The sequence below is a fragment of the Methanomassiliicoccales archaeon genome (assembly GCA_026394375.1).
Classification (GTDB): domain Archaea; phylum Thermoplasmatota; class Thermoplasmata; order Methanomassiliicoccales; family UBA472; genus JAJRAL01.
Genome location: JAPKYJ010000016.1, coordinates 1 through 48,094 on the forward strand (window position 1 = coordinate 1; position 48,094 = coordinate 48,094).

Below are 48,094 nucleotides of genomic sequence, written 5' to 3' on the forward strand. Positions count from 1 at the left end.
GAAATCGGTGAAGAACCCAATCAAAGATGAACCAGCATTCGGACATCGCGCCAGGATGACACCGGGGCAGGGAGAGTGCGGCTGCCGGGATTCGAACCCGAGTTAGAAGCTTGGGAAGCTCCGGTCATAACCACTAGACCACAGCCGCTTGAGCGCCTTGAGCTAATCCCCCGCGCGTTGATAAACTTTTCTTGCTGGCGTGGTTGGAAAGGGGAGGGCTGAAAGGCAGGCCATGATGCCCGCCAAGAGGATCACTTTATGGTTTCCAGCTGACTGATGATGTTCCAGATCAACGTCCGTCCGTGCAAGGGAATGTTAGGGTCGTTGGCCAGGTCATCGAGGATGAATATCGCGCTGGCGGCCCTGACGTCCATGGCCTCTTTCGTCTGCAGCAAGCGCTCCTTCGCTGAGGTGGCGCCACGTCTGATGTTCCTGGGCACCGAGGTATCTTCGGCCAGCTGGTCCAGCACCTCGATGATCTGCCTCAACCTCGAATCCGAATCCATGATCTCACCTGATCGGTCATATGACCGTGTTACTTCCCGTTCTCCTTGGAGCCTTCCGGCTCGAACTTCAGGTCGCCCCTCTCCTTGAAGGTGGAGACGACCATCAGCGTCTTGCTGTCCTTCACGCCGGGGATGCTGGAGAGATCATCGACACCAAGAATCTCTTCAATTGATTGTAGTTTTGAACCTTGACCTTCGCCACGATGTCCGTGTCGCCGGTCACCAAGAACACATCCTCGACCATTAGATAGCCTGATATCCTCTCCGCGATGCGTTCTGCGTCCTTGGTGTCCACCTTGAGGTTGACGAGCGCCGTTACCTGATCATCGCCGTAGTAGGTGGAGATGACCTCCTCATATTCCAGTTTCTCGTTGTCTTGCACTCGAATCCCTCCATTTCATCGCGATGAGGTCCCGTGGTTCCCGGAGCCTCATGCCTAGACCGATTGGGCCAGGCGACGCAACCTTCGCTACGATGTTCGCCGACCGATCACACGGCGGTCTCGAATTCCTCTTGCAGATCGATGATGACTTGTTCCAGCACCTCTTCGAAGCTGGAACTGCGGTATTCCCGGAGACCGCCCAGGTCGCTCTGGACGCGGGCGATGTATGTGTTATTGTTCTTCAGGAATTCAACGTTGCATAGGGTCTCTTCCATCCATCATCACCTTTAGCCATGTCCCCGCGAAGGTTGTAGACAACCGGCGAATACACGGTTCAGTATTTAATGATTCGTCAAGACGCGGAGGTGCCCCAGAAACCTAGCCAGATATGAGAAAAACCAGGCGCTAGGACGGGTTCCCTACTCATCCTCGATTACGAAGGCACCAGGCGCTTCTCGAGGTAGAAGGCATCCTTTCCTTGGCCATAGTAGTCCGGAACGTTCCCCTCGATCTTGAAGCCGAAGTTCAGGTAGAGGTTGATGGCCGGGACGTTGACCATCCCCACCTCCAGGGTCATCTTCTTGGCTTGTTTCTTCCTTGAAAGAAGTTCCATGCGTTGAAGCAAGGCCTTGGCGACGCCTTTTCCTCGTTGCTCCGGCATCACCGCGATGGAGATGATGCGCGTGCTCCAGTTCTTCTCCTCCTCGAAGAGCATGGAGTAGGCGACAATCTCCTCCATATTCTCAACCACGATCGTGCTCACGTCCTCCTCCAGCAGCAGGACCTCCACCAATCGACGGCTGAACCCCTGCTTGCCGAAGCACTCCTGCTCTATTCGCATGAGGTCCTGCAGGTCCTTGACGTCGCCTTCGCGGAACATCACGGCTCCCAGAACCGACCTGCGTTTTCATTAAGCTATGTGCTGGTGAGCCAGCAACTCCGCCGGAGCAACACCACCGAAAGGAAAAGATAGCCGGAAGTAGTTGGTGCGAGGGATGACGCTGCCAATGACCATCGGCCAGGTGCTCTCCTCTTCCATCCCGGGGGACGAGGTCGTCATCCGCGGTTGGATCTATCGTACTCGGAGCTCGGGCGCCATCGTCTTCGCGGTGGTGCGCGATTCCACAGGCATCATACAGGTGACGGCCAAGAAAGGTATCCTTCCGGACGCAGAGCTGGAAGGGGCCAAGGCCGCCCTCATCGAATCCTCTGTCATCGTCACGGGCAAAGTGGCCGAGGACAAGCGCGCCCCCGGCGGAAAGGAGGTCCGGGCTTCCTCCTTCATCATCGTCGGCACGGCGAAACCGTTCCCCATCACCGAGTACCAGAGCGAGGAGCTGCTGCTAGACAACCGGCATTTGTGGATCCGCTCGCGGGAGCAGAACGCGGTCATGAAGGTGAAGGCCTCGATCATCGATGGTGCCCGGGAGTGGCTGAAGCAGAACGGCTTCACCGAGGTCACTCCTCCGATCCTCACCCAGAACGCCTGCGAGGGCGGGGTGACGCTCTTCAAACTGAAGTACTTCGATCGCGAAGCATATCTGAGCCAGAGCGCGCAGATGTATCTGGAAGCGCTCATCTTCTCCCTGGACAGGGTGTATTCCCTGACCCCTTCCTTCCGGGCGGAGAAGTCCCGCACCACCAGGCACCTGACGGAGTACTGGCATCTGGAGCTGGAGGAGGCCTGGGTGGACAACGCCGGCAACATGGAGATCCAAGAGCAGCTCGTATGCGCCATGGTGGAGAAGGCTCTCAGCGAGCGCAGAGAGGAGCTGAAGCTGCTTGGTCGGGACCCAGACACGCTGAAAGAGGTCCGTCCCCCGTTCAAGCGCCTGCGCTATTCTCAGGTCATCGACTTGCTCAGGGGGCAAGGCTTCGACCTCTCCTTCGGATGCGATCTGGGAGCGGTGGAGGAACGCGCCGTGACAACGGAAGAGAAGTTGCCGGTGTTCGTGACCAACTTCCCCAAGGAGTGCAAGGCCTTCTACATGAAGGAGGACCCGGACGATCCAGCCACGGTCAAATGCGCGGACATGCTCGCTCCCGAGGGCTACGGTGAGATCATCGGAGGCAGCGAGCGCGAGACCGAACTTGCCAACCTGATCTCCCGCCTGGAATGCCAGAGCGTTCCCCTGAGCACTTACGAATGGTATCTGGACCTGAGGCGCTTCGGCTCCGTGCCGCATTCTGGTTTCGGGCTGGGAATCGAAAGGGTGGTGCGCTGGGTGTGCAAGCTTGAGCACATCCGCGATGCGATACCGTTCCCGCGCACCGTGGCCAGGGTGTACCCCTAGGCCAGATGCCTGGCGAGCTCCACGTAGACCTCGGTGGCCCGCTCCAGCTTGAAACGCTCCACGTACTCATCGTCCGCGTGGGCCATGTTCATTCCCCCCGGGCCGCAGACGATGATGTTGGGGTTCTGCGCTGCGTAGACTGGGGCTTCAGTGGCATATGGCACAACGATCAGGTCCGCTCCGGTCAGCTCCTTCATGGTCAGGGCGATCTCGCATTCCGGGTCCGCCTCGTACGCCTCCAGCTCATAGAGCATCTGGATGTCGTAGTTCTCGCCCATGAGCTGGTCCATGATGATGGTCCTTACCTTGCGATAGGTCAGAGGAGTGGGGAATCGGGCATCGATCTCCACGTCGCAGTGGTCAGGAACGACATTGCTCTTCGTCCCGCCTTTGATTATGGAGACGCACAAGGTGAGATCCTCCGCCTGGATCTCCGGGATATGAGGCAGCTGGGAAAGCTTCTCCAGCACCCGACTCATCTTGGTGATGGCATTGTCGCCTAGCCAGGGTTGGCTGGCATGCGCGGCAGTGCCATGAGTGATGAGCCGAAAACGGGAGATGCCCTTCTCTTTGTACGCGGGCAGCAGATCGGTCGGCTCGCCAATGATCATGCCTTTCGATTCCCAGAGGAGGTCCAGCTCGGAAAGAGCTCGAGCACCGGTCATCTTGTCCTCCTCGTCGGTGGTGAGGAAGATCGAGAATGGGACGTCATCGCGCACCAGTGCCTCGGAAGCGTGCAGCATCGCCGCCACCGCTCCCTTCATATCCGCCGATCCGCGGCCATAGATGCGGCCGCCTTCGACCTCGCCCTGTTCCCGCGTCCACTTGTTGCCGATGGGCACGGTGTCCAGATGGCCGGAGAAGATCGCTCCCCCTTCGCCGTTCGTAGCGCAGATGGCCGGTAGGCTCCTCTCGCCATGCAGACCCACGTCGAGGCCCAAATCCTCGAGCCAATTGATGGCGAACCCCGCGATCTCGGCCCGGTCGTGATGCGAGTGGCTGGGCAGCTCCAGGAGCGCGCGCAGCGTGTCCACCACTGAACCGGATGGCCTCTTTTCCATGTTCCTCAGCTCGAACCGTCATTTCTTGATGAAGGGCGCGGACGTGACCCTGGCCACATGCCGATCGTCCCGGATGACCACTTCCACCTCCGTGCCCAGCTGGTGGTAGGGCGGCCTCACATACCCCATGGCGATGCCCTTCTTCAAACATGGCGAGAGCGTGCCACTGGTGATATGGCCGACCGTATCATCCTCGTGCATAAGCTCATAGCCGTGACGGGGGATGCCCCGGTCCAGCATCTCCAGGCACACCAGGCGAGGGTAGTCGTCCGCCTCCTTCTGCTCTAGCAGTTGCGCTTTGCCAATGAACTCGTGCCCGAACTTGATCACCCAAAGGGGGCCGGTCTGCATCGAGGTCTGGCCGCCGTAGAAATCGGTGCCGGAAAGAAGGTAGCCCATCTCCAATCTGAGGGTGTCCCTCGCTCCCAAGCCCGCAGGCTTCAGGCCGTGCTGCTCTCCTACCCGGAGCAATATATTCCATAGGGGCACGGCGGATGAGCTTTCGACCAGGACCTCGAAGCCGTCCTCCCCCGTGTAGCCGGTGCGGGAGATGTAGCACAGCTCGCTGTAGTCGCCCACCGTTCCCTTGGTCCCTGGTCGACATTGCCTGACGATGGTGTCGCACAAGAAACCGGATTGCTGGAAGCCTTCTACCAATCCTCTGGCATCCGCCCCTTCGGCGAAGACATCCACAAAGGCGCCGGTGAAATGCTTCATCTTGCTCAGGTCGTGGAAGGTGAGGTTCTCCAGAACATCGATGGCCTTCGGTCCCTGAACAGCGATGCAGGCCAGCCTGTCGGAGACGTCGATTATCTCCTGTCCGTCCGCTTTGGACCTTACCCAGGCGAGCACCTTCTGGGTGGTGGCCGCATTGGGCACCATGAGATACTCATCCTGGATCCAGTGACAGACGATGAGGTCGTCGATGATGATGCCGTCCTCGTCCAGCAGGTGGCCGTACATGGCCTTGCCCACTGGCATATCGTCGATATCGTTGGTGAGCAGCCTGCGGATGAGCTCCTTCGCCCCCTTTCCCCGGATGATCAGGTCGCCCATGTGCGAGACGTCGAACATGCCGGCCGCTTTGCGGACAGCCACGTGCTCGTCGATGATGGAGGTGTACTGCAACGGCATGTCCCAGCCTCCGAAGGGAACGATCCTTGCTCCTAGGCCGACATGCGCATCATAGAGGGGGGTCCGCTTCATGATTCCGACCACCCCAAGGATTGCTGGCCCCGGTTATATCCTTTGGGCATTTGTAACCGGGTCGGTTTCACGCGCCCAGCAGCTGTTCCAGCTTCTCCCGCAGAACCTTGGAGGGGATGTCGGGCAGCGAGATGTAAGTGGTCCTCCCGCCGCCGCTCGCGTCCCCCACCACTCTTGTCGAGATCAGCCCCGCGTTGGCGATGTCCTGTATGTAAGCCCAGAACTGCGTGTGCGCGCGCGCCTTCTCGCCGTACTCCTCGGCAGCCACCTTGTACACCCTCTCCACGTCCCCGGTGGTCACGTATGCCTGGTCCTTGATGGCCCTGGTGATGGACAGGAGCACGATCTTGCGCTGCTTGTCCAACTCCTCGATCTTGCTTTCGGTGACGACGGAGTAAGTGAGCGCTTTCGCCGCCCGTACGTGCTCCGCGTTCACCTTGCTGACGCTCTCCTCCTCCGCCAGCATGGAGGCCTTCTCCAGCAGCTCGATGGCGAACCTCGCGTCTCCGAACTCAGAGGCGATGTCGCCGATGAGCTCGATCGGCCCCTTGTCGATGGCATCAGGGAAGAGGGCCAGAGCGGCACGGTCGCTGACGATGTCCGCCAGCTCCTTGGCATCATATCTGTCGAAGGTGATGGCGTTCGCCCGCTTGAAGGTCGACGAGGAGGCGGGGTCGAGCAAGTCCAGCACGTACTTCTGCGACACGAGGATGAGGGAGAGCGATGCCCGGCCACCTACCTTCTCCTCGTCGAAGCGCGAGAGATGGTAGATGAGATCTCCGGCCCCTTTCCGCAGCAGCACGTCCGCCTCGTCCAGCACCACGATCAGATGCAGCTTGCGCTTCTCGATGTGCTTGCGCAGGGAGCGCAGCATCTCCGCCGAGGAGAAGCCACGGTCCGGGAAGTGATCATCGAAATGCGTGACCAGCCTGAGCAGAACGCTGCTCTCCGAGTTCCGCTGCCGGCAGTTGACGATGACGAAATCCACCGCCCGCTCTTTGTCATGGGCCTCCTTGATGAAGTCCAGGCAGAAACGCTTGGAGGTGGCCGTCTTGCCCGTTCCCACGGAACCGATGAGGAAAGCGGTCTGGGACGTGCCTTGCTCCAGCACCGGGCGGAAGAGCATCCACAGCCCGGAGAGCTGCTGCTCCCGATGCACCAGCTTATCTGGCACGAAGTCGAACGACAGCTTGGCCGGGTCCTTGAGCACCCGGACGCTCCTTTCCTGGTACTGACCTCTGCTCATTTCCTCTCGTACCTCAGCAAGCCCGAGAAAGGCGTGATGTTCACTCCCTTCTCCTCCATACTGTCCGCCATGAGATTGATGCCCACGGAATCGGAAGCCATATGTCCAGCGACTATCACATTGATATGCGCCTTCCTCGCCTCCTCCAGGTGATTCTCGGGCATGTGCATGCAGACGAAGGTTCCTACCCCCGCCTTGGAAAGCGAGTCGTACATCTCCTTCGGTCCCGCGGTCCCGCCGGCGAACTTCACCATGATCTTGCCCGCTTTTCGGCCTCTATCCCCCACGACCACCTCAGGATGGTTGTTCAGCTTCATGGCCATATCGTACTCCGGTATCTCCGATAGTAGATCGATGACATCGCATACCCGCTCCGGCCTTTTCTTTTCCGTGAGCTTCTGCACGAACCTCTGTCCCAGCATGTCGCAGGGGGAGTGAAGGCACATGAACGGAACGTCCAGAAGGCGGCAGGCGTCCACCGCCTGGTTGAAGTTGGCCGGGTGCACGCCTCTCTGCACCTCCTTGATGCGGGGCGCGATGACGTCCTCAGCCACGTTGATCGGGACGCCGAAATCCTCCATCATGTGCTCCATGGCATGCATGACCTCAGGGAAGGTGGACCTTGCCAAGCCAGTAGGGTGGTGGCCCATGACCGCATCCACGTTGCGGCCGCGCTCGCGCAGGCGGTCCGCCAGCACGATCTCCGCCGAGGTCACATCGATGCCCCATAACATCTCCTTGACCTCCGTTCCCGGATCCCCGTACAGAAGACGCGAATCGGCGTAGGGGTTCCAGAGACGGTCGGCGTCGAAGCGCTTCTTGCCTTTGGCATCCAGTTTCTCGTGCTTCTCCCTCTCCCTTTTCAGTTCCGTTTCGATCTCCTTGGCGCTGCGGACGTCCGCCTCCCGGCCAAGCTTGATGGCGGTCCTGTAGACATCGATGAGCTTCATCCGTGATCTAGCGAAAGAAAAGGATGTGATTATTTAACTGTAACGTCAGCGCTGGCCCGGGTGGTCGAGATGAGAAGTGGGGGACATGCGTAGAAGGAGTGCCACGTGGTTCAGGAGGGGTCATTCTTCGTGCGCATCGCGCACCCCGTTTTTCTGCGAGAATGCCTTAGCTATACGAAATTGCCCCCCGAACCATCAGCCTGCATGAGGGTATCTCTAGACCCTCATCATGTGAAAATAGTTATAGCCGCCCGCGCATGATTCGCCTGCGAGGGATAGCGCTTGGTCATGGACAACATGCTGAAGAGCACCATCGGCGTGTCGAACACCGAGGACTTGGTCATCGAAGCTCTGCGCGATCTGGTCAAGGATGAGATAAAGAAGTACGTGCGGCAGAAGATCGACGAGAACCCGGAGATCAAGCGGGAGATGAAGGAGGCGGTCTCCGATTTCCTGGACGCGAAGATGCGCGAGACCTACGCCGTCATCAAGCTGGGCAAGTGCGTCGCCGAGCTGGGCATCCAGATCGTGCCGGCGGAGATGAGGGAGAAGCTGGGCAAGGACGTCGCGACCCTTATTGAGAAGGAGATGTCCCAGGTATTCGAGAAGATGTGATGTTTGGAATACTGGCCAGTCTCTAGTCCCTGCGTCCATCGGATTGAAAGGGTAGTTTTCTTCGCCCACCACGTCGTAAATATAACTCATTTCTATTTCTCTTCGAGGCGGGCAAGGTCCCGCGAAGGTGAGAGGCGACGAAGGTAGTGGCGGTCCAGGGCAGCCCGAGAATGGACAAGGGAATGACGGCGCTCATCCTGAACCCGCTCCTGGAAGGCATGAAGGGGGCGGGGGCGGAGGTCACCTTATTGTATGCCAGGAAGTTGAAGATCAGACCGTGCACTGGAGATTTCGCTTGCTGGGGAAGAACGCCGGGAGAGTGTCATTTCAAAGATGACATGCAGGAGCTCTATCCCAAGTTCCGGGAGGCGGAGGTCTGGGTGTTCGGCATACCCTACTACGCGGTCATGCCAGGAGAGATGCAGAACCTTCTGAACAGACTAGTGCCTTTTTTGGAGCTGGTGATTAGGTCCGAGGGCGGCATCATGCTGCCTAGTAGGAGGAAGGAGCTGCAGCTCAAGCACATCGTCCTCGTCTCCAGCTGCTATTTCTGGGAGATGGAGCAGTTCGAAGAGCTGCTAGGTGTCATGAGGAAGTTCTCCAGGGCCATGGGGGCAGATCTCACTGCCGTGCTGCGCCCTCACGCCATTGTGCTGAGAAGGAAGATTGACAAGGGGGAGGACGTGAGCTCAGTACTGGACGCCGCGAAGGCAGCGGGAGTCGAAATGGTGCGGCAAGGTTCGATCTCGGACAAGACCCTCCGTTCGATCGGCGAACCTCTGATCTCGCGAGAGGATTACATCAAGATGCACGATGAAGCAGGCAAAAGTTGAGATCGGGGGCATAGGCCCCAAGGGGTTTGAGGTGACCCGCGGCCTTGGCCGTAGGATGCCAGCCAAGCCGGTGGATCGGGTCGGAAAAGGCGAGGCGAAATGCCTTCCAGTTCAACCGAACAGAGCGCCGAGACCGGCTGCGGCCTCTTCCTCGCTGACATGTTCCTTCTTCTCCTCTTCCTTCTTCGCTTCCTTCTTCTCTCCAGCGGCTGGAGCAGCGGCGGGCGCGGCGGCCGGGGCAGCCATGACGGCGGCGCTTGCGATGGCCTCGTCGATGTCTATGCCCTCCAATGAAGCGGTCAGGGCCTTGATCCTGGTGGCATCCGGCGCTACGCCGGCGCTCTGCAGGACAGCGGCGACCGACTCCTCGTTGATTTGCTTTCCAGCGGCATGAAGAACCAGGGCGCTGTATACGTATTCCATGTTTCTTACCTCCTTAGTCTCATCCGAATAGTTGACCAAGGCCAGCTGCGGCATCCTCCTCGCTGACCTTTTCCTCTTTCTTCTCCTCCTTGGCCTCCGCCTGCTTCTTCGGCGCGGCGGGGGATGGGGAAGAGGGCGTCGATGACAACCTCTGTTTCACACGCTCGTCCCCGATTTCCGGTGTTTGGGACGCGATGGCGAGCATGTTCGCCTCCGCCTTTGCCAAGAGGATCTTGATAGTGTCTTTCGTCGGCACCGCGGCCTTCACGCCGAGCGCGACCGCTTGCCGATAGGCTTTGGCCATCAGCGGTCCCACGGTCTCGGGCGCCAGGTAGACGATCTCCATCGCCAGGCCCATGGCGTTGCGCGATGCGGTCGCCAACAGGGACGTGTAGTAGTCCCGCGGGATGTCCAGCACGTCCTTCTTGTAGATTAGGCCGTCCTCGAAGGCGGCCCTCAGGTCCATGCCCACCGTCATGGGAAGGATCTCCAGCTTGGGGAGGATGGCCGCCAGCTCAGCTGAGATGGGGTCGCCCCTCTTCACCAGCACCTTGTCCTTCTTGATGACGATCTTTCCGCCCTCTATGCCTGCGGGAATGCCGGCCTTCTGAAGCTGTCCCACGATGGGGCCAGGCTTGAACGGGGTGTCTCCCGCCTTTACTTCGATGTCCTCGGGGGCCAGTTCGCCGGCCTTCGCCGCGGCCTTGGACTTGGTCGCCTCCATCTCCTGGAACAGCCGGAATGGGTTGGCGTCCGTGGCCACGATGGCCACCTGTCCGCCCAGCTGGTCCTTGAGCTTCTCCAGCCCGGGCCTCTCCTTGGCCGCCTCGTCGATGGCGATGTTCATCAACGTGTTGCGGGACATGATGATGGCCGCCTTGGGGCGCATGCCCTGTCGCATCATTTGTAGCTGAGCGGAAGGGATGCCGTGCAAGTTCACGATCGCCACGACCTTGTGGGCCTTCATCGCATCGGCGAGCTCCTTCACCACGTCTTTCTTCCAAGCTGCAACGTGCGCCATTTGCTCGCCTCCTACATCACTCTTTCCGAGGGGCCCATGGTCGTCTTCACGTAGACGGAACCGATGTTCATCTGGCCCCTTTCCAGCTTGGTCGTAAGCCTCTTCAAAATGGAATCGATGTTCTCCGCGATCTGCTCCGGCGTCATGTCCGCCGTGCCGACGGGCGCGTGGAACGTCTTGTGGTCCTTGGAACGCACGGATACGGTCTTGCGCAGGGTCTCGATGATCGGTCTGGGGTCCGCGCCGGGCTGAATGGGCTTGGGCATCTTGCCCCGGGGCGCTAGGACGATACCCAAGCGCTTACCGATCGTGGGCATGAGCGTGGCCTCGGCGATGAAGTAGTCGAACTCCGCCGCCATCTTCTTCGCCAGCTTCTTGTCGTCGGCGATCTTGCCCAATTCGTCCGCGGTCAGGACCCGGTCGGCCACGGTCTTCGCCTTGGCCACCATTTCGTTCCCGCCGATGACGCAGACCTTGATCTGTCTTCCTCTCCCGTGGGGGAGGACGACGTCGTCCTGGATTCTGTTCTTGGGGACAGAAAGATCGATGTCCTTCAGATTTATGGATATGTCGACCGTTTCCACGAAGTTGCGCTTCTTCGATTTCTCGAGCGCCTTCTTGACGGCCGTTAGGGTCGCTTTTTCTACCAAATGTTATCCCTCCCGTAGTGCAATCGAGCGCGTGGCTCTCCTACAGTGGTGGAGTCCCCCTATACACCTGTTATTAATAAGGCTTTCTGTGGAGCGGGAGGGCGTTCAGGCCGCGAACTTCGCGTCCCACTTGCCCGCCTTGATCTCCTTCTGCATGACCTTCGGGTCCTTGCCTTCCACGGTGATGCCGGAGGAGACGCAGACGCCGATGACCTCCATCACCTGATGCTTCAGGTCCTTGCCCATGAGGGAGTCCATCTTCATCTTGGCGACCTTTATCGCCTGCTCGATGGTGATATTCCCCGCCTTGGAGGTGTTCGGCGTGCCTGAGCCCTTCTCCGTCCCGATCTCCTTGAACAGGAGGGCGGAGGTGGGCGGGGTGCCGACCTTGATTTCGAACGTCTTCGTCTTGGGGTCGATGATGACCTTGACCGGGACCTTCATGCCCACGAACCCCTTCGTCTTCTCATTGATCTTCGCGACCACCTGGACCACGTTCACTCCCATGGGGCCCAGAGCGGGACCGAGCGGCGGGCCTGGCGAGGCCTTTCCTCCTTCAACTAGCACTTCGATTGTATCGACCATTGAATCACTTCTCCTTCCCTAGCACGCGCACATGATCCCCACGGATCGTCACGGGGATGGGCACCATCGCCTCGAAGAGCTCGACGGTGATCTCCTCCTTGGCCTCGTCGATCTGCTTGACACGCGCCTTCTCGCCCTTGAATGGGCCAGCAATGAGCTCGACGACATCTCCTTCCATGATACCGGAGACCAATGGCTTCGGCGTCAGGAAGTGGTCGATCTCGGCGAAGCTCGTCTCTCCTTCCACGAGGCCTCGTGCGCGCCTGATCCCGCGCACCGTCTCCTTGAGTTCGTCGGTGTTCATGCCCTCGATGAGCACATAGCCCCGAAGTGTGGTCGGAGACAGGATAGCGTAGATGCCGCTCTTGGCGGCCGCGGCCTTGGCCTTGGATGCCACGTCGTCAGCGACCTGCCGCTCGTGGCCGATGGAGGCCTTGAGCGCGACCATTGACTGCCTGGCCGTGGCCGAGAACTCCATGTGGTCGCAAATCGTCGGGGCGCCGAGGAAGCACGCTTCCACTTCGGCCTTGGCACCTTCGCCGTAACGAACGCCCTTGGGGGCCTGGAGCTCGAACACCAGGTCCTTGGCCTTGGTGCCTTCCAGATTGAGCTCGACCTCAGGAGAGGTTCCGCTCTCCCAGATCATCTTGACCGTGTCGTTGATCCGGGCCTGCCATTCGGCCGCGCCTTCCACGCCGGTGATGGTCAGGTTGACCTTGATCTTGACCTTGCGCTTGACGGACTCAGCACTCTTCAGCTGGATGTTCCAGGCGGCCACGCCTGCTGCAGCCACCATGCGCGCGTCCTTCTCTCCGGTTAATGTAAGTCCTCCGGCGGGCGCTGCTGGCGTGGCCGGTGCTTGGGCTGGCTCTACGGGAGCAGCCGGTGGGTTGACCTCTTCGTTCATAGTGTTTGCACGCCCCATCAGAGCGGACCTAGCGGAAGAACCCTGGGACGGTGGTCCAGATCAGGTAAATGAGGAAGCCTAGGCCGCCGATGAGCAACACCCCTAGACCTGTGACGGTCATGGTTTTGATGTACTCGTCGTTGGTGGGCTTGCGGGCCATCTTGATGACACGGCCGTACTTGCCCTTGCCGACGTGCTTGACGCGTTCCTCGATGTCCTTTTGGACTTCCCACGATTTCTCGACTACGTCCATCGCGATGCACTCTTCAACTGTTCCCGAATCGCTTCTATATTAAATTCCTTTTGGTTCACCTGATGAAATCGACTTCCATGTTGTCCCTGTTCGCCGATTCCTTCGGACCCAGGATGTGCTTTGATTTGACCCCGGTGATGACGACCATGACCCGGACCCGGTCTTGGAGGGTGTGATCTATCGCCGCACCCCAGATGATGCGCGCGTTCGGGCTTATCCTGCCCTGGATGATCTCCGCCACCTTCTCCGCCTCGGAGACGGTCATGTTCTCTCCGCCCGTCACGTTGACGAGCGCTCCCATCGCCCCGGAGATGTCCACATCGATGAGCGGCGAGTTGATGGCTTCGTTCACAGCCTGATCGATGCGGTCGTCGTCCTCGCCCTCTCCCAGGCCGATCATGGCCACGCCCGCACCTTTCATGATGGTGCGTAGGTCGTTGAAGTCCAGGTTCACCAGGCCTGGCTTGGTGATCAGTTCAGTTATCCCTTTGATGGCCCGGACCAAGACCTCATCGGCCACTTTGAACGCCGCGTTCAGCGAGAGCCGGGGGACCAGCTCGATGAGCTTGTCGTTGGGTATGACTATTACCGTGTCAGCGATGTTGCGCAAGCGCTCCAGGCCCCACTCCGCGTTCTCCATGCGGATGACGCCTTCCGCCTTGAAGGGCGAGGTGCATACGCAGACGGTGAGCGCCCCCATCTCCTTGGCTAGTTGGGCTACGAACGGCGCCGCACCTGTTCCAGTTCCACCGCCCAGACCGGCGGTGATGAAAACGATGTCCGCTCCTTGCAGACCTTTCTTCAGTTCCTCTTCCGCCTCGCGGGCCGCTTCTTCGCCCACTTGAGGCAACGCTCCCGCTCCCAGACCGCGGGTGGTCCTGCGGCCGAGCAGGATCTTGTGCGGCGCGCGAACGGCTAGAAGGTGCTGCGCGTCGGTGTTGGCGGCGTAGAGCTCCGCCCCCAGGATCCCCGACTCGGTCATGCGGTCGATGGTGTTCGATCCACCGCCGCCGCAGCCAATGATCTTAATGTTGGTCTTAAGGCTGGCCAATATCCGTTCCAGCTCTTCGTCCTCCGCGGCGAAGTTCTGCTGGTATGATGGGGCCATTTCGGTCGGGGCCGCCGGTCCTGCGCGAGCGAGCGCGTCACTGATGAACGACTTCATTGACAATCCTCCCAAGGCAAGTGCCAGTGGTCATTGCATTGAGTCTCGTGCGCTCTGCATTACCGTACATGCTAATATACTTTAAGTGCGACCACCACCGCCAGGAAACCGGGTGGAAAGGAGGACGAAAGGCATCAGGCGAACGCTCCGAGGGCTCAGAGCGAGCTCATTTTATGAAGTCGACGTCCGCCTCCTTCAGTCGGGTCATATCTCCCGACCGGCCGAGGATCTGCTTCGACTGCACTCCTGCGGCTATGACCATGACCCGGATGCGGTGCGCGAGCGTAGGGTCTATGGCCGCGCCCCAGATGATGCGAGCGGTCGGGGACACGCGCTTCTGTACTTCCTCCGCCACGCGCTGCGCATCGCTGATGGTCATGTCCAGTCCACCGATAACGTTCACGAGCACGCCGTTCGCTCCAGAGATATCCACTTCCAGCAGCGGCGAGCTGAGCGCTTGCTCCACGGCCTCCAGCGCCCGGTCGTCGGCGTCCGCATCGCTCTCGCCCAGGCCGATCATGGCCACGCCCGCACCTTTCATGATGGTCTTGACGTCGTTGAAGTCCAGGTTCACCAATCCGGGCTTGGTGATGAGCTCGGTGATGCCCTTGATAGCGCGCATGAGGACCTCATCGGCCACTTTGAAGGCCGCGTTCAGCGATAGCCTGGGCACGAGCTCCAGCAGCTTGTCGTTAGGCACCACTATGACCGTATCGGCGTAGTTTCGCAGCCGCTCCAGGCCCCACTCCGCGTTCTCCATGCGGTCCCGACCCTCGCCTTTGAATGGCACGGTGACCACGGCCACCGCCAAAGCGCCCGCGTCCTTGGCCAATTGCGCGATCACTTGAGCGGAACCGGTACCGGTGCCGCCCCCCATGCCCGCGGTGACGAATACGATGTGCGCGTCCGCCAGGGCCTTCTTCAGCTCATCTTCCGCCTCTCTGGCAGCGCCCTCGCCAACTTGTGGCAAGGCTCCAGCTCCCAATCCCCGGGTGCTCCTCCGTCCCAGGAGGATCTTGTGCGGTGCCCTGATGGTCAAGAGGTGCTGGGCATCGGTGTTGGCGGCGTAGAGCTCCGCCCCAATGATCCCTTCCTCGCAGATGCGGGCTATGGTGTTGCACCCGCCCCCTCCGACGCCGATGATCTTGACGTTCGTCTTGAGCCGCTGCAGCAGTTCCACCAGCTCGGCGTCCGAGGCCTCGCCTTGCGACGCCGTGGGCTGCTGCATACCGAAAACCGAAGGCCCAACTGCCATGCCACTATCCTTAGCCAGCGCTTCCTCGACCAATGATTTCATGATCCCATCCATCCCGAGCCCTACGGCTCGAACCAGAATGCATCCCATCTGGTCGTGGATAGATTGCCTATGGCAGTATTTAAGGATTTTCGGCTCGGGGTGAGGTCAATCCAGACACTTCTCCTTAGGCGACCGCCGAAGGAAAGGATTATCACTCCACAGAACATCCGTTATATGGCATGAGGGCGAGGGCGGAGGTCCGGTTCACTGGCATAGTGCAGGGCGTGCACTTCCGGGACTATACCAGGCGCTTCGCCAATCAGCAGAAGGTGTGCGGCTGGGTCCGCAATCTGTCCGATGGTTCTGTGCAGGCCGTCTTCGAAGGTGACAAGCACAGCATCGAAGAGGTGGTCCGCCGTCTGAGGGAGGAGCATCCCCGGGCCCGCATCGAAAGGGTGGAAGTGCAATGGGGCGAGTGCCGGAACGAATATGCCAAGTTCTTCATCCGCTCCTGATCACTCGCGCACGTCGATGCCGTAGACCAGCTTGGGATTCTCCTTGTGCACCTTGTAGGCGATCTCGCTGGTCATCTCGCCCGATTGCAGCAACGCTCTGGTTCTCTTGGGCACTGTGATGATGGCCATGACCGCGCCCGGCCGCTGCATATCGTCCAGGTAGTCGGTCTCCAGCAGGAACCTCGACCCTTTGGACAACGCCTCCCTGGTGGCGGTGCGAGAGGCCAGTATCGAAGGGAAGAGGCCGTGGTTCTCTTCTTCGAGCACTAGGGGAGGGCAGTAGTGCTTCACCACTCGCTCCCTCCTCAATCCAGCCTTGTCAGCGAATGAAGCCAGTTCCTTCATGCTCTCAGGGGTGGCGCTCTCGGTGTGCAGGACGATCGGGCAATCGGCCTCCCTGGCCAGGCCCATTCCGTACACCAGTATGTCGTTCGAAGCCGTGAGGATCTCCGGCGGCACCGGGAAATGCGGTCGGCCGACCTCGCCGATGCCTATCGCCTTGCCTTCGAGAACGAACCGCTGTGCGATCTCCATTCCGCCCTTCATGACCTCGATCGCCCTCTGCAGCCCTAGCTTCCTTTCCAGGTCGAGCAGGAGCACCGGATAGGGGCCAAGGGTGACCTCCACTCCCACCTCGGTCTCAGCCCGACATCTCTCAGCGAGCTGCAATGTGATCTGGTAGGAAGCTTCGAAATCCTTCTCCGATGAAATGGCAACATCCTCGTAAGGAAGGTGAGAAAGGACGAGATGCGTGCCCCCGGCCCGCTGGAATTCTTTGACCGCCTCGACGTGGCGGCCCCTCGGATGGAGGTGCACGTGGTTGTCTAAGATGGGAATGCGCATTAGCGCAGCAGCCCGGCTGCCTTGAGCTCCTCGGTGATCTTATTCACCGCCGCCTCCACGTCCTGAGGCTTGCGAGCGCCGGTGCAGACCAGCTTGCCTGAGCCGAACAGCAGAACTACCACCTTCGGGACATCGAGGCGGTATACTAGGCCAGGGAATTGCTCCGGCTCGTACTCCACCCGCTCCAGGCCGAGGGAGATGGCGATCGCGTTAAGATTGATCCCCTGCTCAAGGTCGCTGGAGGCGACGATGTTCTGCACCTCGATCTTCGGCTCCAACTTCACCTTGATGCCCGCCTTCTCGATCTGCTTGGCGACCTTGTTGATGGCGATCTTCACTTGCTCCAGGCTTTTAGCGCCCGTGCACACGACCTTACCGCTGCGGAAAAGCAGGGTGGCGGTCTTCGGTTCCTTTAGCCTGTAGATCAGGCCGGGGAACTGCTCCGGCTCGTACTCGGCACCGTCGAGGGCGAGCGCGATCGCTTGGAGATCAAGCTCCTCACCCAAAGAAGTGGAAGCCACAACGTTCTCGATCTTGATCTTGGCCATGGGGACACCTTCCCGTGGTATTTAAATAGGGGTTTATAAAGACTTTGCACGGTAGAGCGTCCCTCCACACGAGGCAAGCGTCCTTTCGGAAAGGGTGGACAGAAATCATAATCCGCGTAACATTTGCATTCAGCCTTCGTCCCATGACCAAGAAGGACCCGAACCTCCTGACCGCCTACATCGTCAACCAGTCGCTTCACTGGTTCATCGTGGGCATCGGGTTCCCCATCATGGTGCTCTTCGTTCTCGCCAAGGGCCTGAGCCTTTTCGAGTCCGGAGCCGTCATCGCAGCGTACTCGACCGCAGCGATCCTGCTCGAACTTCCGACTGGGGGTCTGTCGGACACCATCGGCAGGAAGAAGGTCTATCTGCTCTCCGTGGCCGTCATGATCCTGAGCGACCTCGCTCTGCTCCTATCCTGGGATTTCGCCTCGGTGGCGCTTGCCGCCTTCGTCATGGGGAGCGCCCGTGCTCTGTCCTCTGGATCGATCGACGCCTGGTTCGTGGACGAGTTCAAGCGCACCCAGCCCGGCGGCAACCTGCAACGCGCCCTGGCCAAGGCGGGCGCGTTCATGCCTATCAGCATCGGAGTGGGATCGTTCGTCGGAGGTCTGCTGCCCCTTGCCTTCGCAGGTCCCATGAAGAGCGCGGGCCTGAGCATTTACTCCATCAACTACCTGGTCGCCATCGGGCTGTGGGCGTTCCAGTTCCTGCTCACCATGGTCATCATCCACGAGCACCTGGACCCATCGCGGAAAGCCGGGATGATGGACGGCATCAGGAAGACGCCGGAGCAGATCGCCATCTCGGTCAGGTTCGGACTGAGGAATTCGGTCATCTTCGCCCTCGTCCTGGCCGCGGTCGGTCTGGGTTTCAGCCTGGCCAGCGTCGAGCTGCTGTGGCAGCCGCGGGTGCAGGAGATCATGGACGTGAGCCAGCAGACCTGGGTGCTGGGCGTTCTGGCCGCAGGCTATTTCTTCGCCGCTTCCATAGGCAATCTGGCCTCCATGCCCATCTGTCACCTGCTTAGGCAACGCTACGCTGTAGTCCTGAGCCTAGCTAGGTTCGGTCTGGGCGTGGTGCTGTTCGCTTTGGCCTTGCAGTCCTCGATCTTCTTGTTCGCCGGCCTCTACATCCTGCTCTACTTCCTACTAGGCACGGAGGAGTCGCCCGGCGCCACGCTCTTCAATCATCAAGTTCCATCACAGCATCGTTCAACCCTCATGTCCTTCAATTCGCTCATGCTCCAGGTAGGGGTGCTAGGAGGGTCCATCGTCATGGGCTATCTCGCCAACTCTATCTCCATTTCCTTCGCTTGGCAAGTGGCGTCGGTGGCGTTGCTGGTCTCCGCCTTGCCTTATTTCTTCCTGGTGCGGAGGACGAAGGCGGTCGATGCGAAGTGAATGGTCCAGACGTCCACACGGATCATGCTCGGGCGGAGCGCGACCTCGATTCCGCCAATCTTTATATATGCCGAAGGGGAATACTGACAAATCGTCCGACAACGGTCGGACAATAGCGCGCGCGAAGAGTTGTGTCATGACCGATACCGAACGCATCACGGTGAGGATTCCTGCGGAGAAGCTGAAGGCGCTGCAGGAGCTGGTCGACCTAGGCAAGTTCCCGACCATCTCCGACGCCATCCGCGCCGCCCTGGACGCCTTCGTTGAGGCGCACTTCACCCCCGACTACATCCAGAGGATAACGGTCGAGCTGCCCAAGGGCAACATGATAGAGCTGGAGGCTCTGGTGCAAGACGGAGATTCGGTCTCGATCGATGACGCCATCAGGAATGCGGTACGGGAGTACGTGAGGAAGAGACTAAACCGCGCCATGGAAGAGATGAAGTAAAAAGGCACCTTGGACAAGGACGGGTGTTCGAGTGGGATGGGAGTACGTTGAGTACGAGGAAGGTTCGGTCGACTCCCCCCAGCCCAAGATAGTGGTCGTGGGCTGCGGGGGCGGAGGCTGCAACAGCGTGCATCGACTCAACGAGATTGGCATTCACTGCGCTGAGACGATAGCCATTAACACGGACCGGCCGCATCTTTCTAGGATCAGGGCGCATCGTCGGCTGCTCATCGGCCAGGGGGTGACGAACGGCTGCGGCGCCGGGGCCGATCCATTGGTAGGCAGGCTGTGCGCTGAGAACGCCGTGCCGGAGATAAGCAAGCTGCTGCAGGGAGCGGAGCTGACCTTCATCACCGTGGGCCTGGGAGGAGGCACCGGCACTGGTCTGGCGCCCGTGGTAGCGGACATCGCCAAGCGCCAGGGCTCGGTGGTCGTCACCATCGCCACCACGCCTTTCGAGGTCGAAGGGTTCCGCAACAAGATTGCCCTCAAGGGCGTGAGGGACCTGCGTGGTCTCTCGGATACGACGCTCCTACTGGACAACAACCGGCTCCTCGAGCTGGTGGCCAATCTGCCGGTGCAGCAGGCCTTCGCGGTCATGGACCAGCTCATCTCTGAGATCATCAAGGGCATGGTGGAGGCTATCACCGAGCCATCGCTGATCAATTTGGATTTCGCTGATCTGCGCACGGTCATCAAGAAAGGAGGCATCTCCACCGTTCTCTACGGCGAGAACTCCGACCCGGACTCGGTGGTGAAGGATGCTCTGAGCAACCCGCTACTGGATATGGACATCTCCGGGGCGACCGGGGCGTTGGTGCACATCACCGGAGGAACGAACCTCACCCTGAAGAAGGTGAACAAGGTCATGCAGCGCATCCAGTCGTTCATGGATCCGCACGCAAACGTGATCTTCGGCGCTCGGGTGGACGAGAAGTTCGAAGGCTCGATCCGCTTGATGGCTGTGGTCACGGGCATAGCGGAGCTGAGCGACGAGGGTCCGGGCATCGAGCTGGCCGATGAGATAGATGGTCTAGCCATCAAATACACCACCTGATCTCGATCTACTTCTTCTCCAAGCGCTTGATCTTCTTGGCCGCGTCCCCCAGCACGCCCATGATGGTGTGGAACTCCCACTTGGTCGGCACGGCCCGCCCCATCATCCGGCGGAACATGACCTTGGTCTTCTCTTTCCGGAACTCGGGGTAATCGACAGCATCCAGGAGGTCGTCGAAGAACTGGAACAATCTTTCTCGCTCAACGTTCGAGGCCTGCCTTGGTCCGCCCAGCGGCACGGCTGCCGCGTGCAACTCGTACAGCACGATGGTGAGGGCGTGTGAAAGGTTCAGCACCGGGTATTCGTCCGAGGCAGGGATGTGCACCAGGATGTCGCACTTCATCAAATCCTCCTGAGCCAATCCCGTGTCCTCCGGTCCGAAGAGGATCGCTACCCCCTCCTCATAGTCCTTCAATCGCTCCGCCAGCTGTTTCGGCGTGATCGGTATCCTCACAAAGTGCCTCTCGCCATAGGTGATGATGCCGCTCGTGCCCACCACCAGGGAGCAACCGCGCACTGCCTCCTCCACGTTCTCCAGCACCTTGGCCTGGCGGATGATGTCGCCGGCGTGCTTGGCCCGCTTGAAACCTTCGTCCCCGATCTCGCACGGCCGTACCATGGTCAGATCGTGGAAGCCGAAGTTGCCCATGGACCTCGCCACCGCTCCCACGTTGCCTTCATTGCGCGGGGAGACCAGTACCACTTTGACGTCAGGCATGCTCCAGCGGAAGTATGAATAGTCGCGGCCTACTTAATCATGCGGTCATGGCCTGGAGGGCAGCGGTCCGCATCGCCTACGACGGGCGGGACTTCATGGGCTCGCAGCGTCAGCCCGATGAGCCGACGGTGGAGGGGGAGGTCATCCGCTGCCTGGAAGAGATCGAGGCCATCTCCTCGCCGGACGGGTCGAGGTTCCGGGCCGCTTCCCGAACGGACCGAGGGGTGAGCGCGCTCTGCAATGTGATCGCCTTCGACACCTCGTTCCAGAGGGGGAAGTTGCTGCATGCATTGAACTCGCAATCTGGCACGGTCTTCTTCACCGGGCTAGCTGAGGTCGCCAGCAACTTCAGCCCCAGACGCGCTTCCGGTCGCTGGTACCGGTACTTCCTGCCCGCAAGAGGCCTGGGCATGGATGCCGTTGCCCAGGCTGCCAAGGAGTTCGAAGGGGAGCATGATTTTCGTCGCTTCTGCAAGGCTGAAGGCCGGACGACGGTCAAGAGGATGGAGAGCGTGCACGTCCTTCCAGTAGGGGATTTCATCGTCATCGACCTCCGAGCCAGGGAGTTCCTGCGCAACATGGTACGGAGGCTGGTGGCCGTCATGGATTCAGTGGGGCGAGGGAAGGTCGAGATCGGAGACGTGCGGAAAGCTCTCTCCGGCAAGGAGAGATCCTTCGGCCTCGCTCCGGCGGAGAACCTTGTGCTGATGGAGATCCGCTATCCTTTCCAGTTCGAGGCGGAATGCCCGGTGACGCTTGGACCACGAATCCAAGTTGCAAGGGAGGATGCCTTCGTTCAACTGGCTTTCGTGGACGCGCTGAGCGAGAGCTGTTCGCCATCGAGTCCAGAACGCGAAAGTGGGCGTAGGCCCTAGCCCTTCCTGCTCGAAGTCGACCTACGAAAGGATTATCGCCGCCTGGATTCTTCCTGCAACCGTGATATTGGCGATCAGCGGGACGCCCGGGACCGGGAAAAGCGCGCTGGGAGGGGTGTTGCGATCCAAAGGCTGGAACGTTCTGGAGCTGAACCTCTTCGCCCAGGAGCACGGACTCCTCGGGGCGATGGATCGGAAGAGGAGGACGAGGGCGGTAGACCCCAAGGCATTGGACAAGGCGGTCCTGGAGGGCAAGCTTTCTGGCGACGTCGCTCTCATAGGGCATTTGGCGCATCTCCTCACGGTCGACAAGATCATCGTCCTCCGCTGTCGTCCTTCGGTGCTCGAGATCAGGCTGAAAGATAGAGGCTATGCGCAAAGCAAGGTGCGCGAGAATCTGGAAGCGGAGGGTTGCGACGTTATCCTGGTGGAAGCGCTCGATCGATCGCACGAGGTGTACGAGATCGACACCAGCGAGAGGACGCCCGAGCAGGCGGCGGAGGCGGTGGCGGAGATACTGGCCGGGGAAAAGGAGAAGTACGCACCTGGTCATATCGACTGGAGCGAAGAGGTGTTGAGCTGGTACTAGACTCCCAGAGGACGAGGGCGGACTTCATCCTGGAACCGAGCGCCCGCCTCTTCCGGGGCTGGAGCCCGAACGCCATCAGCGGCTTCTCCCTTCTGATCGCGGCCTTCGCTGCCCTGGCGATCTTCTTCGCGGACCGGGACTGGCAGCTACTCCTTCCCCTGGCCTCAGTGCTGGTGCTGCTGAGCGGTTACCTCGATGCCCTCGATGGCAAAGTGGCCAGGCTTACCGGCAAGAGCTCGCGTAAAGGGGATTTCATCGACCACGTGCTGGACCGTTATTCGGACGTGCTTCTGATAGGCGCGGTGGCGGTGAGCTCATGGTGCTCTCCTTATCTTGGATTGGTGGCGATGGTGGGCGTGCTGCTCACCAGCTACATGGGCACCCAGGCGCAGGCCGTGGGAGCTGGGAGGCATTACGCCGGGTTGCTGGGCCGCGCCGATCGGATGGTCTTGCTGATCGCTGCGCCCATGGTGCAATGGCTGATGATGCTGGGGGGCGTGAGCAGCATTGGCATTCTGTCGTATCATCTGAGCATCTTCGACCTGGTGATGATCTGGTTCGCGGTCGTGGGCAATACGACCGCGGTGCAGCGCGCCTACTCCACTTACAGATTATTGCGATGAGCTCTCTTTGGCCGCCTGGTCCGTTGCCTTGCCTGAGGCTTCTCCCTTGATCGCCTCAGATGCTGCTTCTTTGCCTCTCCTCTTCCTCCTACACTGCGTACGATAGTAGATCAGCGGGTGCTTGAGCCATTCCGCCTGGCAGAGATTGTCGGGGTTGTGGCAGATGGAGAGCGAGCGCATCGTATGGCAGGAGGGGGGCGTGTACTTGGTATCGGAGATCTCGCCAGTGATGTGGTCTATCTGGTACTTCGTCTTGGACTGGTCGAAGTCCGGCGAGGTTCCGAAGATGGCCAGTATCTCTTCCCTTGGCACGCCCACATTGAAGAGGAAGGAGGTAATGGCGAAGCGACCGGGATGCGAGAGGTTCGCCCCGGACTGGATCATGACTATCATCCTCCTCATGCAGGGAGGAAAGCACTCCACGTCCACATCTCCGAAGCTATCGGTCTGGTAGCGGTCCTTCATCTGTTCGGCCGATTTCGCCAGCTCTGCGATATCCGGCTTGAGGTCATCCAGCATCTTCTGGGACACGGGCAGCGGAAGCTCCTCCTCGATGCGGTCGTACAGCGCCTGTTCGAGCACCCGGGCGAACTTGACCTTGGGCAATGACACCCGTCCATGCTTCACCTCCGTGTTCACCAGCTTCCAATCCTTGCTGCGTATGCCCGTGGTCAGGCGCAGGAACTCGGCGAAGTGCATGTTCGGGACGTCACCATCCAGGGAAGCATCGACCCCTAGCTCCCCGGCGATATCCATCATGAGCTCGACGTTCTCGGTCTGCAGTCGCTCGCACATGGCCTTGGCCTCGGCCAGAGCGTAGCGCCTGGTAAGGAAGCCATCGGCCACGCACGAAACCAGGATGCGGGCCATGGCGTAGCTGAGGACCTCTTGCAGCCTTTCCTCATCGGTGTTGAGGGAGATCTCCTCGATGCTGGCCGAAGCCACGGCATCGGTGATTCGCTTCTTCCCCCTCGCCCTCGCTTGCGCGAAAGCAGGATGAGAAAGGAGGTCTTCTAGACCGACCCCCTGCTCCTTCACGTATTCGGAGGCGGCCTTGACGAAGGGATAGCGGGCCAAGTCGCGCGGTTCCATCGCTTCTCCATCGTTTCACGTTGCTAAAAACACATTGCATGCATGGCGCCGAGGATCATGGGAAAAAGATGTACTGCTCCAGCTTCGAGGCGAGACCTGGCTCGTCCAGAGCGCTCTGGAGTTCGTCGAGGTTGGCGTAGGGACGGTACCTGAGGATGCGCATCGCTCTCTTCCTGCCCACCATTGGCAACGATTCCAAGGCCGCGAGCGGACAGGAGTTGAGGTCCAGAGGATACTGTATGGCGGTCGCGGAACGGCGTCCCCAGTCGACCACCTTGGCGTCCACGAACCTTCTCAGCTTGAGGGCATAATTGAAGCCGATAAGCAGCGGATAGGTGCCGATCTGGCGTCCGAAGGTGCGCTTGCCCTCTCCCAGCTCCATGTAGACGTCCTTCAGCAACGTGCCGACGGGCAGCATCTCCCGGAGCATGGGGTGGTCGATCTCCTCCCTTACCGTTTCCTTGAAGCGGATGAACTGCGAGTGAGTGGCGCCGCCTTCGAAGCTGCGGCGGATGGGCATGACCTGACGGATGTTGATCCGCCTCAGCCATAGGCCTTCCGAACGCACCTGGCGCAAGAATTCCAGGTTGAGCTCTAGCGTATTGCGGGTCTCACCGTCCAATCCCACTATGAAGTTCAGGCCGGGCAAGAGCTTCGGCAATCCAGTTGGCCCCCTCTCCCTTCCCAGGGAGTTTATGATGCGCACCGCGTCCATGACCTGCCCCGCGGTAGCATTCAGGTTGTTCGCATCTACCACGACCGGATCGGCGCTCTCCATCCCCAGTGCAAGAACGTTCCCGCTGGTGCAGTGGCGGACCATGCTCTCGATGACGGCCTTGGATTCGTTGGGGTGGTCGGCGATGACCGCCGGATTGGCGTTGTCCAGGTGTAGCACCTGCGGCTTCAAGGAAGCGATGCCGCGCAAGAGGGTCTCGATGGCCTCCGGGTTCGGCGTCGGCGAATCGCTGTCCTCCTCGAAGGACTTGTAGGAGACGATGCACGTCTGCGCTCCCAGACGGAAATTGACTACGTCCAGCTCTCGCAACCGACGCACCTCTTCGACGATCTGCTCCGGCTCGCGATGAAGCGGCTTGCCTTTGAGAGGTTCGACGCAGAACGAGCATCCCCCGCTACGATAGCGAACGCAGCCCCGGTAGGTCTCGACCTCAGCGATGAGCGGCTGAGGGTAGTCAGGATGATCGAGCACCGAGTCCGCTCCGAGCAGCAACCAGCGGTTCCATTCCTCCAGCGACCGCCAACGGTCATTGCTCTTTCCTGTCTCCAGCAGGTCGAACAACGATGCGGCCGGGTCTCGGTTGGCGATGAGTTCGAAGAGCCCCGTCCCCCTCATCCTTTCCTCCAGGGTCGCCGGTCCGCCCAGCACTCTGGTTCCTGATGCGCGTGAGGCCAGTTGCAGCACCTCCCTGTCGGAGGCGGGCATGCCTCGCAGATAGCGTCCCGGGACCGCGCATCCGCCCAGCAGAACGGTCACGTCCGCCTTGGGCATGGCGCCCGAGGCGCGCAGCTGATCGATGTTGACCAGGGCGACCTCGGCCCCCGCATCCTTGGCTGCACCGAACGTTGCGCGTACCAGCGGTGAGATGTATGGAGGTACGCCCAGCGATGCCGGCTCATCGATGTAACCGTCTACAATGAGGACCTTGACCATGTACTTGGTCCATCAGCCCCGTCATGGTATTTAATTGAGGCGCGACCTCGCTCGCGCACCAGATCGAGCAGAGCATGCCTCGTGCTAGAACTGAGCAATCTGGCCACGATGCCTTGTCGTCAATATATAAATAGGGAGTGACCGCCTAGTTCGTTCGCGAGAAGGACAAGCGTCTACCAATCGATCATCTCGCGCAGGAGGTCGTCCCACACGGACTCCCCGGAGAAGAGCGATGAGGAGCGTCTTCGGAAAGCGAACGAGCCGGCCCGCCTCGCCATGAGGTACCATTCTCACTATGGCGGCAAGATCGAGGTCGTGCCGAAGTGCGTCGTACGCAGCATGGATGATTTCGCTATCTGGTATACGCCTGGAGTAGCGGAGCCGTGCCGAGCGATCGAGAAGGACCCGGAGGCGGCTTATGACCTTACGAACAAGTGGAACACCGTGGCCGTGGTCTCTGATGGAACGAGGGTGCTCGGTTTGGGTGACATCGGCCCTCTGGCCGGGCTGCCGGTGATGGAAGGGAAGGCCTTGCTCTTCAAGTATCTGGGCGGGGTGGACGCCGTCCCCATATGCCTGGACACCAAGGACGTGAACAACATCGTGAATGTGGTCAAGTGGTTGACACCCTCCTTCGGCGGCATCAATCTGGAGGACATCTCCCAGCCCAAGTGCTTCACCATATTGGACCGGCTGCGGAAGGAGATGGAGATCCCGGTCTGGCACGATGATCAGCAGGGCACGGCCACCATCGTCACCGCGGGAGCCATGAACGCCCTCAAGCTGGTGGGAAAGAAGATCAACGAGGCGCGCGTGGCCATGGTCGGGGCCGGGGCGGCGAACATCGCCATCTCCCGAGCGCTCATCGCCGCTGGCGTGGACGTCAAGAAGATCATCATGACCGATAGCAAAGGCATCCTCAATACCGGAAGGAGGGACCTTCAGGACCGCTTCCCGGAGAAGTGGAGCATGGCCCTCCGCTCGGACTGGGAAGGAAGGGTCGGAGGGGATGCGGAAGCGATCAAAGGGGCGGATCTGCTCATAGCCGCTTCTAGGCCCGGACCAGGCGTGATCACCAAGGAAATGGTCCGGTCCATGGCCAAAGATGCCATCGTCTTCGCCACGGCGAACCCGATGCCGGAGATATGGCCCTGGGAGGCGAAGGAGGCCGGGGCCAGGATCGTGGCCACAGGACGATCCGACTTCCCGAACCAAGTGAACAACTCCCTGGTGTTCCCGGCCGTCTTCCGCGGCGCTCTGGACGTTCGGGCGACGAAGATCACGGACGAGATGTGCATCGCCGCCGCCATGGAACTGGCCAAGACCGCCGAGGACAAAGGGCTGAGGGAGGACTACATCGTCCCCACCATGGGGGATTGGGACGCGTTCCCCAGAGAAGCGACCGCCGTGGGAATGAAAGCCATCGAACAGGGAGTGGCAAGAAAGAAGTTCAGTCGGAATGAGCTCTTCGACAGGGCACAAGAGATCATCAAACGCAGTCGCAGCCAGACAGAGGCGCTCTTCAAGGCAGGCTACATCCCAGCGCCACCGGTCTAGGGCGGAGCGGGGTCAGAAGAGGAATGAGGACGAAGGGCGCACGGCTCAGATGAGCGTGATGCCGGTGTTCTCGACGCCCTGGATGCCTTCGATGGTACGCAGCTTCTCTTCCAGTGCGTCCGAGAGCCCATCGGTGTCCTTCATCGTGCACACGATGTCCAACGCCTTCAGGCCGAAAGCGAAGGGCCTGATCGTCGCCTTGGCCACCGTGACCCCTTCAGGCATGATGCTGGCGATGCGTGCTTTCAGACCCTCCATGTCGAAGGAGGTCTCCTCGGGCAAGAGCTGATATGTGACCGCCACGGTTCCCAATCACGCACCACCCTAAGGTCCAGTGAAGCCGCACTTGCCGCAGACGTAATTCACGCTCTGGTCACGGCAGTTGGAGCAGCGGCCGATCTCCGTCTGACCGCAGTTCGGGCAGGGGAAAAAGGTGGTCTTCTTCCTTGTCAATCTGACACCGCATGAGCTGCAAACCTTCTCGTTCTCCATGGGCTCACCGAGGCAGGATTATGCTTCATGTATATATACGTGACCGGTAGCCGCGGTTGGGATGAAGGGTTATCCAACGATCTGGCCCAGTATCCGCCCTCCCCCTATGGCAGAATTCGGCAGGTCAAGAGGCAACGAGAGCGGGGCGCCTCTCCTTTCCCAACCTTTAAATAACAGCACTCGTTTCTCCGACACCCGCATCGCCGGAGACTTACTTACCAATGGGCCCGTAGCTTAGCTAGGTAGGAGGTTTGGAGACAGGCCTCCCTAGAAAGAGCACCTGGCTTTTAACCAGATGGTCCGGGGTTCGAAAGGCCGTCGGTCCGCGCCGACGGATCGAAAATCCCCGCGGGCCCGCTTGGAAGGTGAGGAGTGGACATGCAGAACCAAAACACGAACCGGGCCCTTCGATGGTATTTTATAACCTCACTGCGTGGTGTTGTGGATAGCATTATTGAACGTTCTTTGGTAGGGGCGAGGTGATTATTCTGAGCGAGGGTGTGCAGTTCAATGTCTTCAATCATGAACTTGTGCCGGCCCACCATCTCCTGAGCGAGGAGGATGCCAAGTCGGTGCTAGAGGCTCTGAAGATTGACAAGGACCAATTGCCGAAGATCCGCCGCAGCGATCCCTGCATCAGGCTGCTGGAGGAGAAGTACGGTCACATCAAGGAAGGCAGGGTCGTCAAGGTCATCAGGCGGTCCGTGACCGCCGAGAGGGCGGACGCCTATCGTCTGGTAGTCAGAGGGTGAGACTCTTGCGTGATCTGGTAGAGCTCTATTTCAAGGAGAGAAGCATCGTCAACCACCACATAGCTAGCATCAACGACTTCCTCTCCACCATAGACAATCCCAACAGCCGAATGCAGAAGATCGTCGACAACCTCCGCGTCTCGGCGGAGGACATCGACCGCGGCATCATCCGATTGGACCCGGAGAAGACGGACGGGCGCATCGTTGAGATCCGAGTCGGCCGGAAGAGGGACGACAAGACCGAGGCCATCGACCCCCAGGCGAGGCCGACGGTGCACATCAAGCTGCCTGAGATGCGAGAGGCCAACGGCTACGTCCATACGCTCACCCCCATGGAAGCGAGGCTGCGCAACCTCAACTACCTGGCCCCGGTACAATTGGACTTCACCGTCGTGGAGGACGGCATCGAGAAGGAGCCGGAGAAGGTACGCATCGGAGACCTGCCGGTGATGGTCAAGTCCAAGCGTTGCACCCTGCACAAGGACAACCTGGAGGGGGAGCGCGAACTCACCGATGACGAGTATCGGCAGAAGCTCATCTCCTCTGGCGAGGACCCGATCGACCCGGGCGGCTACTTCATCATCGGCGGCACGGAGCGCGTTCTGATCACCCTCGAGGACCTGGCACCGAACCGGGTCATGGTCGAGTTCAACGAGTGCTACGGCACCAAGCTGGAAGTGGCCAAGGTCTTCTCGCAGAGAGAAGGACACCGGGCCCTGACCCTGGTGGAGAAGAAGCGCGACGGCATGCTCATGGTGACCGTGCCCGCCGCCTCCGGACAGATACCCCTCATCGCCCTGATGAAGGCCCTGGGCATGGAGAGCGACGAGGAGATCTACAACGCCATCGTCTCCAAGGACGAAATGGCGAACATCGTTTACGCTAACATCGAGGAATGCCAGGACAAGAAGCTCTTCCCCCCCAACGGCATATTCACCACCGACGACGCCGTCCTTTACCTGGAGCGGAAGTTCGCCACCGGCCAAGCGAAAGAATACCGGGTGAAGAAGGTGGAGAGCATCATCGACCGCTCCCTCCTACCCCACCTGGGCGATACCAGAGAGGACCGGATGAAGAAGGCCATATTCCTCGGCCGCATCGCCCGCTCCGTGCTGGAGCTTTATCTGGGCGAAAGAAAAGAGGACGACAAGGACCACTACGCCAACAAGCGTCTGAAGCTCGCTGGCGACCTGATGGAGGACCTGTTCCGGGTGGCCTTCACCAACCTCATGAAGGACCTCAAGTATCAGCTGGAGCGCTCCTATGCTAGGAAGAAGGACCTGCGCATCAGTTCGGCCATCAGACCGGACCTGCTGACGCACCGTTTGCTCCACGCTCTGGCGACGGGCAACTGGGTGGGCGGAAGGGCGGGCGTCTCGCAGCTTCTGGACCGCACCTCGAACATGTCCACGCTCTCGCACCTGCGCTGCATCACTTCCTCGCTCACCCGCTCCCAGCCTCACTTCGAGGCGCGCGACCTGCACCCGACCCAATGGGGCCGGTTGTGCCCGAGCGAGACCCCGGAAGGGCAGAACTGCGGGCTGGTGAAGAACGCCGCCCTCATCATCGACGTGTCTGAGGGATTCCGGGAGGAGGACGTGGCCTTCATGCTCAAGGACCTGGGGCTGAAGGAGGTAAAGGGACCGGCCGCCGGGACCCGGGTCTATGTCAACGGCGATCTCAAAGGGGTCTGCGACAACTCCACGACCCTGGTGAACGAGGTGAGGCAGAGACGGAGGATCGGGCTGCTCTCGCACGAGATCAACGTTCGCTACGACCACGACATGGACGAGATCATAATCAATTGCGACGAAGGCCGCCTGCGCCGACCGCTCATCGTTCTGAAGGACGGGAGGACGGTCCTCACGCGCAAGCACATGGAGGACATCCGGGAGGGCAAGACCCACTGGACCGACCTCATCCGGGAAGGCGTCATCGAATGGATCGATGCAGAAGAGGAGGAGGACACCCTCATCGCCATCGAACCCTACCAGGTGCCGGACCGGTGCCCCAGCTGCGGCGTGGCCCTCTCCCCCACCTACGTGGATTGGATGAACCCTGGTGGAGTGGAGGACAATGCGGTCCTGCGCTGCCATCACTGCAACGCGCATATGGATGCGCCTTTGCTACTGACGCCCGAGCACACTCACCTGGAGGTGGACCCGATGGTCATCCTCGGCTGCTGCTCCGGCCTGGTGCCATATCCAGAGCACAACTCTTCGCCAAGGGTCACCATGGGCTCCGGCATGGCCAAGCAGTCCCTCGGTCTGAGCTCCAGCAACTACCGCAAGCGCCCAGATACCCGGGGGCATCTGCTGCACTATCCGCAGAAGCCGATGGTGCAGACCGGCATCATGAAGTTCGTATCGTTCAACGAGCGGCCGGCGGGGCAGAACTTCGTGGTCGCCGTCCTTTCATACCACGGTTACAACATGGAAGACGCCCTCATCCTCAACAAGGCGTCGGTGGACCGTGGACTGGGTCGAAGCTCCTTCATGCGTACCTACAGGGCGGAGGAGCGCCGCTACCCCGGAGGGCAAGAGGATCATTTCGAGATCCCATCGCCTGATGTCCGAGGAGCGAGAGCGGACCTCTCCTACGGAAGCCTGGGCGAGGACGGTCTGATATCGCCCGAGACCGCTGTGGGAGGGGGCGACGTGCTCATCGGCAAGACCTCGCCGCCTCGTTTCCTGGAAGAGGAGACGGACTTCCTGACCCCTCAGAAGAGAAGGGAGACGTCCATCACCTGCCGGCCCGGAGAGACTGGCTGGGTGGACAGCGTCATGTTGACCGAGTCGGAGAACGGTTCCCGCCTGGTCAAGGTGAAGGTGCGCGACGAGCGCGTGCCCGAGCTGGGCGACAAGTTCGCCTCCAGGCACGGGCAGAAGGGCGTGGTCGGGTTGATCGTCCCACAGGAGAACATGCCTTTCACCGCCGACGGAGTGATGCCGGACCTGATCATCAACCCGCACGCCATCCCGTCCCGTATGACCGTCGCCCATGTCCTGGAGATGATCGGAGGGAAAGTGGGGGCCATGGAGTCCCGCCTGGTCGACGGCACTCCCTTCTCGGGAGAGAGGGAGGAGGCCATCCGCGAATCATTGGTGAAGAACGGCTTCATGCACACGGGCAAGGAGGTCATGTACGACGGCCTCACCGGTCAGATAATCGGCGCGGAAATCTTCGTGGGCGTCATCTACTACCAGAAGCTGCATCACATGGTCTCGGGCAAGATGCACGTCCGCTCCCGCGGACCGGTGCAGATACTCACCCGCCAGCCGACCGAGGGTCGTTCTAGGCAGGGTGGCCTGAGATTCGGCGAGATGGAGCGCGACTGCCTCATCGCGCACGGCGCGGCCATGGTCATCAAGGACCGACTGCTGGACGAATCCGACGGCACGTTCCAATACGTGTGCGGCAACTCCAATTGCGGGCACATAGCCATCCTGGACCGCCGGGGCTCTCTGAAATGCCCGGTGTGCGGCAACAACACCAACGTGCACCTGGTGCAGACATCCTACGCCTTCAAACTGCTTCTGGATGAACTGCTGTCGCTTGGCGTGGCCATGCGCCTTCAACTGGAGGACTTGCGATGATGCGCGGTGTCTCGAAAAGGATCGGTTCGATCAAGTTCGCCTGCCTTTCTCCTGACGAGGTCAGGAAGATGTCCGCCTCCAAGATCATCACCGCGGATACCTACGATGACGATGGTTTCCCCATCGACTTGGGCCTGATGGACCCACATCTGGGCGTTATCGAACCGGGGCTCAGGTGCAAGACCTGCGGGCACAAGGTGGACGAATGCCCAGGGCACTTCGGCCATATCGACCTAGCGATGCCGGTCATCCACGTCGGCTACGTGAAGGAGTTGAAGAAGCTCCTCCAGTCGACCTGCCGCATCTGCGGCCGCCTGCTTCTGACGGAGGACCAGGCGAGAGAGTACCGCGAGACGATGGAGCAGATGGAGGAGATGGGCCACGACGCCCAGGACATCCGTCTGATCTCCAAGGAGACGGCCAAAGACGCCTCCTCCAGACCAACCTGCCCCCATTGCGGCGCGGAGCAGATGAAGATCACCCTGGACAAGCCGACCACCTTCCGGGAGGAGGGGCACAAGCTCACCCCCAAGGAGGTCAGGGAGCGCATGGAACGCATCCCCGACCCGGACCTCGTACCTCTGGGCATCGCCCCGGCCGCCTGCCGGCCAGAATGGATGGTGCTGACCGCACTGCCCGTTCCGCCGGTGACCGTGAGGCCGAGCATCACCCTCGAGTCCGGCGATCGTTCCGAGGACGACCTGACCCATAAGCTGGTGGACGTGCTGCGCATCAACCAGCGCCTGCGAGAGAACCGAGATGCGGGCGCGCCGCAGCTCATCGTGGAGGACCTATGGGAGCTGCTGCAGTATCACATCACCACCTACTTCGATAACCAAACCTCGGGCATCCCGCCTGCCAGGCACCGTTCCGGTAGGCCGTTGAAGACCTTGGTGCAGAGGCTGAAGGGCAAGGAGGGGAGGTTCCGTTCCAACCTGTCTGGTAAGAGGGTCAACTTCTCCGCCCGTACCGTCATCTCGCCCGACCCGGGGCTATCGATCAATGAGGTCGGGGTGCCGGAGGAGGCAGCCAGAGAGCTGACCATTCCGGTCTTCGCCACCAAGAGCAACCTGCCCATCCTTAAGGAGATAGTCAAGCGGGGCGTGAACCCCAAGAGCGAACACTATCTGCCAGGGGTCAACTACATCATCCGCCCGGACGGCCGACGCATCAAGGTCACGGACAAGAACGCCGAGACGGTGGCCGACGCAGTGGATGTGGGATTCATCGTGGAAAGGCACCTCATGGACGGGGACGTGGTCCTGTTCAACCGGCAGCCTTCGCTGCACCGCATGTCCATGATGGCGCACACCGTGCGCGTCATGCCCTGGAAGACCTTCCGCTTGAACCTGTGCGTCTGTCCCCCCTACAACGCCGATTTCGACGGGGACGAGATGAATCTGCACGTGCTGCAATCGGAGGAGGCCAGGGCCGAAGCGCAGATACTGATGAAAGTGCAGGAGCACATCCTTTCGCCTCGATTCGGCGGTCCGGTCATAGGCGCCATCCACGACCACATCACCGGCACCTTCCTGCTCACGCACAAAAATCCCCGCTTCACGCGCTCGGAGACCCTTTTCATCTTGGCAAGTGTCAAGCACCGCCCCCTGCCAGAGCCGATCAAGGAGGGAAAGAACGAGTTCTGGACCGGCAAACAGCTGTTCTCGCTCATTCTGCCCGAGGACCTGAAGATCGCCTTCAAGTCCTCCATCTGCCGGAAGTGCGCAGTATGCCAGAAGGACAAGTGCGACCTGGACGCCTTCGTCAAGATCAAGAACGGAGTGCTGCTCCACGGCACCATCGACGAGAAAGCGGTCGGCGCGTTCAAAGGCAAGATCCTGGACAAGATCGCCCGCGACTATGGCTCGGACAGCGCCCGGGAGCTCATCGACAACGTGACCCGCCTGGCGATTGGTGCGATCATGGTGCGCGGCTTCACCACCGGCATCGATGACGAGGATATTCCGGAGGATGCCACGCGACAGATCGAGGAGGTCGTGCGCGAGGCCATCGCCCGGGTGGATGCTTTGGTCGCAGCCTACCATAAGGGCGAGCTGGATCAGATGCCAGGGCGCAGCATGGAGGAGACCCTGGAGGTGGAGATCATGAAAGTGCTCGGCAAGGCCAGGGATGATGCCGGGCAGATCGCTTCCCGCCACCTCGGTCTAGAGAACTCGGCGGTCATCATGGCCCGTTCCGGTGCCAGAGGTTCGATGCTCAACCTGTCCCAGATGGCCGGTTGCATCGGCCAGCAAGCCGTCCGGGGAGAGAGGCTGAAGCGCGGCTACTGGAACCGCACCCTGCCGCACTTCAAACCAGGCGACCTCGGAGCGCAGGCCCGGGGCTTCGTCACCAACTCCTACAAGTCCGGACTGACCCCGACCGAGTTTTTCTTCCACTCCATGGGTGGTCGAGAGGGCCTGGTCGATACGGCCGTGCGTACCTCGCGTTCCGGTTACATGCAACGGCGGCTCGTCAACGCCCTGGAGGACCTGAAGCTCAAGCAGGACGGGACGGTGCGCAACACCGCCGATTCCATCATCCAGTTCAACTACGGCGACGATGGGATCGACCCGTGTCGTGCCATCTCCTCCAAACCGGTGGACATCGACGACATCCTGGTCGAGGTGCTGGGCGAAGAGGCTGAGCTTCTCGGCCGCATCGAGGAGCGAGGCGTGACCGGCTACGCCACCGTGGAGAAGGACCTCATGGAGACCGAGGAGGAAGAGGAAGAGTACGAAGAGCCGGAGTTCGAGGGCGGAGGTGAGGAGTGATGGCTCGCAAGGACACCCTGAGAGCGTTCGAGAAGATGGGCTTCTCCAAGAGCATGGTGGAGAAGCTGTTGGATGCCTATCCGAGCAAGGCGGCGGCGGCCGAGGCCGGGGCCGCGGAACTGAAGAAACTAGGCCTCACCGAGGACCAGGTGCGACTGCTCAAAGGAGAGAAGGCCGAATCTAGGCCCAAGAAGGCTGGCAAGAAGACCACCAAGAAGAAGGAAGAGGAGAAGCCAGCCGGTCCCAAGCTGCAGTTCGAGATCCCGAACAAGATCCCGCCGCTCTCCAACCTGGAGAGGAAGATAGTCCGGCTCGCTCAGGAGCAGGGCATCCAGGTCATGGACGGCCGGAAGGTGGCCATGAGCAAGAGGCGCATGTCCCTGGGCCTGGTGAAGACCATCGCCTCCCGCATCGAAGGCATCGGCGTGCCGGAGGAGAAGATCAAGAAGATCGTCAAGCGGGCCCATGAGCGCTACGAGGAGCACATGATGGACCCCAATGAGAGCGCGGGCATAATCGCGGCGCAGTCCATCGGCGAACCGGGCACGCAGATGACCATGAGGACCTTCCACTACGCCGGTGTGGCGGAGATCAACGTCACTCTGGGCCTGCCGCGCCTGATCGAGATCGTGGACGCTCGAAGAGTGCCTTCGACGCCCATGATGACCATCTACACCGTTCCGGAAAAGAGGGCAAGCCAGGAAGAGGTGAAACACATCGCTTCCGAGATCGAGATGACCAATCTCATCGACGTCGCCTCGTTGGAAACGGACATCGTCAACATGAAGGTGGTCGTGCGGCCGGACCCGAGGAAGATGGAGCAGAAGGGCATCAAGCTGGACGACATCTACAAGGAGCTGAGCAAGACCCGAGGCCTGAAGGGATTGGTGGAGAAGCAGGGAGAGCAGATCATCATCTCCTCCGACGTGCCCTCCTTCAAGAAACTGCAGGGCATCCTGGACGATGTCCGGGAGAAGAAGATAAAGGGCGTGGACCTGATCAGCCGCGCCATCCTGCGCAAGGTGGGCGAGGAGTACATCATCTACACCGAAGGCTCGAACCTGGCCAAAGTGCTTGAGCTGGAAGGGGTGGATAAGACCCGGACCACCACCAACGCGGTGCAGGAGATCTACGAAGTGCTGGGGGTGGAAGCCGCCCGCAACTCCGTCATGAACGAGGCCTACCGCACCCTTGAGGAACAGGGTCTGAACGTGGACATACGCCACATCATGCTGGTCGCGGACCTGATGACCAACGACGGGGACGTGAAGGCCATCGGCCGCCACGGCATCTCCGGCCGCAAGTCCTCAGTGTTGGCGAGGGCGGCGTTCGAGATCACCGCGGTGCATCTATTGCACGCCGCGCTGCAGGGCGAAGTAGATCACCTGGACGGCGTGGCGGAGAACATTATTGTGGGGCAGCCGGTCACACTAGGGACCGGGGCCGTGAATCTGGAATACAAACCAGTTAAAAGGGGGCAAACAAATGGTTGATATGGGAAGGGCATTGAAGACCGCCGTCACGACCGGGAAGGTCGTCTTCGGCGTCCAGCAGGCCGAGAGAGCGGTCAAGAAGGGCGAGGCGAAGATGGTCATCATCTCGTCGAACTGCCCGAGCGCGTTCCTGACGTCCACCACGGTGGGCGTACCGGTGCGCGTCTTCGAGGGAACGAACATGGAGCTTGGGGCTCTGGCAGGGAAGCCGTTCTCAGTTTCCGCGCTGGCCGTCATCGAGAAAGGCTCCTCCAACATCCTTTCGTTGTGATATCATGCCAGAAGTCACCCTTACCGAAGACACGCTGCGCTACATCTCGCTGTTCGAGAACATCACCAAGACGCACGTGCGGGACTGCATGGAGACGGAGGAGAAGCTGGTGTTCGTGGTCGATCCCGGCCAGGCCAACCGCGCCGTGGGCAAGGCGGGAGAGCACGTCATCCGTATGAAGAACACCACCGGGAAGAACATCCAGGTAGTGGAGTATTCGGACGACCCGGAGAATTTCATCCGGAACGTGTTCTACAACTACAGCGTGCAATCGGTGGTCCTGGAGAACCGGGGCAACATCGTGCATGCCACGGTGACCGTCGACCCGAAGGTCAAAGGACGAGCGATAGGCAAGAACGGCCGCAACCTGAAGATCGCCCGGGACCTGGTCTGCAGGCATCACAACGTGCAGAGCATCATCGTGGCCTAGGCCGGCCCTTTCCCCTTTCCTCTTTTCCAGGCAGTCTCTCGCGCTCGACCTCCAGCCGGTCCGCGGTCGGATACTCTTCGACCAGATACGAATCGTAGGGCAGCTCCGAGGAGATCTCCTCCAGCACCCAGGGCGCCACCTCCAACCTCCGCTTCTGCCGGTCATGGAAGATGAGCTTCTTTGGGACGTCGTACCGTTGGCGTAGCAGATTCTCCGCCTCCGTCATCCGCCGGGTCTCGATGACGCCTTTCAACAGTGTCCCTTCCCCCGTGATCAGATCGCCCGGTCGGGCGATGCTTCTCGCCCTCCTCCGTATGCGCCGTCGCAGCTGGACCGAGTCCTTGAAGGAGGAGGAGCAGTAGTGCACCGGTATCCTCACATCCAGAGCCAGCATGCGTCCCGCGAGCTCCTCGCTTCCTTTGGCCGCGCTTGAGACATCGTCCTTTATCTCCATTCTTCGGCGCTTCAAGGCCCGGTAGTTCGTCTCCGAGAACTCCAGTTCGTTCAGGTTGATGAAGTCCAGGCCGATACGCTCTGCGAATCGCACCAATGCCTCCAGCTCCTCCCCCCTGCCAGGGAGGGAGGGGACCTCGACGCCCACGTTCATGCGCAGCCCTTTGACTGCTTCCTCCAGACCCGTTCGTTCCATATGCTGCCAGTGCTTGAGAGGGGGGTGTATCCTCAGCTCGTCCAGCCCGCAGCGCTGCAATCGCAAGTATGCCTTGCGGTCTATTGTAGAGGTATAGAGATGCACATGATGCTCCGGTCCGAAGCTCTTCTTGACCAGGCGGATGTAGTGGCAGACAAGGGACATCTCCCGCAGCGGATCGCCGCCGGTGATGCCGGTGCCCTTGGCCTTGATCAACCGCGCCTCCAGGAGCACGTCCTCATCGGAAGAGACCTTCATCTCGTCCGCGTAGACGACCTTCTTTCCCTTCTTGCCACGCGACAGCGGGCAATAGAAGCAGCCCGATCCGCAGCGCCCGGTGACGAGGAGCACCAGCTTCGCCCCCTGACGGCAGAGGGTGCACCCCTTCGGAAGCTTGCCAGTATGGGCAGAGCCAGCCTCGAACTCTCGCAGTCTCATCACCCTGGCTACCAACGGCGAGATAGTTAATCGTGTCGGCCGAGGCTGCGCAACTCATTTATCGCTGGCGCGCATACATCGCCCGAACAACATGCGCAAAGGCACCAGGGTCATCCTCGCTCTGGACGTGACCGAGGAGCGGAAGGCGTTGGCGGTAGCGAAGGCCGTGAGAGATCAAGTTGACGGTATCAAGGTCAACTGGCCATTGGTGCTTGCCACGTCGCCGGATATCATCACCCGACTGTCGAAGATGGCGCCCGTAATCTGCGACTTCAAGGTGGCAGATATCCCCAACACCAACCGCCTGATCACGGAGCAAGCGAAGCGCCTGGGTGCGGACGGCCTCATCGTGCATGGTTTCGTCGGCCGGGACTCGGTGCGAGCGGTGGTGGAATCGGCCAGCGACATGCAGGTGTACGTGGTCACGGAGATGAGCCACCCGGGAGGAAAGGAGTTCACCGCTCCAGTGGCGGAGAAGCTAGCCGCCCTGGCGAAAGAGGAAGGTGCGACCGGCATAATCGCCCCGGCCACCAGGCCGGGAAGGGTGAGCGAACTCCGCCGCATCGTCGGGGACCTCCTCATACTCTCTCCCGGCGTAGGGGCGCAGGGAGGCAGCGCGGCCGAGGTCATCCGCAACGGGGCGGACTACGTCATCGCGGGGCGGAGCATCTACGAGGATCGCGATCCGAGGAAGGCGGCGGAACGCCTTGCGGCCGAGGTCCGGCAAGCCCTTCTCCGTTGAGCTTCCGGGGACGATGCGAGCGAATCATCCAGACGATGGGTTTTTTCCCTTCCACTGAAAGAACGTATTTATAGTGGGTTTGTAATCAACTGTGCAACTTCCTAGGGAGAAAGTTGATGGCAGAAAAAGAGGGAGGGGCAGGCGACCTCATGGGAGGGAGGCGCCGTGATTTTCTAAGTGGCGCGGGCGCGAAGCTGCGCGATTCCTGGTTGGCGCGTCACTGGCAGTCGGCGCTGGTCCTCGCATTGATCATTCTCTTGGCCTTCTTCGTACGGAGCTATTTTTCCTATTCCATCTCTATCGACAACGGCTACCTGGTATCGGGTGGCTCTGACTCTTACTATCACGAGAGAGCTATCGACTACGTCACTTCGACGGGCGAACATCTGTTCATGGACCCCATGCTGAACTATCCCTTCGGCATGAGGAACCCCCGTCTGCCGCTCTACGACTGGTCAGTGGCGGTCAGCGGCATGATATTCTCCGCTTTCAGCGGAGCTCCCGTCGCGGACGGAACGGGCCTGATGCTGGTCCTCTCCACCGCCTTCTGGGGCTCGCTCACGGTCATCCCGGTCTACCTGATAGGCAAGGCCGCCTTCGGTCGTCGGGCCGGGTTGGTCTCAGGGTTCCTGTTCGCGCTCATGCCTGGACATATCGAGCGAAGCGTCCTGTCCAATGCGGACCACGACTCCATGATGCTGTTCTTCGCCGTCTGGGGCTTCTACTTCCTGCTCGAAGCTCTGATCAAGGTCAAAGGGGACCGGTGGGTACAGAGCTACGGCAGTCTCAAGGGCATCAAGGATGGGCTGCTAGGCTATGTGAAGCTCAATCAGGTCTCGCTCATCTATGCCATGCTGGCTGGGATATGCCTGACGGCCGTCGCGTTCGCCTGGGAAGGCTACATGTACCTTCTCATCATCATTCTGGTCTACTTCCTCGTCCAGATATTCGTCAACCGTTTCAAGAACATCGATTCGCTGGGCGTGTTCATGACCATGACGGTCATGCTGGGCACCCTCTTCATCCTGGCCGCACCGATGTATAGGCAGCTTCTGCTGTGGAACACCTGGTTCGACATGCCCCTGCTGCTCTTCGCCGGCATGGTGGTGGTCGGGCTCATCTTCGTTCTCACTAGGGATTATCCATGGACGCTGGTGGTGCCGAGCTTCATCATACTGGTGGTGGCCGCTCTCGCGATCCTGTCGGTGGTAGCGCCCGCCCTCTTCGATGCCATCATCACCGGGCAAGGATACCTGGTGAAGAGCAAGCTCTACTCCACCATCGGCGAGGCGCAGGCGCCCTCGTTCTCCGTCCTGGCCTTGTCATTCGGCGCTCTGACCTTTTGGCTGGGGTTCGTGGGACTGGTCTGGGCGGCCATCAGGATCCCCAAGAACCTCGCTCCCCACTACATATTCCTGGTCGTTTGGATAGGCACGGCGCTGTTCATGGCCATGTCCGCTGGCCGTTTCCTCTTCAACGCCGCTCCGGCCTTCGCGATATCCGCGGGTTGGATCGTCGTGCTGTTAATCCAAATGGCCAAGTTCGAGGACCTGCCCAAAGGGCTCTCTGGTTTCCGGCTGCGGAATCCCTTGCTATCCCTGCGTAAGGGCGTCAAGGTGCGCCACATGCTGGGTGCGATCTTCTTGGCCTTCCTCATCATCCTGCCCAACGTCTGGATGGCGGTGGACGCGGGCATGCCTACGCAGGTCAAGCGCGAATATGACCTGCAGGTCTACGACCACCTACCGCAGATCATGCGGCCAGCGGACTACGACTCCATCAACGGTTCCTACTGGTATTTCGGGGCCTTCTCGTACGGTCTGCCCATGCCCAACGATTATTTCCCAGCGGCGTGGAGCTGGCTATCCGAACAAGATAACGACGTCAATCCGCCCTACGAACGACCGGCCTTCCTGTCCTGGTGGGATTACGGGTTCGAGGCCATCCAGGCAGGGCAGCATCCGACCGTGGCGGACGACTTCCAGAACGGCTACAATTTCGCTGGCTCGTTCATCACCTGCACCGATGAGGCGCAGGGAGTGGCCATGCTCGTGACCCTTGCGGTCCAGAAGGGTCAGGCGCCTTCAATGGTCGTCCAGGTGGACAGCATCCTGGTGGCGCATGGCGTTGACCTGGCCAAAGTGAAGGATATAATGTACAATCCGTCGAAGTACATCTCCATCGTCATGTCCAACCCCGAGATCTACGGACCGTTCGACATGGACAACACCGTCCCCTCCAGTCGGAACGCCATGTACGTGGCGCTGCGGGTGGAGCTGGCAAAGCTCGGGCTTGATGAGCTGGCCTCGGTCTATAGCGAGCTCAGGCAGGTCACCGGCGTGGACGTCGGCTACTTCGCGGTCGATACCAGGCTGTTCCCGTTCTCCGCCACCAGCGGCAACGTGTTCTATGCCCCGGCGAAGCTCTCGGACAGGCGCATCGACCCGGCGTCCAACGCTCCCATCGACTTCTACAAGATCATGGCGGTGGACTCCAACGGCAACCTGGTGGACATAGCGAACATCACCGCGGACATGACCATCATTGACTACCAGATAATCTACAAGGACATGTTCTACGAGAGCATGCTCTACCGGGCCTTCATGGGATTCGGGCCGACGGACCTCGGACTGACAACTCAAGGCCTGCCCGGCCTCTCCGGTTCCCTGGCGAGCTATCAGCCCATGCAGGCCTGGAACATGAGCCACTTCCGCCTGGTCTACAAGACAGCCTACTTCAACCCGTACCCCCGAGAGATGGTGCAGAACCACTCGGAGGCCTGGAGGGCGGTCTCCTATGAGGAGGCGAAGTCGCTCGAGCAGCAGATCAACGACAAGCTCATAACCGGCGTGGTGGACTATTCGGCATCCACTCTGACGAAGGGCATCGTCTTCATCCAGTACTACGATGGAGTGATCATCGAAGGAAAGGCGACCACCTCCAGCGGCAATCCGTACCCGGACGCGTACGTTACGGTGCTGGATGAGTATGACACACCGCACATGACCGTCAAGACCGATTCGGACGGGCACTATCGCGTCCTCGCCCCCTTCGGCAAGGTCAACGTGGTCTTCTCCACCGGGGAGTTGGACAAGCTTACGCAGATCGCCACCGAGATCGGCCGCAAGACGTTCGACTTCACCTATGACCAGGCGATGCGCAAGCAGGTCGACTCCGACCAGGACGGCATCTTCGACTACCTCGTCGATGGCAACATCGTGCTTCCGTCGTCGACCGTCAGTGGCGACCTGTTCTGGGACCTGGATGGCAGCGGCGACCTCAACTCCAACGACCAGGCGATCGTTGGAGCCAAAGTTGTGCTGCAGAACACCACCACCGGCTTCCGCTTGGAGACCACCTCCACCACCAGTGGATACAGCTTCGCCGGTGTCCCGCCCATGAACGGAGAAGTATTCGCGGTCGTGGAAGGGCATCAGGGAACCGCCATCACCGTCACCGTGGAATCGAAGCAGGATGTCACGGTCGACATAGCCATCAAACCGGCAAGCATCGGCGGCAAAGTGGTGTTCGGCGACAACTCCCCTGCCTCGGACCTCCTGCTCCAGCTGCTCGATTCCCAGAACGGCAACCTGACCGTTCAGTTCACGGGCGAGAGCGGCAGCTTCAACTTCGAGAAGCTTCTGCCAGGTAATTACACACTGCAAACCGGGCAGGATGAGTTCTCCCTCGGCCAGCAGGTCTTCGCCCTGGGGAACGGAGAGACCGTAACGCGCACATTCACGCTCTACGAGGCCATGAGCGTGTCCGGTCAGATCCTCACTCCGTCCCTGACCCCGGCGGCCAATGCCACCGTGGCCCTTCTCTCTTCGAAGACGAAGATATGGACGCAGACCGACTCCCAGGGTCGTTTCCACATCACCGTTCCGTCCGATTCCTACACCCTGTTCAGCTTGGCGGTCATCAATGGCAGGGACTATGCGGCCCTTCTGCAGATCCCGGCGACCGTCGGTCAGACCCAGGCGAATCCTACCCTGAGCTCCGCATTCTACGTGAGCGGCAAGCTGGTGGGAGACGTGTCCTTGGACGGGGTCAAGGTGCAAGCCCAGTCCCGCACCACTGGAGCGAAGCTCACCGCGGTGGCGAACTCCACCGGCGAATTCCGCATGTTGCTGCCCTCGGACCTCTACTTCTTCTATGTCGATAGCCAGGTGACCGCCTACTGGAACGACGCCTTCATAGCCACGGACGCAACCCTGACGCTAAGCCTCGCTCCCTCGGCCAGGATCACCGGCACGGTCTGGTACGATGCCAATGGTGACGGATTGCGCGCCTCCAGCGAGGGAAGGACGAACGTCACCTTGACCGTGGCGGACGCGGATGGCCGCTCGATCACCACCCTCACCGATAGCACCGGGTACTATAGCCTCAACCTGGTCCCCAACCGTTACTATACACTGTTGGTGAACGAGAACGGCTACGCCCCGCAGGAGTTCAGCTATTCTCCGCTCACTGGCAACACGCAACAGGACATCCAGCTGCTTGCCTACAACCGCACCGTCTCCGGTGTGGTCAGTTATCTAGGTTCGCGCTTGCCGGGTATAACCGTGACCTTCACCTCGACCGGGTCGGGGGCTCAGACGGCCACCGCTACTTCAGATGGGCTGGGCCGGTTCACCCTCTCCCTGCATCCTGGCAACTACAACGTCGTGGTGGTCCAGAACGCGACCTTTGGCTCGAACGCCACTCAGTATCAGTCCTCTCAGAGCTTGAGCGTGGAGATCGGCAAGGACCCCTCCGGTCTGGCGATCGACGTGGTCAGGCGCGTGCTGGTGACCGGTACCCTCACCCCCGAACGGGCGTTCAGCGCCCGGGTGGTCATCAGCGGGCCGGACTCGATGGAGCTGCGGGCCACTACCGACTTCACCACCTACCTGCAAGAAGGCACGTACGAAGTATACGCGAGCCAAGAGCGGTTCGCCAGCCGGTTCGCCAGCCTAGGCAGCTATGTCGTATCGCCCAGCTCGAACACCATCACCATCAATACCGAGCAGGCGTACACCGTTTCCGGCAGCATCTACTACGAGGGCTCGCGCCTCATGAACCCGGCCTCGGTGAAGATCACCAAGAGCACGGGTGGAAGTTACACTCTGCAAAGCACGCTCGCGGGCACGTTCACGCTGAACTTGCCAGCTGGTACGTACAACATCACTACCGATGCGCGCTCGAAACAGTATTTGGACACCCAGACCGAACGATACTTCCGCTACCTGGGCTACCTGGACTTCGACCTGACGGCCAACAAGGACGTGACCGTGAATGTCAAGAGGATCCTCGACAACACCAGCGTCATAGGTCAGGTCATCTTCGGCGATGTGCCAGTGGCCGCCCAGCTGCAATTCGTGGCCACATCGTTAACGGCCGTGAACGCCACAGCGGAAGCGAGCTCGTCCGGCTTCAATTTCGACCTGGCCCCGGGCAACTACAGCGTCTACATCAAGCAGCTGTCCGGCGTGGGCGCGTTCCTGGGCAAGCTGGATGTGAGGCCTTACGTGGTCGAGTACATCAATTTCACGCTGGTGGCGGGCATACCGTTCTCCGGCGTCACCCTGGTCAACGGCATCCCAGCCTCCGCCCTGGTTGAGATCTCCAGCCTTGACTATCTTTCATTGCGCAGCGATGCCAGCGGAGGGTTCGAGGTCTACCTGCCTTCTGACCTGTACCAGGTGAAGGCCACCGCCTCGGGTCAGGAGAGAGGGGTCACGGTCAGCTATGTCTCCGAGCTCGCTCTGAACCTCACCTCTCCCCAAAGCCGCACCATCTCCCTGGTCAAGGTGCCAAAGCGCTTGGTTTCGGTGCAATGGGACTCCTCGGAGAAGAGGACCATCAACGGCGGGGAGAGCGTGGTCTACAACATCCGCATCGTCAACAAGGGGAACGTACCGGACACCTATCGCCTGGGCACAGTCGGCTCGACATCGGGATGGACCATGACCCTTTCCGAGTCCACGGTCACCGTGGACTTCGGCCAGCAGAACTCGCAGCTGGTGACCTTGACCATCACCGCCCCCGTGGGCGCCAAGGTCAGCCATCAGTCGTTGTCGGTGAGGGCTACGAGCACGGAGCTGGCGACGATCACGAACAGCGCGACCGTGGAGGTGGGAATTGCCCCCGTCCACGCCGTCTCGATCACGTACACCAAGCCCCTGACCACCAGCGGTTCCTCCTTCAGTTACAGCTTGAGCCTGAAGAACACGGGCAACGTCGACGACAGCTTCCTAGTGAGCGCGGTCAACCTGGCAGGCCTGCAGGACCTGGGCTGGAAGGCCGAGGTACGCAGCGGCACGGGAGCCTTCGGCAGCAACGTCACCATCCAGGCGACCGCCGGCAACCAGGTGAGCTTCGAGCTGCGCCTGACGCCGGTGCGCGCCAATCCCGAGCCATCGATAACGGTCGTCCTCACGGCCACCTCCGTATCCACTCCCACGGCGAGCACGGTGCTGCCGTTCCAGCCGGAACTGCCGAGGTTCACCATCCCCTCCGGAGGCCTGGCGGTCACAGGGGACAAGGTGAACAGCATCATACCCGATGTCCCGGCGGGCACCTTGGTGCTCCTGGGCATGGTGCTGGCGATGTTCACCGTGTTCGTGCTCGTCGGCATGCAGAAGGGGGTGTTCCGACGAAGAAAGCGCTGACGGTCGTGCTGATGGCCATCGGCCTGCTAGCGGTGGGCCTGGTCCCGGCGACCGCCGGGGCGGTGGACATTCCCAATCCCCTCTACGTTTCGGTCGACGGCCCGACGCTCGTCGCCATCAGCGAAACGCACTCCTACAGCGTCCTGGCACTGGGCGGCCACGGCGCCGACCCGAGCGGCAACTACAGCTTCACTGCCAGAGTGCTAGGTCCGAAGGTGTCGGATGCCGTGGTCTCCCCGGGCAACGGCGTCAGCAAAGTGGGAACGTTCCTCATCAATCTCACCGCCCCCTCTCAGGCACAGGACATCAGGCTGGAAGTGAACATGACCGCCTATAGCGCCCTGGGAAGCGACAAGCTGACCAAGGAGCTCACTATCAAAGTGGTGCGGCCCATCGTGCTCACCGCCAAAGTGGTCAACAGCGGCAGCGCGGCCCTGACCGGCGTGCCGATCGTCTTCTATTTGGACGACGTCAAAATATTCAACACCACTTTCTCCTTGGATGCCAAGGGCTCTCGCACCATCATCTACAACCTTACGGCCGAATTGGCGAGCGGCCAGCATTTGGTGCGGGTGGAGCTCGATCCCAGCAACCAGTTCGCTCGTTTCGAGGGCGGCGGCTCGGTATTCACCAAGACCATCTACGTTAACGGCCCGGACTACGGCAGCACGGACGCCATCCTCATCCTGCTTCTGGCGATGCTGATGTTCGTCACCTACATCATCTACAAGAGGCCGAAGCGCAAGCGGAAGAAGTAGTTGGTCCGACGAGCTTCTTCATTCTCTGACCTTTCCTTCCTTGGCAGCTTGGGCCAGGTATCCGTTCCGTCTCTTCGCCCTTTCCCCGTAAGTGTTAAAATAGAGCGCGCTCCCTTCCTTCCCCGATAACGATGTCAGGGCGCATCACCGAGCTGAGCAAGGACGACTTCGACGATTTCGTTTCAAAGAACCCCAAGGTGGTCATCGACTTCTGGGCCGGCTGGTGCGGCCCCTGTCGGGCCATGGCTCCGATGATCGAACGCTTGGCCGAGCGCTATGCTGGCAAGGTAGCATTCGCCAAGGTCGACTGCGACAAGAACCCGGAGCTGGTGAAGAGGTTCAGGGTCATGGGCATCCCCACCCTGATGTTCCTGCAGGGCGGCGAGCATGCTGGCGAGATAGTCGGCCTGGTACCGGACTCGGAGATCGAGGGCAAGCTAAGAGAGGTCTTCTCCGGCTGATCAGAGCTTGTCGTAGAGACGGGTGAGCTTCTCCCCCAGCAGCTTCGAGCTCACCCCCACCGCCACCTCGCCCCGAGTCTTCTCCAGCAGGGAGCGGGCGATGTCCTGCTTGCGGCGGATGGCCACGAGCGCATCCGGGAAGTCGAAACGCATGATCACCTGGTACATGTCCTCCATCATCTCCAGGTATCGCAGGGCGTCTTCCATCCGTCCTTCCTTGAGGGCGTCCAATGCGAACCGGCGGAGCTCGCCGATGCTGTCCGCCAGGCCCATGAGATAAGAGGACATGGGAACGCCGAGTTCCTCGGGCGTAGGCAGGTCGTCTTCGGACGCTATGCTGACCATGATCGCCGCTTCGGCGAGCTCCTGCATGGCATCCTCCACCATGCCCGAGTGCCAGATGTCCTGGTGGTCGGAGAGGAGGGAGCGCAGGCGGTTGGCCTCGTCCATGACCTCGTCCAACATCGCTTCTACGTTCTCGCGCTTATGCACCCCGTGCACCACGCTGCCGGAGATACGGATTATCGCTCGGGTGGACTTGATGGCGATCTCCCGCACCGTGTCCTTCTCGTCCAGTCGCACCAGGATGCGGTTCGCGATCTCCTCCAAATTCTTCATGATGACAGCAAGCCTCCCGTCTGCTATAATCGTTTCCTGAGCGCCTGCATGCGCTCCACCTTCTTCTCGATGATCTCTCTCCGTCCGATGTCGTGGCGGACGTAGATCGCTTCCCCCTTGACGAAGCGCAGGGCGCGCTCGCAGGCCCGTTCCGCTTTCTCGATGCTGTCCTCCACGCCCACCACCGCCACCGCTCTCGAGGTGCCAGTGAGTATGCGTCCGTTCTCTTCGCTGACTGCGGCGTAGAAAAGGTGGGCGTGCTCTTTCTCTATCCGCTCCTCGTCGACCTCGATCGGCAGCCCCGCCCTGGCCTCGATGCCATAGCCTTCCGGCACGACGTACTTGCAGACCGTGGCCTTGCGGGCGAAGCGCACCTTCGACGGAGAGATCGATGACGAGGTGATGCTCGAGCAGACCTCGGCGAAATCGCTTTCCAGGAGCGGAAGCACGTTCATCGCCTCCGGGTCCCCGAAGCGGGCGTTAAATTCGATCACCTTGGGACCGGAGGAAGTGAGCATGAACTGGCCGTATAGCACTCCCTGATAGGGGCAACCTTCCTTGGCCAGGGCGAGGACCGTCCTGCGCATGGTCTCGACGGCGCTCTCCACCTCCCCCCTCTCCACGAACGGCAGAAGATGATCTTCCGCGGAATACGAGCCCATGCCTCCGGTGTTCGGACCGACGTCGCCTTCGAAA

General features: G+C 60.5%; 47 protein-coding genes and 2 tRNA genes. 22 read left to right on the plus strand and 27 right to left on the minus strand.

Going from position 1 to position 48,094, the window contains the following annotated elements:
* Positions 1–76: 76 nt before the first annotated feature.
* The 5 genes from NT137_03740 to NT137_03760 form a co-directional block, all read right to left on the minus strand.
* Positions 77–148: transfer RNA gene (locus NT137_03740), tRNA-Gly, on the minus strand.
* A gap of 103 nt (positions 149–251) precedes the next feature.
* The gene (locus NT137_03745) at positions 252–506 is read right to left on the minus strand and encodes a UPF0147 family protein (GenBank protein MCX6652450.1); all 255 of its coding nucleotides are present in this window, start codon (positions 504–506) and stop codon (positions 252–254) included.
* A 121-nt stretch (positions 507–627) separates the two neighbouring features.
* The gene (locus tag NT137_03750; GenBank protein ID MCX6652451.1) at positions 628–888 is read right to left on the minus strand and encodes an Lrp/AsnC ligand binding domain-containing protein; all 261 of its coding nucleotides are present in this window, start codon (positions 886–888) and stop codon (positions 628–630) included.
* A 107-nt stretch (positions 889–995) separates the two neighbouring features.
* The gene (locus tag NT137_03755; protein MCX6652452.1) at positions 996–1,163 is read right to left on the minus strand and encodes a hypothetical protein; all 168 of its coding nucleotides are present in this window, start codon (positions 1,161–1,163) and stop codon (positions 996–998) included.
* 158 nt (positions 1,164–1,321) lie between these two features.
* A complete protein-coding gene (locus NT137_03760; GenBank protein MCX6652453.1) occupies positions 1,322–1,768 on the minus strand; it encodes an N-acetyltransferase in 447 nt (148 codons plus the stop codon).
* Positions 1,769–1,883: 115 nt separating this feature from the next.
* Between NT137_03760 and asnS the strand changes: the two genes are divergently transcribed.
* A complete protein-coding gene (gene asnS / locus NT137_03765) occupies positions 1,884–3,182 on the plus strand; it encodes an asparagine--tRNA ligase (protein ID MCX6652454.1) in 1,299 nt (432 codons plus the stop codon).
* On the opposite strand, the gene NT137_03770 is transcribed toward asnS, so the two are convergent.
* From NT137_03770 to NT137_03785, 4 genes are all read right to left on the minus strand, one after another.
* Positions 3,179–4,243, minus strand: a complete 1,065-nt coding sequence (locus NT137_03770; protein ID MCX6652455.1) for a M20/M25/M40 family metallo-hydrolase — start codon at positions 4,241–4,243, stop codon at positions 3,179–3,181. The genes asnS and NT137_03770 overlap by 4 nt on opposite strands.
* An 18-nt stretch (positions 4,244–4,261) precedes the next feature.
* The gene (locus NT137_03775) at positions 4,262–5,449 is read right to left on the minus strand and encodes a glycine cleavage system protein T (protein MCX6652456.1); all 1,188 of its coding nucleotides are present in this window, start codon (positions 5,447–5,449) and stop codon (positions 4,262–4,264) included.
* Positions 5,450–5,516: 67 nt separating this feature from the next.
* Entirely contained in the window at positions 5,517–6,695 is a 1,179-nt protein-coding gene (locus NT137_03780) for an AAA family ATPase (GenBank protein ID MCX6652457.1), read from the minus strand.
* Positions 6,692–7,645, minus strand: coding sequence for an NGG1p interacting factor NIF3 (locus tag NT137_03785; protein MCX6652458.1), 954 nt, complete (start codon positions 7,643–7,645; stop codon positions 6,692–6,694). The genes NT137_03780 and NT137_03785 overlap by 4 nt, the downstream gene beginning before the upstream one ends.
* Positions 7,646–7,933: 288 nt before the next feature.
* Between NT137_03785 and NT137_03790 the strand changes: the two genes are divergently transcribed.
* Positions 7,934–8,260 (plus strand): hypothetical protein, encoded by a 327-nt coding sequence (locus tag NT137_03790; protein ID MCX6652459.1) that lies wholly within the window; start codon positions 7,934–7,936, stop codon positions 8,258–8,260.
* Positions 8,261–8,406: 146 nt separating this feature from the next.
* Complete coding sequence (locus NT137_03795; GenBank protein MCX6652460.1) at positions 8,407–9,093, plus strand: flavodoxin family protein; 687 nt, start codon at positions 8,407–8,409, stop codon at positions 9,091–9,093.
* 111 nt (positions 9,094–9,204) lie between these two features.
* On the opposite strand, the gene rpl12p is transcribed toward NT137_03795, so the two are convergent.
* The 8 genes from rpl12p to ftsZ (NT137_03835) all read right to left on the minus strand — a co-directional run bounded on the left by rpl12p (position 9,205) and on the right by ftsZ (NT137_03835) (position 15,394).
* A complete protein-coding gene (rpl12p, locus tag NT137_03800) occupies positions 9,205–9,516 on the minus strand; it encodes a 50S ribosomal protein P1 (protein ID MCX6652461.1) in 312 nt (103 codons plus the stop codon).
* Between the two features lie 19 nt (positions 9,517–9,535).
* Positions 9,536–10,537: a 50S ribosomal protein L10 gene (locus NT137_03805; protein MCX6652462.1), complete on the minus strand. Its 1,002-nt coding sequence runs from the start codon at positions 10,535–10,537 to the stop codon at positions 9,536–9,538.
* Between the two features lie 11 nt (positions 10,538–10,548).
* Positions 10,549–11,187, minus strand: coding sequence for a 50S ribosomal protein L1 (locus tag NT137_03810; GenBank protein ID MCX6652463.1), 639 nt, complete (start codon positions 11,185–11,187; stop codon positions 10,549–10,551).
* A gap of 105 nt (positions 11,188–11,292) precedes the next feature.
* A complete protein-coding gene (locus tag NT137_03815; protein ID MCX6652464.1) occupies positions 11,293–11,772 on the minus strand; it encodes a 50S ribosomal protein L11 in 480 nt (159 codons plus the stop codon).
* A gap of 4 nt (positions 11,773–11,776) precedes the next feature.
* Positions 11,777–12,568, minus strand: coding sequence for a transcription elongation factor Spt5 (locus NT137_03820; protein ID MCX6652465.1), 792 nt, complete (start codon positions 12,566–12,568; stop codon positions 11,777–11,779).
* Between the two features lie 139 nt (positions 12,569–12,707).
* A complete protein-coding gene (locus tag NT137_03825) occupies positions 12,708–12,932 on the minus strand; it encodes a protein translocase SEC61 complex subunit gamma (GenBank protein ID MCX6652466.1) in 225 nt (74 codons plus the stop codon).
* A gap of 55 nt (positions 12,933–12,987) precedes the next feature.
* Entirely contained in the window at positions 12,988–14,097 is a 1,110-nt protein-coding gene (ftsZ, locus tag NT137_03830) for a cell division protein FtsZ (GenBank protein MCX6652467.1), read from the minus strand.
* Between the two features lie 166 nt (positions 14,098–14,263).
* On the minus strand, positions 14,264–15,394 hold the full coding sequence (ftsZ, locus tag NT137_03835) for a cell division protein FtsZ (protein ID MCX6652468.1): 1,131 nt from the start codon (positions 15,392–15,394) through the stop codon (positions 14,264–14,266).
* Between the two features lie 179 nt (positions 15,395–15,573).
* Here ftsZ (NT137_03835) and NT137_03840 point away from each other — a divergent pair, with 179 nt between their 5' ends.
* Complete coding sequence (locus NT137_03840; GenBank protein ID MCX6652469.1) at positions 15,574–15,849, plus strand: acylphosphatase; 276 nt, start codon at positions 15,574–15,576, stop codon at positions 15,847–15,849.
* Here the strand turns inward: NT137_03840 and NT137_03845 are convergent, their stop codons facing one another.
* The gene (locus NT137_03845; protein MCX6652470.1) at positions 15,850–16,692 is read right to left on the minus strand and encodes a TatD family hydrolase; all 843 of its coding nucleotides are present in this window, start codon (positions 16,690–16,692) and stop codon (positions 15,850–15,852) included. It lies immediately after the preceding gene.
* On the minus strand, positions 16,692–17,240 hold the full coding sequence (locus NT137_03850; protein ID MCX6652471.1) for a TATA-box-binding protein: 549 nt from the start codon (positions 17,238–17,240) through the stop codon (positions 16,692–16,694). Before NT137_03850 ends, NT137_03845 begins: the two co-directional genes overlap by 1 nt.
* Positions 17,241–17,383: 143 nt before the next feature.
* On the opposite strand from NT137_03850, the gene NT137_03855 reads away from it, so the two are divergent.
* From NT137_03855 to ftsZ (NT137_03865), 3 genes are all read left to right on the plus strand, one after another.
* The gene (locus NT137_03855) at positions 17,384–18,643 is read left to right on the plus strand and encodes an MFS transporter (protein MCX6652472.1); all 1,260 of its coding nucleotides are present in this window, start codon (positions 17,384–17,386) and stop codon (positions 18,641–18,643) included.
* A gap of 136 nt (positions 18,644–18,779) precedes the next feature.
* A complete protein-coding gene (locus tag NT137_03860) occupies positions 18,780–19,091 on the plus strand; it encodes a ribbon-helix-helix protein, CopG family (GenBank protein ID MCX6652473.1) in 312 nt (103 codons plus the stop codon).
* 31 nt (positions 19,092–19,122) lie between these two features.
* Positions 19,123–20,148: a cell division protein FtsZ gene (gene ftsZ / locus NT137_03865; protein ID MCX6652474.1), complete on the plus strand. Its 1,026-nt coding sequence runs from the start codon at positions 19,123–19,125 to the stop codon at positions 20,146–20,148.
* Positions 20,149–20,155: 7 nt separating this feature from the next.
* On the opposite strand, the gene NT137_03870 is transcribed toward ftsZ (NT137_03865), so the two are convergent.
* Entirely contained in the window at positions 20,156–20,866 is a 711-nt protein-coding gene (locus NT137_03870) for an RNA methyltransferase (GenBank protein MCX6652475.1), read from the minus strand.
* A 47-nt stretch (positions 20,867–20,913) separates the two neighbouring features.
* Between NT137_03870 and NT137_03875 the strand changes: the two genes are divergently transcribed.
* The 3 genes from NT137_03875 to NT137_03885 all read left to right on the plus strand — a co-directional run bounded on the left by NT137_03875 (position 20,914) and on the right by NT137_03885 (position 22,953).
* Positions 20,914–21,741 carry a tRNA pseudouridine(38-40) synthase TruA gene (locus NT137_03875; protein MCX6652476.1) on the plus strand — a complete coding sequence of 276 codons (828 nt, stop codon included), beginning with the start codon at positions 20,914–20,916 and terminating at the stop codon, positions 21,739–21,741.
* Between the two features lie 61 nt (positions 21,742–21,802).
* Positions 21,803–22,330: an adenylate kinase family protein gene (locus NT137_03880; protein MCX6652477.1), complete on the plus strand. Its 528-nt coding sequence runs from the start codon at positions 21,803–21,805 to the stop codon at positions 22,328–22,330.
* 29 nt (positions 22,331–22,359) lie between these two features.
* Complete coding sequence (locus NT137_03885; protein ID MCX6652478.1) at positions 22,360–22,953, plus strand: CDP-alcohol phosphatidyltransferase family protein; 594 nt, start codon at positions 22,360–22,362, stop codon at positions 22,951–22,953.
* Here the strand turns inward: NT137_03885 and NT137_03890 are convergent.
* Complete coding sequence (locus tag NT137_03890; protein ID MCX6652479.1) at positions 22,942–24,045, minus strand: DNA primase large subunit PriL; 1,104 nt, start codon at positions 24,043–24,045, stop codon at positions 22,942–22,944. The genes NT137_03885 and NT137_03890 overlap by 12 nt on opposite strands.
* 55 nt (positions 24,046–24,100) lie before the next feature.
* Positions 24,101–25,714 carry a radical SAM protein gene (locus NT137_03895; protein ID MCX6652480.1) on the minus strand — a complete coding sequence of 538 codons (1,614 nt, stop codon included), beginning with the start codon at positions 25,712–25,714 and terminating at the stop codon, positions 24,101–24,103.
* 276 nt (positions 25,715–25,990) lie between these two features.
* Here NT137_03895 and NT137_03900 point away from each other — a divergent pair, with 276 nt between their 5' ends.
* A complete protein-coding gene (locus NT137_03900; GenBank protein ID MCX6652481.1) occupies positions 25,991–27,271 on the plus strand; it encodes an NADP-dependent malic enzyme in 1,281 nt (426 codons plus the stop codon).
* Positions 27,272–27,316: 45 nt separating this feature from the next.
* Here NT137_03900 and NT137_03905 read toward each other — a convergent pair whose 3' ends face one another.
* Together NT137_03905 and NT137_03910 are read right to left on the minus strand one after the other, a co-directional pair.
* Positions 27,317–27,574: an elongation factor 1-beta gene (locus NT137_03905; GenBank protein MCX6652482.1), complete on the minus strand. Its 258-nt coding sequence runs from the start codon at positions 27,572–27,574 to the stop codon at positions 27,317–27,319.
* Positions 27,575–27,595: 21 nt separating this feature from the next.
* Positions 27,596–27,763 (minus strand): zinc finger domain-containing protein, encoded by a 168-nt coding sequence (locus NT137_03910; protein ID MCX6652483.1) that lies wholly within the window; start codon positions 27,761–27,763, stop codon positions 27,596–27,598.
* 223 nt (positions 27,764–27,986) lie between these two features.
* On the opposite strand from NT137_03910, the gene NT137_03915 reads away from it, so the two are divergent.
* From NT137_03915 to NT137_03945, 7 genes are all read left to right on the plus strand, one after another.
* Positions 27,987–28,120 (plus strand) — tRNA-Lys (locus NT137_03915).
* Positions 28,121–28,242: 122 nt separating this feature from the next.
* Positions 28,243–28,515 carry a DNA-directed RNA polymerase subunit H gene (locus NT137_03920; GenBank protein MCX6652484.1) on the plus strand — a complete coding sequence of 91 codons (273 nt, stop codon included), beginning with the start codon at positions 28,243–28,245 and terminating at the stop codon, positions 28,513–28,515.
* Entirely contained in the window at positions 28,512–32,111 is a 3,600-nt protein-coding gene (locus NT137_03925) for a DNA-directed RNA polymerase subunit B (GenBank protein MCX6652485.1), read from the plus strand. The genes NT137_03920 and NT137_03925 overlap by 4 nt, the downstream gene beginning before the upstream one ends.
* A complete protein-coding gene (locus NT137_03930; protein ID MCX6652486.1) occupies positions 32,108–34,885 on the plus strand; it encodes a DNA-directed RNA polymerase subunit A' in 2,778 nt (925 codons plus the stop codon). The genes NT137_03925 and NT137_03930 overlap by 4 nt, the downstream gene beginning before the upstream one ends.
* The gene (gene rpoA2 / locus NT137_03935) at positions 34,885–36,378 is read left to right on the plus strand and encodes a DNA-directed RNA polymerase subunit A'' (GenBank protein ID MCX6652487.1); all 1,494 of its coding nucleotides are present in this window, start codon (positions 34,885–34,887) and stop codon (positions 36,376–36,378) included. Before NT137_03930 ends, rpoA2 begins: the two co-directional genes overlap by 1 nt.
* On the plus strand, positions 36,371–36,649 hold the full coding sequence (locus NT137_03940) for a 50S ribosomal protein L30e (GenBank protein MCX6652488.1): 279 nt from the start codon (positions 36,371–36,373) through the stop codon (positions 36,647–36,649). The genes rpoA2 and NT137_03940 overlap by 8 nt, the downstream gene beginning before the upstream one ends.
* Positions 36,650–36,653: 4 nt before the next feature.
* Positions 36,654–37,079 carry a NusA-like transcription termination signal-binding factor gene (locus tag NT137_03945; GenBank protein MCX6652489.1) on the plus strand — a complete coding sequence of 142 codons (426 nt, stop codon included), beginning with the start codon at positions 36,654–36,656 and terminating at the stop codon, positions 37,077–37,079.
* Here the strand turns inward: NT137_03945 and NT137_03950 are convergent.
* Positions 37,066–38,166, minus strand: a complete 1,101-nt coding sequence (locus tag NT137_03950) for a radical SAM protein (protein MCX6652490.1) — start codon at positions 38,164–38,166, stop codon at positions 37,066–37,068. The genes NT137_03945 and NT137_03950 overlap by 14 nt on opposite strands.
* A gap of 91 nt (positions 38,167–38,257) precedes the next feature.
* On the opposite strand from NT137_03950, the gene pyrF reads away from it, so the two are divergent.
* The 4 genes from pyrF (at position 38,258) to trxA (ending at position 46,780) form a co-directional block, all read left to right on the plus strand.
* Positions 38,258–38,908, plus strand: coding sequence for an orotidine-5'-phosphate decarboxylase (gene pyrF, locus NT137_03955; GenBank protein MCX6652491.1), 651 nt, complete (start codon positions 38,258–38,260; stop codon positions 38,906–38,908).
* A 116-nt stretch (positions 38,909–39,024) separates the two neighbouring features.
* On the plus strand, positions 39,025–45,561 hold the full coding sequence (locus tag NT137_03960; GenBank protein MCX6652492.1) for a glycosyltransferase family 39 protein: 6,537 nt from the start codon (positions 39,025–39,027) through the stop codon (positions 45,559–45,561).
* Between the two features lie 11 nt (positions 45,562–45,572).
* Positions 45,573–46,319, plus strand: a complete 747-nt coding sequence (locus tag NT137_03965; GenBank protein MCX6652493.1) for a hypothetical protein — start codon at positions 45,573–45,575, stop codon at positions 46,317–46,319.
* A 131-nt stretch (positions 46,320–46,450) separates the two neighbouring features.
* A complete protein-coding gene (gene trxA, locus NT137_03970) occupies positions 46,451–46,780 on the plus strand; it encodes a thioredoxin (GenBank protein MCX6652494.1) in 330 nt (109 codons plus the stop codon).
* On the opposite strand, the gene NT137_03975 is transcribed toward trxA, so the two are convergent.
* Complete coding sequence (locus NT137_03975; GenBank protein ID MCX6652495.1) at positions 46,781–47,398, minus strand: hypothetical protein; 618 nt, start codon at positions 47,396–47,398, stop codon at positions 46,781–46,783.
* Positions 47,399–47,421: 23 nt separating this feature from the next.
* Positions 47,422–48,094, minus strand: a 673-nt coding sequence (locus tag NT137_03980) for a phosphoribosylamine--glycine ligase (protein ID MCX6652496.1), incomplete at its 5' end; no start/stop codon positions are given.

What these genes read in the sequence shown, in the direction of transcription:
- NT137_03745 (MCX6652450.1), bottom strand. Translation starts at nt 506, where the DNA reads ATGGATTCGGATTCGAGGTTGAGGCAGATCATCGAGGTGCTGGACCAG.
- NT137_03755 (MCX6652452.1), bottom strand. Translation starts at nt 1,163, where the DNA reads ATGGAAGAGACCCTATGCAACGTTGAATTCCTGAAGAACAATAACACA.
- NT137_03760 (MCX6652453.1), bottom strand. Translation starts at nt 1,768, where the DNA reads ATGTTCCGCGAAGGCGACGTCAAGGACCTGCAGGACCTCATGCGAATA.
- asnS (MCX6652454.1), top strand. Translation starts at nt 1,884, where the DNA reads ATGACGCTGCCAATGACCATCGGCCAGGTGCTCTCCTCTTCCATCCCG.
- NT137_03770 (MCX6652455.1), bottom strand. Translation starts at nt 4,243, where the DNA reads ATGGAAAAGAGGCCATCCGGTTCAGTGGTGGACACGCTGCGCGCGCTC.
- NT137_03775 (MCX6652456.1), bottom strand. Translation starts at nt 5,449, where the DNA reads ATGAAGCGGACCCCCCTCTATGATGCGCATGTCGGCCTAGGAGCAAGG.
- NT137_03780 (MCX6652457.1), bottom strand. Translation starts at nt 6,695, where the DNA reads ATGAGCAGAGGTCAGTACCAGGAAAGGAGCGTCCGGGTGCTCAAGGAC.
- NT137_03785 (MCX6652458.1), bottom strand. Translation starts at nt 7,645, where the DNA reads ATGAAGCTCATCGATGTCTACAGGACCGCCATCAAGCTTGGCCGGGAG.
- NT137_03790 (MCX6652459.1), top strand. Translation starts at nt 7,934, where the DNA reads ATGGACAACATGCTGAAGAGCACCATCGGCGTGTCGAACACCGAGGAC.
- rpl12p (MCX6652461.1), bottom strand. Translation starts at nt 9,516, where the DNA reads ATGGAATACGTATACAGCGCCCTGGTTCTTCATGCCGCTGGAAAGCAA.
- NT137_03805 (MCX6652462.1), bottom strand. Translation starts at nt 10,537, where the DNA reads ATGGCGCACGTTGCAGCTTGGAAGAAAGACGTGGTGAAGGAGCTCGCC.
- NT137_03815 (MCX6652464.1), bottom strand. Translation starts at nt 11,772, where the DNA reads ATGGTCGATACAATCGAAGTGCTAGTTGAAGGAGGAAAGGCCTCGCCA.
- NT137_03820 (MCX6652465.1), bottom strand. Translation starts at nt 12,568, where the DNA reads ATGGTGGCTGCAGCAGGCGTGGCCGCCTGGAACATCCAGCTGAAGAGT.
- NT137_03825 (MCX6652466.1), bottom strand. Translation starts at nt 12,932, where the DNA reads ATGGACGTAGTCGAGAAATCGTGGGAAGTCCAAAAGGACATCGAGGAA.
- ftsZ (MCX6652467.1), bottom strand. Translation starts at nt 14,097, where the DNA reads ATGAAGTCGTTCATCAGTGACGCGCTCGCTCGCGCAGGACCGGCGGCC.
- ftsZ (MCX6652468.1), bottom strand. Translation starts at nt 15,394, where the DNA reads ATGAAATCATTGGTCGAGGAAGCGCTGGCTAAGGATAGTGGCATGGCA.
- NT137_03840 (MCX6652469.1), top strand. Translation starts at nt 15,574, where the DNA reads ATGAGGGCGAGGGCGGAGGTCCGGTTCACTGGCATAGTGCAGGGCGTG.
- NT137_03845 (MCX6652470.1), bottom strand. Translation starts at nt 16,692, where the DNA reads ATGCGCATTCCCATCTTAGACAACCACGTGCACCTCCATCCGAGGGGC.
- NT137_03850 (MCX6652471.1), bottom strand. Translation starts at nt 17,240, where the DNA reads ATGGCCAAGATCAAGATCGAGAACGTTGTGGCTTCCACTTCTTTGGGT.
- NT137_03855 (MCX6652472.1), top strand. Translation starts at nt 17,384, where the DNA reads ATGACCAAGAAGGACCCGAACCTCCTGACCGCCTACATCGTCAACCAG.
- NT137_03860 (MCX6652473.1), top strand. Translation starts at nt 18,780, where the DNA reads ATGACCGATACCGAACGCATCACGGTGAGGATTCCTGCGGAGAAGCTG.
- NT137_03870 (MCX6652475.1), bottom strand. Translation starts at nt 20,866, where the DNA reads ATGCCTGACGTCAAAGTGGTACTGGTCTCCCCGCGCAATGAAGGCAAC.
- NT137_03875 (MCX6652476.1), top strand. Translation starts at nt 20,914, where the DNA reads ATGGCCTGGAGGGCAGCGGTCCGCATCGCCTACGACGGGCGGGACTTC.
- NT137_03890 (MCX6652479.1), bottom strand. Translation starts at nt 24,045, where the DNA reads ATGGAACCGCGCGACTTGGCCCGCTATCCCTTCGTCAAGGCCGCCTCC.
- NT137_03895 (MCX6652480.1), bottom strand. Translation starts at nt 25,714, where the DNA reads ATGGTCAAGGTCCTCATTGTAGACGGTTACATCGATGAGCCGGCATCG.
- NT137_03900 (MCX6652481.1), top strand. Translation starts at nt 25,991, where the DNA reads ATGAGGTACCATTCTCACTATGGCGGCAAGATCGAGGTCGTGCCGAAG.
- NT137_03910 (MCX6652483.1), bottom strand. Translation starts at nt 27,763, where the DNA reads ATGGAGAACGAGAAGGTTTGCAGCTCATGCGGTGTCAGATTGACAAGG.
- NT137_03930 (MCX6652486.1), top strand. Translation starts at nt 32,108, where the DNA reads ATGATGCGCGGTGTCTCGAAAAGGATCGGTTCGATCAAGTTCGCCTGC.
- rpoA2 (MCX6652487.1), top strand. Translation starts at nt 34,885, where the DNA reads ATGGCTCGCAAGGACACCCTGAGAGCGTTCGAGAAGATGGGCTTCTCC.
- NT137_03940 (MCX6652488.1), top strand. Translation starts at nt 36,371, where the DNA reads ATGGTTGATATGGGAAGGGCATTGAAGACCGCCGTCACGACCGGGAAG.
- NT137_03945 (MCX6652489.1), top strand. Translation starts at nt 36,654, where the DNA reads ATGCCAGAAGTCACCCTTACCGAAGACACGCTGCGCTACATCTCGCTG.
- NT137_03950 (MCX6652490.1), bottom strand. Translation starts at nt 38,166, where the DNA reads ATGAGACTGCGAGAGTTCGAGGCTGGCTCTGCCCATACTGGCAAGCTT.
- pyrF (MCX6652491.1), top strand. Translation starts at nt 38,258, where the DNA reads ATGCGCAAAGGCACCAGGGTCATCCTCGCTCTGGACGTGACCGAGGAG.
- NT137_03960 (MCX6652492.1), top strand. Translation starts at nt 39,025, where the DNA reads ATGGCAGAAAAAGAGGGAGGGGCAGGCGACCTCATGGGAGGGAGGCGC.
- NT137_03965 (MCX6652493.1), top strand. Translation starts at nt 45,573, where the DNA reads ATGGCCATCGGCCTGCTAGCGGTGGGCCTGGTCCCGGCGACCGCCGGG.
- trxA (MCX6652494.1), top strand. Translation starts at nt 46,451, where the DNA reads ATGTCAGGGCGCATCACCGAGCTGAGCAAGGACGACTTCGACGATTTC.
- NT137_03975 (MCX6652495.1), bottom strand. Translation starts at nt 47,398, where the DNA reads ATGAAGAATTTGGAGGAGATCGCGAACCGCATCCTGGTGCGACTGGAC.